This is a genomic window from Microbacterium sp. Marseille-Q6648 (genome assembly GCF_943181415.1).
In the GTDB taxonomy this organism is placed as follows: domain Bacteria; phylum Actinomycetota; class Actinomycetes; order Actinomycetales; family Microbacteriaceae; genus Microbacterium.
On record NZ_CALPBZ010000002.1, the window covers coordinates 401,382 to 457,209 of the forward strand.

The 55,828-nt window shown below is 72.0% G+C and carries 57 protein-coding genes and 1 riboswitch (2 of these 58 only partly in view); of the genes, 18 read left to right on the forward strand and 39 right to left on the reverse strand.

Annotated elements, in window-relative coordinates; all coding sequences use genetic code 11:
* Positions 1-709 carry the beginning of an MmgE/PrpD family protein gene (locus NFR93_RS09320; protein ID WP_251452357.1) on the reverse strand. It extends 818 nt beyond the left edge of the window, so 709 of the gene's 1,527 nt are visible here — the first part of the coding sequence; it begins with the start codon at positions 707-709; its stop codon lies beyond the left edge, outside the window.
* Positions 706-1,413, reverse strand: coding sequence for a GntR family transcriptional regulator (locus NFR93_RS09325; protein WP_251452359.1), 708 nt, complete (start codon positions 1,411-1,413; stop codon positions 706-708). Before NFR93_RS09325 ends, NFR93_RS09320 begins: the two co-directional genes overlap by 4 nt.
* Positions 1,414-1,592: 179 nt before the next feature.
* On the opposite strand from NFR93_RS09325, the gene NFR93_RS09330 reads away from it, so the two are divergent.
* From NFR93_RS09330 to NFR93_RS09340, 3 genes are read left to right on the forward strand one after another with little or no spacing between them, the layout of a single operon-like run.
* Entirely contained in the window at positions 1,593-2,525 is a 933-nt protein-coding gene (locus tag NFR93_RS09330; RefSeq protein WP_251452361.1) for an ABC transporter ATP-binding protein, read from the forward strand.
* Between the two features lie 5 nt (positions 2,526-2,530).
* Positions 2,531-4,144 carry an ABC transporter permease gene (locus NFR93_RS09335; RefSeq protein WP_251452363.1) on the forward strand — a complete coding sequence of 538 codons (1,614 nt, stop codon included), beginning with the start codon at positions 2,531-2,533 and terminating at the stop codon, positions 4,142-4,144.
* Between the two features lie 21 nt (positions 4,145-4,165).
* Positions 4,166-4,621 carry a GbsR/MarR family transcriptional regulator gene (locus NFR93_RS09340; RefSeq protein ID WP_251452372.1) on the forward strand — a complete coding sequence of 152 codons (456 nt, stop codon included), beginning with the start codon at positions 4,166-4,168 and terminating at the stop codon, positions 4,619-4,621.
* 13 nt (positions 4,622-4,634) lie between these two features.
* Here NFR93_RS09340 and NFR93_RS09345 read toward each other — a convergent pair whose 3' ends face one another.
* From NFR93_RS09345 to rlmN, 4 genes are all read right to left on the reverse strand, one after another.
* Positions 4,635-5,003: a VOC family protein gene (locus NFR93_RS09345; protein ID WP_251452375.1), complete on the reverse strand. Its 369-nt coding sequence runs from the start codon at positions 5,001-5,003 to the stop codon at positions 4,635-4,637.
* Between the two features lie 75 nt (positions 5,004-5,078).
* The gene (locus NFR93_RS09350; RefSeq protein WP_251452377.1) at positions 5,079-5,561 is read right to left on the reverse strand and encodes an NUDIX hydrolase; all 483 of its coding nucleotides are present in this window, start codon (positions 5,559-5,561) and stop codon (positions 5,079-5,081) included.
* Positions 5,562-5,564: 3 nt separating this feature from the next.
* Positions 5,565-6,578 carry an aldo/keto reductase family protein gene (locus NFR93_RS09355; protein WP_251452379.1) on the reverse strand — a complete coding sequence of 338 codons (1,014 nt, stop codon included), beginning with the start codon at positions 6,576-6,578 and terminating at the stop codon, positions 5,565-5,567.
* Between the two features lie 115 nt (positions 6,579-6,693).
* A complete protein-coding gene (gene rlmN, locus NFR93_RS09360; RefSeq protein ID WP_251452385.1) occupies positions 6,694-7,953 on the reverse strand; it encodes a dual-specificity RNA methyltransferase RlmN in 1,260 nt (419 codons plus the stop codon).
* 127 nt (positions 7,954-8,080) lie between these two features.
* Here rlmN and NFR93_RS09365 point away from each other — a divergent pair, with 127 nt between their 5' ends.
* A complete protein-coding gene (locus NFR93_RS09365) occupies positions 8,081-8,926 on the forward strand; it encodes a hypothetical protein (RefSeq protein WP_251452386.1) in 846 nt (281 codons plus the stop codon).
* 19 nt (positions 8,927-8,945) lie between these two features.
* Here NFR93_RS09365 and NFR93_RS09370 read toward each other — a convergent pair whose 3' ends face one another.
* The 6 genes from NFR93_RS09370 to NFR93_RS09395 form a co-directional block, all read right to left on the reverse strand.
* Positions 8,946-9,785, reverse strand: a complete 840-nt coding sequence (locus NFR93_RS09370) for an SDR family oxidoreductase (RefSeq protein WP_251452388.1) — start codon at positions 9,783-9,785, stop codon at positions 8,946-8,948.
* Entirely contained in the window at positions 9,782-10,564 is a 783-nt protein-coding gene (locus NFR93_RS09375) for an enoyl-CoA hydratase/isomerase family protein (RefSeq protein WP_251452390.1), read from the reverse strand. The genes NFR93_RS09370 and NFR93_RS09375 overlap by 4 nt, the downstream gene beginning before the upstream one ends.
* Positions 10,565-10,606: 42 nt before the next feature.
* On the reverse strand, positions 10,607-11,368 hold the full coding sequence (locus NFR93_RS09380; protein WP_251452392.1) for an SDR family NAD(P)-dependent oxidoreductase: 762 nt from the start codon (positions 11,366-11,368) through the stop codon (positions 10,607-10,609).
* A 112-nt stretch (positions 11,369-11,480) separates the two neighbouring features.
* Positions 11,481-12,269, reverse strand: coding sequence for an energy-coupling factor transporter transmembrane component T family protein (locus tag NFR93_RS09385; RefSeq protein ID WP_251452393.1), 789 nt, complete (start codon positions 12,267-12,269; stop codon positions 11,481-11,483).
* Positions 12,266-13,744 carry an ABC transporter ATP-binding protein gene (locus tag NFR93_RS09390; RefSeq protein WP_251452394.1) on the reverse strand — a complete coding sequence of 493 codons (1,479 nt, stop codon included), beginning with the start codon at positions 13,742-13,744 and terminating at the stop codon, positions 12,266-12,268. The genes NFR93_RS09385 and NFR93_RS09390 overlap by 4 nt, the downstream gene beginning before the upstream one ends.
* Before the next feature lie 3 nt (positions 13,745-13,747).
* A complete protein-coding gene (locus NFR93_RS09395; RefSeq protein WP_251452395.1) occupies positions 13,748-14,392 on the reverse strand; it encodes an ECF transporter S component in 645 nt (214 codons plus the stop codon).
* Positions 14,385-14,494: riboswitch (TPP riboswitch) on the reverse strand. It overlaps the preceding gene by 8 nt.
* A 38-nt stretch (positions 14,495-14,532) precedes the next feature.
* Here NFR93_RS09395 and NFR93_RS09400 point away from each other — a divergent pair.
* Positions 14,533-16,011 (forward strand): D-alanyl-D-alanine carboxypeptidase family protein, encoded by a 1,479-nt coding sequence (locus tag NFR93_RS09400; RefSeq protein WP_251452396.1) that lies wholly within the window; start codon positions 14,533-14,535, stop codon positions 16,009-16,011.
* Positions 16,012-16,023: 12 nt separating this feature from the next.
* Here NFR93_RS09400 and NFR93_RS09405 read toward each other — a convergent pair whose 3' ends face one another.
* Both NFR93_RS09405 and NFR93_RS09410 read right to left on the reverse strand, forming a co-directional pair.
* Positions 16,024-16,953 carry a J domain-containing protein gene (locus NFR93_RS09405; RefSeq protein ID WP_251452401.1) on the reverse strand — a complete coding sequence of 310 codons (930 nt, stop codon included), beginning with the start codon at positions 16,951-16,953 and terminating at the stop codon, positions 16,024-16,026.
* 3 nt (positions 16,954-16,956) lie between these two features.
* Positions 16,957-18,024: an enoyl-CoA hydratase/isomerase family protein gene (locus NFR93_RS09410; protein ID WP_251452403.1), complete on the reverse strand. Its 1,068-nt coding sequence runs from the start codon at positions 18,022-18,024 to the stop codon at positions 16,957-16,959.
* Between the two features lie 75 nt (positions 18,025-18,099).
* Between NFR93_RS09410 and NFR93_RS09415 the strand changes: the two genes are divergently transcribed.
* Positions 18,100-19,662: an ATP-binding cassette domain-containing protein gene (locus NFR93_RS09415; protein WP_251452410.1), complete on the forward strand. Its 1,563-nt coding sequence runs from the start codon at positions 18,100-18,102 to the stop codon at positions 19,660-19,662.
* Complete coding sequence (locus tag NFR93_RS09420) at positions 19,659-20,474, forward strand: ABC transporter permease subunit (RefSeq protein WP_251452412.1); 816 nt, start codon at positions 19,659-19,661, stop codon at positions 20,472-20,474. Before NFR93_RS09415 ends, NFR93_RS09420 begins: the two co-directional genes overlap by 4 nt.
* 43 nt (positions 20,475-20,517) lie before the next feature.
* Here the strand turns inward: NFR93_RS09420 and NFR93_RS09425 are convergent, their stop codons facing one another.
* Entirely contained in the window at positions 20,518-20,925 is a 408-nt protein-coding gene (locus NFR93_RS09425) for a hypothetical protein (protein WP_251452415.1), read from the reverse strand.
* 103 nt (positions 20,926-21,028) lie between these two features.
* Between NFR93_RS09425 and cofG the strand changes: the two genes are divergently transcribed.
* The 4 genes from cofG to cofC are packed head-to-tail and all read left to right on the forward strand — an operon-like array spanning position 21,029 to position 26,809.
* Positions 21,029-23,611, forward strand: coding sequence for a 7,8-didemethyl-8-hydroxy-5-deazariboflavin synthase CofG (gene cofG / locus NFR93_RS09430; RefSeq protein ID WP_251452424.1), 2,583 nt, complete (start codon positions 21,029-21,031; stop codon positions 23,609-23,611).
* Positions 23,608-25,131, forward strand: coding sequence for a flavin-containing monooxygenase (locus NFR93_RS09435; protein WP_251452426.1), 1,524 nt, complete (start codon positions 23,608-23,610; stop codon positions 25,129-25,131). Before cofG ends, NFR93_RS09435 begins: the two co-directional genes overlap by 4 nt.
* Positions 25,128-26,162 (forward strand): glucose-6-phosphate dehydrogenase (coenzyme-F420), encoded by a 1,035-nt coding sequence (fgd, locus tag NFR93_RS09440; protein WP_251452429.1) that lies wholly within the window; start codon positions 25,128-25,130, stop codon positions 26,160-26,162. Before NFR93_RS09435 ends, fgd begins: the two co-directional genes overlap by 4 nt.
* Entirely contained in the window at positions 26,159-26,809 is a 651-nt protein-coding gene (gene cofC, locus NFR93_RS09445; protein ID WP_251452431.1) for a 2-phospho-L-lactate guanylyltransferase, read from the forward strand. Before fgd ends, cofC begins: the two co-directional genes overlap by 4 nt.
* Here cofC and NFR93_RS09450 read toward each other — a convergent pair.
* The 7 genes from NFR93_RS09450 to NFR93_RS09480 form a co-directional block, all read right to left on the reverse strand.
* Complete coding sequence (locus NFR93_RS09450) at positions 26,794-27,549, reverse strand: sulfite exporter TauE/SafE family protein (RefSeq protein WP_251452433.1); 756 nt, start codon at positions 27,547-27,549, stop codon at positions 26,794-26,796. The genes cofC and NFR93_RS09450 overlap by 16 nt on opposite strands.
* Positions 27,550-27,611: 62 nt before the next feature.
* Positions 27,612-28,622, reverse strand: coding sequence for a 2-phospho-L-lactate transferase (gene cofD / locus NFR93_RS09455; protein ID WP_251452436.1), 1,011 nt, complete (start codon positions 28,620-28,622; stop codon positions 27,612-27,614).
* Positions 28,619-29,422, reverse strand: a complete 804-nt coding sequence (locus NFR93_RS09460) for a uroporphyrinogen-III synthase (protein ID WP_251452438.1) — start codon at positions 29,420-29,422, stop codon at positions 28,619-28,621. The genes cofD and NFR93_RS09460 overlap by 4 nt, the downstream gene beginning before the upstream one ends.
* Positions 29,423-29,626: 204 nt before the next feature.
* On the reverse strand, positions 29,627-29,905 hold the full coding sequence (locus NFR93_RS09465) for a hypothetical protein (RefSeq protein ID WP_251452441.1): 279 nt from the start codon (positions 29,903-29,905) through the stop codon (positions 29,627-29,629).
* Positions 29,895-30,296, reverse strand: coding sequence for a phage holin family protein (locus NFR93_RS09470; RefSeq protein WP_251452443.1), 402 nt, complete (start codon positions 30,294-30,296; stop codon positions 29,895-29,897). The genes NFR93_RS09465 and NFR93_RS09470 overlap by 11 nt, the downstream gene beginning before the upstream one ends.
* A 1-nt stretch (position 30,297) precedes the next feature.
* Positions 30,298-30,690, reverse strand: coding sequence for a hypothetical protein (locus tag NFR93_RS09475; RefSeq protein WP_251452446.1), 393 nt, complete (start codon positions 30,688-30,690; stop codon positions 30,298-30,300).
* Between the two features lie 101 nt (positions 30,691-30,791).
* Positions 30,792-32,342: a protoporphyrinogen/coproporphyrinogen oxidase gene (locus NFR93_RS09480; RefSeq protein WP_285814564.1), complete on the reverse strand. Its 1,551-nt coding sequence runs from the start codon at positions 32,340-32,342 to the stop codon at positions 30,792-30,794.
* Between the two features lie 95 nt (positions 32,343-32,437).
* Between NFR93_RS09480 and NFR93_RS09485 the strand changes: the two genes are divergently transcribed.
* Both NFR93_RS09485 and NFR93_RS09490 read left to right on the forward strand, forming a co-directional pair.
* On the forward strand, positions 32,438-33,034 hold the full coding sequence (locus NFR93_RS09485; protein WP_251452448.1) for an HhH-GPD-type base excision DNA repair protein: 597 nt from the start codon (positions 32,438-32,440) through the stop codon (positions 33,032-33,034).
* The gene (locus NFR93_RS09490) at positions 33,034-33,465 is read left to right on the forward strand and encodes a DUF1801 domain-containing protein (RefSeq protein WP_251452450.1); all 432 of its coding nucleotides are present in this window, start codon (positions 33,034-33,036) and stop codon (positions 33,463-33,465) included. The genes NFR93_RS09485 and NFR93_RS09490 overlap by 1 nt, the downstream gene beginning before the upstream one ends.
* A gap of 54 nt (positions 33,466-33,519) precedes the next feature.
* Here NFR93_RS09490 and NFR93_RS09495 read toward each other — a convergent pair whose 3' ends face one another.
* The 4 genes from NFR93_RS09495 to NFR93_RS09510 all read right to left on the reverse strand — a co-directional run bounded on the left by NFR93_RS09495 (position 33,520) and on the right by NFR93_RS09510 (position 37,262).
* A complete protein-coding gene (locus NFR93_RS09495; RefSeq protein ID WP_251452454.1) occupies positions 33,520-34,905 on the reverse strand; it encodes a glycine--tRNA ligase in 1,386 nt (461 codons plus the stop codon).
* Positions 34,906-35,031: 126 nt separating this feature from the next.
* On the reverse strand, positions 35,032-35,943 hold the full coding sequence (locus tag NFR93_RS09500) for a hypothetical protein (RefSeq protein WP_251452457.1): 912 nt from the start codon (positions 35,941-35,943) through the stop codon (positions 35,032-35,034).
* 2 nt (positions 35,944-35,945) lie between these two features.
* Entirely contained in the window at positions 35,946-37,079 is a 1,134-nt protein-coding gene (gene menC, locus NFR93_RS09505) for an o-succinylbenzoate synthase (protein ID WP_251452466.1), read from the reverse strand.
* A gap of 33 nt (positions 37,080-37,112) precedes the next feature.
* A complete protein-coding gene (locus NFR93_RS09510) occupies positions 37,113-37,262 on the reverse strand; it encodes a hypothetical protein (RefSeq protein ID WP_251452469.1) in 150 nt (49 codons plus the stop codon).
* 120 nt (positions 37,263-37,382) lie between these two features.
* On the opposite strand from NFR93_RS09510, the gene NFR93_RS09515 reads away from it, so the two are divergent.
* On the forward strand, positions 37,383-38,195 hold the full coding sequence (locus NFR93_RS09515) for an SDR family oxidoreductase (RefSeq protein ID WP_251452471.1): 813 nt from the start codon (positions 37,383-37,385) through the stop codon (positions 38,193-38,195).
* Between the two features lie 48 nt (positions 38,196-38,243).
* Here NFR93_RS09515 and NFR93_RS09520 read toward each other — a convergent pair whose 3' ends face one another.
* On the reverse strand, positions 38,244-38,963 hold the full coding sequence (locus NFR93_RS09520; protein WP_251452474.1) for a GNAT family N-acetyltransferase: 720 nt from the start codon (positions 38,961-38,963) through the stop codon (positions 38,244-38,246).
* 27 nt (positions 38,964-38,990) lie between these two features.
* A complete protein-coding gene (locus NFR93_RS09525; RefSeq protein WP_251452476.1) occupies positions 38,991-39,845 on the reverse strand; it encodes an alpha/beta fold hydrolase in 855 nt (284 codons plus the stop codon).
* 52 nt (positions 39,846-39,897) lie between these two features.
* Here NFR93_RS09525 and NFR93_RS09530 point away from each other — a divergent pair, with 52 nt between their 5' ends.
* The 3 genes from NFR93_RS09530 (at position 39,898) to NFR93_RS09540 (ending at position 43,801) form a co-directional block, all read left to right on the forward strand.
* Entirely contained in the window at positions 39,898-41,061 is a 1,164-nt protein-coding gene (locus NFR93_RS09530; protein WP_251452479.1) for a condensation domain-containing protein, read from the forward strand.
* A gap of 111 nt (positions 41,062-41,172) precedes the next feature.
* The gene (locus tag NFR93_RS09535) at positions 41,173-42,573 is read left to right on the forward strand and encodes an MFS transporter (RefSeq protein WP_251453034.1); all 1,401 of its coding nucleotides are present in this window, start codon (positions 41,173-41,175) and stop codon (positions 42,571-42,573) included.
* Positions 42,574-43,042: 469 nt separating this feature from the next.
* Positions 43,043-43,801 carry an SDR family NAD(P)-dependent oxidoreductase gene (locus NFR93_RS09540; RefSeq protein ID WP_251452482.1) on the forward strand — a complete coding sequence of 253 codons (759 nt, stop codon included), beginning with the start codon at positions 43,043-43,045 and terminating at the stop codon, positions 43,799-43,801.
* 361 nt (positions 43,802-44,162) lie between these two features.
* Here NFR93_RS09540 and NFR93_RS09545 read toward each other — a convergent pair whose 3' ends face one another.
* Entirely contained in the window at positions 44,163-44,603 is a 441-nt protein-coding gene (locus tag NFR93_RS09545; RefSeq protein ID WP_251452485.1) for a MarR family winged helix-turn-helix transcriptional regulator, read from the reverse strand.
* Positions 44,604-44,642: 39 nt separating this feature from the next.
* Between NFR93_RS09545 and NFR93_RS09550 the strand changes: the two genes are divergently transcribed.
* On the forward strand, positions 44,643-44,888 hold the full coding sequence (locus NFR93_RS09550) for a hypothetical protein (protein WP_251452487.1): 246 nt from the start codon (positions 44,643-44,645) through the stop codon (positions 44,886-44,888).
* Between the two features lie 338 nt (positions 44,889-45,226).
* On the opposite strand, the gene NFR93_RS09555 is transcribed toward NFR93_RS09550, so the two are convergent.
* The 10 genes from NFR93_RS09555 to NFR93_RS09600 form a co-directional block, all read right to left on the reverse strand.
* Positions 45,227-46,858, reverse strand: a complete 1,632-nt coding sequence (locus NFR93_RS09555; protein WP_251452490.1) for a GMC oxidoreductase — start codon at positions 46,856-46,858, stop codon at positions 45,227-45,229.
* A gap of 27 nt (positions 46,859-46,885) precedes the next feature.
* Positions 46,886-48,382: an MFS transporter gene (locus tag NFR93_RS09560; RefSeq protein WP_251452492.1), complete on the reverse strand. Its 1,497-nt coding sequence runs from the start codon at positions 48,380-48,382 to the stop codon at positions 46,886-46,888.
* A gap of 134 nt (positions 48,383-48,516) precedes the next feature.
* Positions 48,517-49,059 carry an RpiB/LacA/LacB family sugar-phosphate isomerase gene (locus tag NFR93_RS09565; RefSeq protein WP_251452507.1) on the reverse strand — a complete coding sequence of 181 codons (543 nt, stop codon included), beginning with the start codon at positions 49,057-49,059 and terminating at the stop codon, positions 48,517-48,519.
* A 24-nt stretch (positions 49,060-49,083) separates the two neighbouring features.
* The gene (locus NFR93_RS09570) at positions 49,084-50,019 is read right to left on the reverse strand and encodes a VOC family protein (RefSeq protein WP_251452508.1); all 936 of its coding nucleotides are present in this window, start codon (positions 50,017-50,019) and stop codon (positions 49,084-49,086) included.
* Complete coding sequence (locus NFR93_RS09575; protein WP_251452511.1) at positions 50,016-51,041, reverse strand: fumarylacetoacetate hydrolase family protein; 1,026 nt, start codon at positions 51,039-51,041, stop codon at positions 50,016-50,018. Before NFR93_RS09575 ends, NFR93_RS09570 begins: the two co-directional genes overlap by 4 nt.
* Positions 51,038-52,066, reverse strand: a complete 1,029-nt coding sequence (locus NFR93_RS09580) for an amidohydrolase family protein (protein ID WP_251452513.1) — start codon at positions 52,064-52,066, stop codon at positions 51,038-51,040. Before NFR93_RS09580 ends, NFR93_RS09575 begins: the two co-directional genes overlap by 4 nt.
* Positions 52,063-53,199: an FAD-dependent monooxygenase gene (locus NFR93_RS09585; RefSeq protein ID WP_251452516.1), complete on the reverse strand. Its 1,137-nt coding sequence runs from the start codon at positions 53,197-53,199 to the stop codon at positions 52,063-52,065. The genes NFR93_RS09580 and NFR93_RS09585 overlap by 4 nt, the downstream gene beginning before the upstream one ends.
* A 39-nt stretch (positions 53,200-53,238) precedes the next feature.
* Positions 53,239-54,267, reverse strand: coding sequence for a cyclase family protein (locus NFR93_RS09590; protein WP_251452519.1), 1,029 nt, complete (start codon positions 54,265-54,267; stop codon positions 53,239-53,241).
* Positions 54,264-55,232, reverse strand: coding sequence for a fumarylacetoacetate hydrolase family protein (locus NFR93_RS09595; RefSeq protein WP_251452522.1), 969 nt, complete (start codon positions 55,230-55,232; stop codon positions 54,264-54,266). The genes NFR93_RS09590 and NFR93_RS09595 overlap by 4 nt, the downstream gene beginning before the upstream one ends.
* A 72-nt stretch (positions 55,233-55,304) precedes the next feature.
* Positions 55,305-55,828: the 3' portion of a VOC family protein gene (locus NFR93_RS09600; protein ID WP_251453037.1), read on the reverse strand. It continues 499 nt past the right edge of the window; only the last 524 of its 1,023 coding nucleotides appear in the window; the start codon falls outside the window, past its right edge — the gene reads right to left on this strand; it ends in the stop codon at positions 55,305-55,307.

A 55,828-nucleotide genomic window follows, 5' to 3' on the forward strand; every position in this document is an offset into this window, starting at 1 on the left:
CGACGGCCTCGATCGCCATCTTGCCGGCGAAGGCGGGAGCGTGGGCCTTCCAGGTCGAGATCTCGCCCTTGCGCGACTGGCGCGTCGCCGTCGTGGTGTGGAGCGCCTGACCGACGGCCTGGTAGATCGTCTCGACCGGCAGGTTCAGCAGGGTGCCGATTCCGGCCGCCGCCGACGGACCGAGGTGGGCGACGTGGTCGATCTTGTGCTTGTGCAGGCAGATCGCGCGCACGAGGTCGATCTGCACCTCGTACCCGGTGGCCAGGCCCCGCACCAGGGCGGCGCCGTCGGCGCCGACGTGCTGGGCGACGGCGAGGATGGGCGGAATGTTGTCGCCGGGGTGCGAGTAGTCGGCGGCGAGGAAGGTGTCGTGGTAGTCGAGTTCACGCACGGCGACGCCGTTGGCCCACGCCGCCCACTCCGGTGACGTGCGCCGCTCGAGCGCGCAGCCGAAGATCGTCGCGCCGGTGCCGCTGACCGACACGGCGTGGTCGAGCGCCTGCTGCCGGGCCGCGCTCACGGGGGCGCGGGTAAGGGATGCCGCGGCCACGGCCGCGTTGTCGATGACGCGGTTGATGATCATGTCGACGACATCCGCCTCGACCTCGACCGCGTCGGCGGCGACCTCGGCGATGTGCCACGCGAGCTGCCCCTCGCGGGGAAGGCTCTCGTCGCTGCGGTGCACGCGCAGGTGATGCGTGATGGTCATGCTGCTCCTTGTGTTGCTGCGGATCCGCGGCTGCGGGCGGAAGAGGCCGGACGGGGCGCAGACGCCGAGTGCGCCTGGCCCTCGAGGGACGAGAGGATGCTCTCGAGCGCGTGGTGAAGGTGGACGTGGGTGGCGTGGGCCGCGAGGTCGGGATCGCCGGCGGCGATCGCCGAGGCGATGAGCCGGTGCTCGGCGACCGACGCGGCCAGCCGTGCGGGGTTGTCGCGGGCGAGCCGGCGCACGCGCACGAGGTGCGTGCGCACGGTGCGCAGCGCCCCGACGAGGTAATCGTTGGCGACGGCGGCGTCGATGGCGACGTCGAAGCGGGCGATGAGCGCGTAGTACGCGTCCCGCTGCTCGCCGTCCGCGACGAGATCGTCGGTGAGATCAGCGGCGAGCGCCGCGAACACCCTGGCATCGCCGCGCTCGGCGGCGAGCCGGACCGCGGCCTCTTCGAGAGCGCGACGCACCTCGAAAAGTTCGCGGATGTCGTCGGCGTCGACATCGCTGACGGCGGTCACGCGGGGCGATTGCTGCACCACCAGGCCGTCGGCCGCGAGCCTCCCGAGAGCCTCGCGCAGGGGTGTGCGGCTGACACCCAGGCGTGCCGCCTGCTCCACCTCGCCGAGGACGGCGCCGGGCGGCAGCGCGCCGCGCTGGATCTCGTCGAGGAGTGTCGCGTAAGCGCGGTCACTGGCTCGCACGCGTTCCCCCGTCCCGCTGGGTTGGTCGTCTCAGGATGCCGACCGCGCCAGTGTATACACAAACCCGCCCATGTCGATACTCGAAGCCATCTGTACCTGAGACCGTATACACTGCGCCGCGAGGACGGTCGTCGGCATGAGTATTCACAAATTTGTGAAACAGGGGTAGCCTCGCGGTCATGACAGACGTCATCCTCACTCGCGGCCTCACCAAGCATTACGGCCGCGTCCACGCCCTCGACGGCCTCGACCTGCGCGTGAGCGCTGGCCAGGTTCATGGCTTCCTCGGTCCGAACGGGGCCGGCAAGTCCACCACCATCCGCATCCTGCTCGGCCTCGCGCGCGCCACCTCGGGTGATGTCGCCGTGTTCGGCGAGGATCCGTGGCGACGGGCGTCCTCGCTGCACCGGCGCATCGCGTACGTGCCCGGCGACGTGAGCGTCTGGCCCAACCTCTCGGGTGGGGAGGCGATCGACTTCCTCGCCCGCCTGCGCGGCGTCGCCCGGCACGACGCGGCGTACCGCGAGCGCAAGGAGCGGCTGATGTCGGCGTTCCAGTTCGACCCGCGCAAGAAGGGTCGCGCCTACTCCAAGGGCAACCGGCAGAAGGTGGCGCTCATCAGCGCGTTCGCCGTTCCCGCCGAGCTCTACGTGCTCGACGAGCCGACGAGCGGCCTGGACCCCCTCATGGACGTCGTCTTCCGCCAGGAGGTGAAGCGGGCGACGGATGCCGGTGCGACCGTCCTGCTTTCGAGCCACATCCTCTCGGAAGTCGAGCACCTGTGCGATCGCGTGTCGATCATCCGCGCAGGGCGCATCGTCGAGACCGGGACGCTCACCGAACTGCGCCACCTGACCCGCACGGAGGTCTCGCTCGACGCCGCTCCCGGCGATCCCGACGGTCTGTCGCGCATCCCGGGGGTCCACGATGTGGCCTCCGCAGACGGACGCGTCCGCTTCACCGTCGACAGCGATGCCCTCGCGGGGGTTCTGCCCGCGCTCGCCCAGCGCGGGGCGGCGGGGCTCCGGATCGCGCCGCCGTCCTTGGAGGAGCTGTTCCTCCGCCACTACGGGGAGGATGCCGCATCCGCCCCCGCACTGCGGCGACGGTGACGGCGATGCTGGTTTCTCTGCTCGGTCAGCGACTGCGCCGCGACGCCGTGCAGCTGACGGTGTGGGCCGCCGCGGCGGCCCTCCTCACCTACGGCTCCGCGTTCGGCGTGGCCGACACGTTCGGCACCGACGAGGAGCGACGGTCGCTCCTCGCTCTGGCCCTGGCCAATCCCGTCATCCTCCTCTTCCGAGGGCTTCCCTCAGGGGCGGAGGAGGGGGCCTTCCTGATCTTCCTCATCCTCCCGTTCCTGTGCCTCATGATCGCGATCATGGCGGGCTTCCTCGCCGTGCGGCACACCCGCGCCGAGGAGGAGACCGAGCGCGCCGACCTCGTGTCGGCGACGCCGGCGGCGCGCACCCTCCCGCTGATCGCCACCTGCATCCACGGTGTGATCGCGTGCGTGCTGTTCGCCGTCGCGGTCGCGCTGGCGCTGATGGCGACGGGGCTGCCCGCCTCGGGTGCGGCGACGACCGGGCTCGCCCTTCTGGTGACGGGTCTCGCCTTCTTCTCGCTCGGCGCCTTCTGGGCGCAGCTGGTGCGCTCGTCGCGGGCGGCGAACTCGCTCACGGTGGCGGTGCTGCTGACGACCTTCCTGCTGGCCGGCATCGGCAACGCGCTGGGCACTCCGAGCGATGACCTCACCCGCATGCAGAGCTCGCCGCTGACGTGGGCCTCGCCGTTCGGGTGGGCCGAGAACGTGCGCCCGTTCGCCGATGACGACCTGCGTCCCCTCGTCCCCGGCGTGATCGTCGGCGCGCTGCTCATCGGAGCCGCCGCGCTCATCCACTCCCGACGCGACGTGGGCGCCGGCGTCGTCGAGGCCCGCGCCGCTCGCGCCGAGGCCGGCGCGCTCCTGTCGACCCCCTGGGGGCTCGCCTGGCGGCTGAGCGCGGGGTCTGTGGTCGCCTGGGCGATCGGCGCGGCGGTCGTCGGCGGCCTGTCGACGTCGCTCGGCTCGGTCGTCGGCGAGATGGCGACAGACAACCCCGCCGTCGCCGAGATCCTGCGCCGCATCGCCGCGCAGGGATCCATGGACCAGGGGGTGCTCGTGACGTTCTACGTCATGGTCGGCGTCCTCGCCTCGTGCTTCGGCGTGCAGACCGTGCAGCGGGCGCGCCAGGAGGAGATCCACGGCACGGCGGAGCCGACCCTCGCGACACCGGTGCACCGTTCGACATGGCTGGCGGCGTTCCTCGCGGCCGCCGTGTGCGGCATCCTCGTCATCGTGGCGTCGGCGGTCGCGGCGTCGGCGATCGCCCTGGCCGTCACCGGTGGCGAGTCCGACCGGCTGCGCGACGCGATCGTGTCAGGTGCCGGGCAGGTGGCGGCGGCATCCGTGTTCGTCGTGCTCACGGCGGTGGTGTTCACTCTGCTGCCGCGCGCCACGATCTCGTTGGGCTGGGCGCTGGTGATCGCCTCGGCCGCGCTGGCGCTGTTCGGGACGATCTTCGGTCTCGATGAGGCGCTCATCCAGCTGTCGCCGTTCGCGGCCGTCCCCACGCCGGACGGCGACGGCATCGACCCCGGCGGCGTGTGGGCACTCGCGAGCGTGGTACTGGTGGGCGGCGTCGCCGCACTGACACTGATGCGCCGCCGCGAGCTCGCGCCCGCCGGATAGGTTCGAGGGGGAAGGGACGAGATGGGTTCGGATCATCCGGGTGCCGAGGCAGCCGAACAGGCGGCGGCGCTCATGGCCGCCGCGGGGATGGCGCGCATGCCCGCACGCGTGATGATGGCGCTCATCGGCTCGCCGGATGACGGTTACACCGCTGCCGACCTGGCGGAGCGGCTGGGCGTATCGGCCGGAGCCGTGTCGGGCGCCGTGCGCTACCTGCAGTCGATGCACATCGCGCAGCGATTGTCGCGGCCCGGCGAGCGGCGGGACCGCTACGACCTCGCCGACGACGCTTTCGGGGGCGTCGTGACCGGCAATGCGCCTCTCTACGGCCGTCTCGCGGAGCTGATGGAGCGCATCGCCGACGAGAACGTCGACGCTCCGCTGTCGGTCGCGCGGGCGCGCGACACCGCGGACTTCCTGCGGTTCCTCGCCGCGCGCATGCCGGAACTCGTGGAGGAGTGGCGCGCGCAGCGGTGACGCGCGAGCCCGCTCAGGATTCGCCGGGCTCAGCACCCTCGTACAGACCGATGGCGTTGCCGTCCGGATCGGCGATGACGGCCCACCAGCTCGTCTCGCTGATCGGCGACTTCTCCATCAGCACCGTGGCTCCTGCCGCGGTCGCTGTCGCGACGGTCTCGTCGATGGAGTCGACCTCGACGTACGAGCGAGGCTGTGTGAAGCCGTCCTCACGCGGGGCGAGGCCCCCGCCCGAGATCTTGTTGGGAGCCTGCCACATCGGGTAGCCCTCGTAGCCCGGCACCTCGGCGATCTGCCAGCCGAAGAGCGAGGAGTAGAACTGCTTCGCCTTCTCCATGTCCGCGACCGGGATGTCGATGTGGGTGATGTCGCCGTGCGCCATGATCGCCGTCCTTTCCGCACCCGGGTTCCGTCCGGGCGCGATCCGCCGCCAGTCTGGCCGTGAACGGCGACGTCCTCAAGAGGGGGCGGCGGCCTCTGCCAGACGCTCGGTCAGCGCGTCGAGGGCCGCGCGCTGTCCTTTCACGAGTCGTTCGCGTGCGGCATCCGCGCTCATCCATTCCACGCGATCGACTTCGGGGAAGCGCGCCGTCCGCCCCGAGCGGGGCGGCCACTCGACCTCGAACTCACCGAACGACAGGCCCTCGAGCGGGAGTCCGGCGCCGTCGGCGACGTACACCGTCACGCGCTTGCCGGAGGAGTAGGGAAACGTCCCGAGCTCGGCGTAGTCCTCCTCGGGAGGGTTCACGCCGAGCTCTTCGCGGAACTCCCGCCGGGCGGCATCGAGTGCCGACTCGGCGTCCGCGTCGAACTCGCCTTTCGGGATCGACCAGGCGCCGGCATCCTTCTTCGCCCAGTACGGCCCGCCCATGTGCGCGATGAGCACCTCGAGGGCGGGCGACAGGCGGTACAGCAGGATGCCGGCGCTGGTCCTCGGCATGACTCAGGCCGGGCGCGACTTGGGCGAGACCGAGTACGTCTCTTCGGGGTCGGTGACCGCGACGGGGGCCAGCGCCTCGTCGATGGCCGACATGGTGTCGGCGTCGAGCTTCACGCCCGATGCCTTGACGCTGTCGTCGAGCTGCTCCGGGCGCGACGCGCCGACCAGGGCGGCCGCGACGTTGTCGTTCTGCAGGACCCAGGCGATCGCGAGCTGCGGCATCGTCAGCCCCGCCTGCTCGGCGACCGGCTTGAGCTTCTGCACCGCGGTGAGGACCTCGTCCGACATGAACCGCTTGATGAAGTTCGCGCCGCTCTTCTCATCGGTCGCGCGCGAACCGGCCGGTGCTTCCTGCCCAGGGAGGTACTTTCCGCTGAGCACGCCCTGCGCCATCGGCGACCAGACGATCTGCGAGATTCCGAGGTCGGCCGACGTGGGGACGACCTTGCCCTCGATGACGCGCCACAGCGCGGAGTACTGGGGCTGGTTCGACACGAGCTGGAACCTCAGCTCCTTGGCCAGTTCGTGCCCGGCCTGCAGCTGCTCGGCGGTCCACTCCGAGACGCCGATGTACATGGCCTTCCCCGAGCGCACGACGTCGGCGAAGGCCTGCATCGTCTCTTCGAGCGGCGTCTCGTAGTCGTACCGATGCGCCTGGTACAGCTCGACGTAGTCGGTGCCGAGCCGCTTCAGCGAGCCGTTGATCGACTCGAGGATGTGCTTGCGGCTGAGGCCCTGGTCGTTGGGGCCGCCGGGCCCGGTGGGCCAGTAGACCTTCGTGAAGATCTCGAGACCCTCACGGCGCTGCCCCTTGAGCGCCTCACCCAGCACGGATTCGGCCGCGGTGTTGGCGTACACATCCGCGGTGTCGAAGCTCGTGATGCCGAGATCCAGCGCGCGGTGGACCGTCTTGATCGCCGCGTCGTTCTCGACCTGCGAGCCGTGGGTCACCCAGTTTCCGTAGGTGATCTCCGTGACTTTGAGACCACTGTTGCCGAGGTATCGATATTCAACCATCGGACCAGGCTAGACGCGCGAGGCGACGGCGGGCGGGGTCTTGACGACAGCGCCGTGCGCTGTCATGCAGCCTCGGTGCTCGTCGCGGATGCCGGCGGGTGCGGCATCCGCTTGCTCACACCTCTGCCGGAGTGGCCGCCGCGACGGCCTCGTCCTCTTCGGTGGCCACGAGCTGACCGCACGCTCCGTCGATCTCTTTGCCGCGTGTGTCGCGGAGGGTAGTGGGGACGCCCTTCGCCTCGAGGCGACGGACGAATTCGTCCTGCACCTCCGGGTCGGACGCGGTCCAGATCGAGCCGGGCGTCGGGTTCAGCGGGATCGGGTTGACGTGCACCCAGCCGCGCCCGCGCGCGTTGAGCTTGTCGCCGAGCAGGTCGGCGCGCCAGCCGTGGTCGTTCATGTCCTTGATGAGCGCGTACTCGATCGACACGCGTCGTCCGGTGCGCTCGAAGTACCCGCGGGCGGCGTCGAGCGCCTCGTCGACCTTCCAGCGGGAATTGACCGGGATGAGCTCGTCGCGCAGCTCGTCGTCCGGCGCGTGCAGGGAGAGTGCGAAGGTCACCGGGATGTCCTCGGCGGCGAGCTTCGTGATCGCCGGGACGAGCCCGACGGTCGACACCGTGATGCCGCGGGCGCTCATGCCCATGCCGTGCTTCTTGTCGGTCATGACGCGCACCGCCTGCATGACGCGGGCGTAGTTCGCCAGCGGCTCACCCATCCCCATGAAGACGATGTTGGTGACGCGCTCGCCTTCGTGCCCGACGCGACGGGGGTCTCCGAGTCCGCCCTCGGCGATGAGCCGGTTGGCGCGCACCACCTGGTCGACGATCTCGGCCGCCGACATGTTGCGGGTGAGGCCCGCCTGCCCGGTCGCGCAGAACGGGCAGTTCATGCCGCATCCTGCCTGGCTCGACACGCACAGCGTGATGCGTCCGGTGTAGCGCATGAGCACCGACTCGACGAGCGCGCCGTCGTGCAGCTTCCATAGGAACTTGATCGTGTCGCCGCGGTCGGTCTCGAGCTTGCGCACCAGCGTCAGCAGCGGCGGCAGCATCCCGTGGACGACCTCGTCGCGCGTGGATGCCGGCAGATCGGTCATGTGCGCAGGGTCGGTCGTGTAGTGGGTGAAGTAGTGCTTCTCGAGCTGCTTGGCGCGGAAGGCGGGCATGCCGAGCTCGACGATCCTCGCGGCGCGCGCCTCCGGCGTCAGGTCGGCCAGGTGGACGGGAGGCTTGCCCCGCTTGGGCGAAGCGAACTGCAGCAGGGGGCGGCCTTCGGCGTCCTTCTTCTGCGACCAGCCCTCGGTCGCGGGGCGCACCTGCCGGCCGGTCGCGCGGACGGCGCCCGCGCGAGGGCGCTCGGATTCGGTGGTCACCCCCTCAGGGTAGGGGACGCGCCTGGACGGCAGCCCGACGCCCTCGCCGCGGCGGTACGGTGAACGGGCGGGCGATGTGGCCTCGCGATCGAGCAGGTCCGCCTGCGTAAGCCTCTGTGAGCACGTGATGGACGCCGGTGACCGCGCCGAGTTGGACGAGCTGAGGCGCCGCGCCTACGGCCCCCTCGCGGACATCGCCGAGGATGTCGCCGCCATGGCGCGGCTGGAAGAGCTCGAGGCGTCGCTGCGCGCGGAGTCGGCGACCACGGGATCTGCAGACGGCGAGAGCCGTGTCCCGGATGCTTCCGCCGCCGGCCGCACGGCGCCCGATGCCGCCTTCGAGCGCGGGGCGCCCACCGCCGAGCGGGCGGAGGACGCCGCTTCCGGCTCCCGCGCTCCGTCGCGCCGTCCTCGCCGCCGAGTGGCGGTCGCTTTCGCGATCACGGGCGCGCTCGTGGTGGGCGCGGGCGCGGCGGGGGTGGCGCTCGACGCCCTCGCCGACCCGGTTGCGGAGCGCCCGCCGGCCGCGGGCGAATCGGCCGCTCCCTCTGACTCCGGCGCGGGCGCTGCAGATGACGACGACGCGGTGGTGCTTCGGATCCCGCTCGACGGCTTCTTCGACAACGACGTCGATGTCGACTCTGCGAGCGACGTCCCGGACTTTCCGACGACCGGGTCGGTTGAGTGGGCATCCGCCCTCGGGCTCTACTACGGCTGGGAGGTGTGGATCGCCGGGGCGGACGGCGCTTCGGAGCGGGAGTACTGCCTGCTCATCGAACAGGAGCTGATCGTCCGTGCGCGCTGCGTCTCGGCACAGCAGCGTGCGCAGGGCGCTCTGAGCGTCTCGGTGCCCTACAGCCTCGTGGATCCGCGCGAGCGGCCCGAGCCGATGAGCCCCGGCGACCAGCTCGCCTTCCGGTGGGATGCCGACGCGACGGTCACGATGTCCGTCGGCACGTCGCTCGCCCCGTGACCGGTCGGCGCCGAGTCGGTCAGTCCAGGAAGATGTCGGGGAAGAGCTGGTCGTCGGGGGTGCCGGCGACAGCGGCGTACCGCGAGAAGTCGGTGACCCCCGCCTCCCGAAGCACCTCCTCGACGATGAGGGTCTGCCCGGTGAGCTCGCCGGCCGGCCGCGTGAGGACCTCGTAAGCGGAGTCGGCGTAGATCTCGGGCGTGCGGCTCGCGGCCATCATCGCCTCGCCGCCCAGCGCGAAGCGCACCGCGGCGGTGGCGATCGTCGTCTGCGGCCACAGCGTGTTGGCGGCGATGCCGTCCTTCGCGAACTCCGCGGCGAGCCCGAGCGTCGCCATCGTCATGCCGTACTTCGCGAGCGTGTAGCCGGTGTGGGCGCCGAGCCACTTGGGTGAGAGGTTCAGTGGCGGCGACAGCGACAGGATGTGCGGGTTGGCGGCATCCCGCAGGATCGGGACGGCGGCGCGCGAGAGCATGAACGTGCCGCGCACGTTGACGTCCTGCATGAGGTCGTACTTCTTGGCCTGCAGGTCGAGCGAGCGCGAGAGGTCGATCACCGAGGCGTTGTTGACGACGATGTCGATGCCGCCGAACTCGCCCTGGGTCTTCAGCACCGCTTCGGTGACGTCGTCGTCGTTGCGCACATCGCCGACGATCGGCAGCGCGTTGCCGCCGGCGGCGCGGATCTGGTCCGCGGCCGAGTGCACCGTGCCCTCGAGCTTCGGATGCGGCGTGTCGGTCTTGGCCAGCAGCGCGATGTTCGCACCGTCGCGGGCGGCGCGAAGGGCGATCGCGAGGCCGATCCCGCGGCTGCCGCCCGACATCAGGATGGTCTTTCCGGCAAGGTTCTTGTCGCTCATGCGGGTCTCCTCGAGGTGGTGGATGCCGCGGCGAAAGCGGCGACGCGGGCACGGGACTGCGGGGTGTCGAACGCGGCGCCGATCGAGCGGGCCTCGTCCGCGAGATTGTCGGCGAACGCCCGCCCCGCCCCGGATCGGACGAGACGTTTCGCCTGACCGAACGCCGCCGAAGCACCGGCGAGCCAGAAGTCCGCCACCGCGCGGGCGCGGTCGGCCACCTGGTCCGCGGCGACGACCTCGGTCACGAGCCCCCAGTCGAGGGCTGTGGCGGCGTCGATCGTGATGTCCTGCAGCAGCAGCTGCAGCGCCCGCCGCTGCCCGACCGCCGCGGGCAGCAGCGTCGAGACGCCGAGGTCGGGGGTGAGTCCGATGTTGGCGTACTTGCTCACGAACCTCGCCTGCTCCGAGGCGACGATGTAGTCCGCGGTCAGCATCAGCCCGAGCCCGCCGCCGGCCACCGCGCCCTGAACGGCGGCGACGATCGGCTTGTCGGACTCGACGAACGTGCGGATGCCGTCGTGGATGATGTCGGCTGCGGCGGTGACGTCGGCGCCGGACGCGCCCGAGGTCGACATCTCGACGACGTCGCCTCCGGCGCAGAAAGCGGGACCGGCGGCATCCAGCAGGATCGCCTCGACCGACCGGTCGGCGGTCAGCTCGTGCGCGAGGTCTCGCCAGCGGCGCCCCATCTCGAACCCCATCGCGTTTAGCGAGGCCGGCCGGTTGAAGGTGACGCGCGCGAGGGCGCCCTCGCGCGAGACCAGAATCGATTCGCCCATGGCGGTGCTCCTCGGGGGGGGGTGAGGGGGACGGGGTTGCGGCTACTTCGGCGCCATGCGGATCGCGCCGTCGAGGCGGATGGTCTCGCCGTTGAGGTAGCCGTTGTCGACGATCGCCGCGACCAGTCGTGCGTACTCGTCGGGTCGGCCGAGACGCTGCGGGTAGGGCACCTGCTGCCCCAGCGAGTCCTGCGCGGCCTGCGGCAGGCCCTTCAGCATCGGGGTCTCCATGATGCCGGGGGCGATCGTGACGACCCGGATGCCGTGGCGCGCCAGCTCCCTCGCGATCGGCAGTGTCATGGCGTGCACTCCGCCCTTGCTGGCCGCGTAGGCGGGCTGACCGATCTGCCCGTCGAAGGCGGCGACGCTGGCGGTGTTGACGATGACGCCGCGGTCGCCGTCGGCGGCCGGCCCGGTGCGCGCCCTGGCGGCCCAGGCCTGCGCGATGACGGTGGAGGTGCCGGTGAGGGTGATGCGCACGATGCGCTCGAAGTCGGCGAGCGGCGTCGGCTCGCCGTCGCGGTCGAGCACCTTCGCCGGCGGGGCGATCCCGGCGCAGTTGACAACGACCCGCAGGGGCCCGGATGCCGCGGCGTGCGCGACCGCGGCGGCGACCTGTCCGGGGTCGGTGACATCGGCGGCGGCGAAGGACCCGCCGAACTCGCCGGCGACCTCGGCACCGGCCGACGAGGGCAGGTCGACGATCGTGACGGCGGCGCCGGCGGCGGCCAGTCGCTGCGCAGTCGCGAGGCCGAGGCCGCTGGCCCCGCCGGTGACGAGGGCCGATGCGCCCGTGAGCTCCATGCTGTTCTCCTTCGAACCACCGCCGAACCGGCGCGAAACGGAATCCGGTTCCAGCATACGCGGGACCGCGTCTCACGCGTTGCGGGTGCCGGGGTGCTCGCCCCAGGGTAGGTCAGCCGGGCCCGAGGATGAAGTTCCACGTGCCCGCCGCCACTGCGGCGACCACGGCGACCGCGGCGATGGCGGCCCCGAGCCCGATGAGCGCCCACTCCGGTGCGCCGAATCGGGAGCGACGCGCCCACGTGCGGGTCCCGTCCGCGCCGAACCCGCGGGCCTCCATGGCGGTCGCGAGCTTCGAGCCGCGCCGGATCGACAGCACCAGCAGCGCGAACGCCATGCCGAAGAAGCGGCGCAGGCGTCCCCGATCCGCCACGCCCCGGGCGCGGCGGGCGAGTTCGAGCGCACGCCAGTCGTCGATGAACAGCCCGACCATGCGCAGCCCCGCCAGCGCACCCAGCACGAAACGCGCCGGCAGGCGCAGCACCTGCGCCAGCCCGTCGGCGAGATCGGTCGGGTCGACGGTGACGAAAAGCACGACCGACGGGAGGGCGATCGCCAGGACCCGAAGAAGGGTGGCGGCGGCGAGGGCGAGGGAGCCCTCGCTGATGCGCACGACGAACCATTCCGCGTAGATCTGGCCCGAGGTCTCGCCGTACAGCGCGATCGTGAGGGCGGTGAGCGGCGCGGCCAGCCACACCGGCCACGTCCGCGTCCAGAACTCCCGCCACGCCAGGCCGGCGAAGGGGATGAGGAGCAGCTCGAGCACGAGCGCCACCGCTGCCGAGACCACATCGAGGGTGAAGACGAGGGGAATGGCGATGACCGCCGCGGCACCGAGCTTGGCGACGGGGTTGATGCCCGCGACCACGCCGGTGCGAGCGCGGGAGTCGAGCAGGGTCACGACGCCCCCTCCGCCGCGGATGCCGGCAGCTCGAACCGCCGGGAATGCAGCGCTGTAACGACGTCGAGATCGTGCGTGATCGTGACGATCGCCGACCCCTCGTCTCGCAGGCGCGCCAGGATCGCCACCAGCTCCGCCCACGTCCGGGCGTCCTGACCGAAGGTCGGCTCGTCCAGGATCAGCACGCGAGGCCGGGTCGCCAGCGCCGCGGCCACGGTCAGCCGCCGCTTCTCGCCGCCCGACAGCGTGTAGGGATTCGCCCGCGCCAGCGGTGCGAGGCGGAGGCGCTCGAGAAGCTCGTCCACGCGGCGCGACGTCTCGTCCGCGTCGAGCCCGAGCGCGCGCGGACCCACTTCGAGCTCGGCGCGCACCGTCGTCGTCAGCAGCTGGTGCTCCGGGTCTTGGAACACAGTGCCGATACGCGTGAGCAGCTGGCGGGAAGACCACCGGATGGGAGCCGCCGCGACGCCGTCGCCCAGCGCGCTCGCCGCCGACACGTCCCCGGATGCCGGGGCGATGAGTCCGGCGAGGGTGAGGCCGAGCGTGGACTTGCCCGCGCCGTTGGGTCCGGTGATCGCCAGCGCGGAGCCCGCGTCGACGGTGACGTCGATCCCCGAGGCGACAGGCCTTCCGGTCACCCGCTGGACGGCCAGGTCACGGGCCACCAGCAAGGGCTCGCCGGGCGCGCGGGCGGGCGGCGGCGGAAGCGGGGGGCGGATGCCGGGCACCCAGACCCCGGCTTCGGCCAGCCGCGGCCCCTCCCCGCGCAGCACCTGATCCGGCGTGCCGTCCGCGACCACGCCACCGCCTCCGGCACCGAGGACGATCACGCGGTCGATCAGCGGCAGCCACACCTCGACGCGGTGCTCGACCACCACGAGGGTTGCCGGGTGGGCATCGAGCATCGCCCGCACGGCCTCCCGCACCTCGACGACGCCGTGCGGATCGAGGTTGGCGGTCGGCTCGTCCAGCAGCACGAGCCCGGCGCGCATGGCGAGGACTCCGGCGAGCGCGAGGCGCTGCTTCTGACCGCCGGACAGCGCCTTCGTCGGCCGGTCGAGGGGCACGTGGAGACCGACGGCGTCGAGCGCGTGACGCACCCGCGGCCAGATCTCCTCCCGCGGGACGCCGAGGTTCTCGCACCCGAAGGCCACATCGTCGCCGACGCGCGCGAGGATGACCTGCGAATCGGGGTCCTGAAGGACGAGCCCGGCGCGCCCGCGGGCGCCGGCGGCCGGCATCCCGTCGATGAGGAGCTCGCCCGCCTGCTCACCCTCCTCGTCGCCTCCGAGTACGCCGGCGAGGCCGTGCAGCAGCGTCGACTTGCCGGCCCCCGAGGCGCCCAGCAGCAGCACGCGCTCCCCCGGCTCGATGCTGAGGTCGACACCGCTCACCGCCCACGCGCGCCGCGACGCGTGCCGCCAGCCCCACCCTCGCGCCTGGACGGCGGCCGCGCGGAGCCCGGCGGTGTTCACGCGTCAGACACGGGCGCGCACATCGCGCCCCGACGCGAACCGGTCGAGCGCGCCGGTGGCGGCGATCCCGCGCGCCAGCAGCCACGAGAGGGCACCGGCGATGACCGCTCCCGAGACGATGGTCGAGGCGAGGTACACGAGGGTGAAGGTGGTGTCCGCGCCGGCGTACCACAGCACCAGGTTGTTGATGCCGCCGGCGAGCGCCGCACCCGCGCCCGCGAGGACGGCCACCGGCAGGCTCCAGCGCTTGTACAGGAAGAGCAGGAAGATCAGCTCGGCGCCGAGCCCCTGCACGAGGCCGGCCTCGATGGTGAGGAAGCCGCCCCATTGGTTGCCGACGAGCGCCGACACGACGGCGGCGAGGGTCTCGGTGTAGATCGCAGCACCGGGCTTGCGGATGATCAGCGCGCCGAGCACCCCGGCGAACAGCCACGGACCGTCGAGCAGACCCTGCAGGCCGGGCAGCAGCGGTTCGAGCAGTGCGCTGGGCCCGAGGTATCCGACGTTCCAGGCCAGGAAGATCAGGCCCGAGGCGACGCCGATGACGCTGGCGACGACGATGTCGACGACGCGCCAGCGCAGGCTCCGCTTCCCAGCGGTGGTCGCCTTCTCGGCGGTGGATGCGGACGTGGACGTGGACGTGTGCATCTTCTCTCCTCCCTGCGCCGGCATGATCCGGATCAGGTTCGACGGTCGAAGCGTGGATCGCTTCCTCTCAGCCCGGCTCACCGGACTCCCGTGGTTGTGGCGATGAGTATACCGGCGTACGGGAGCGGTAGTTTTGTCGCGTGACCGTCGATGACGCCTCCCTGCTGTCGCGCCGTGACGCGCGCGCACAGAACCAGGCGGAGTGGCCGGCGGACGAAGACCCTGATGCCGCGACCGGCGCTCCCGGCGACGGGGGCCCGGTGGTCTCGACCTCGGGGCGCATCGCCCTGACGTGGCTAGACGATCGCACCGTCACGCCCCGACCCATCACCACGCCCACTCTCGTCGCGTCGGGACTGCTGGATCGTCCGCCGTGGCGGTCGCCCCTGCGGGCCGGGGTGCTGGTGCCGCTGGCGATCGCCGTGCTCGTCGCCCTCGTCTACACCGCGACCACCCTGCTGTGGCCGCTGTCGGCCGTCGAGCCCACCATCGCCGACGTCGAGGTCGCCCCGGTCCCGGCGGCCGCGGCCGAGCTCAGCTGGCCGAGCGAGGGAAGCGCCGCCGTCGCCGTGGCGGGCGCGGGTGGCACCGTGGTGTCTCCGGATGCCGCGGACGGAACCCTTTCCTCCGGGGACACCGCGGACGCCATCGCCAGCATCACCAAGGTCGTCACCGCCCTGGTGGTCCTCGACGAGATGCCGCTGCCGGCCGGCGAGGACGGACCCGAGTTCCGGTTCACCTACGCCGATTCGGTGGACTACTGGAATTACCGCTCTCGGGGCGAGTCGGCCCTCGACGTCCCGGTCGACGGCGTCCTGACCCAGCGACAGCTGCTGGCGGGGATGCTCGTCGGGTCGGCGAACAACTACGCCGACCGGCTCGCGGGCAACCTGTGGCCCTCGGATGCGGTCTTCGCCGATGCTGCGAACGAATGGCTGCGCGCCCACGGCGTGCCCGGCGTCACCGTGGTCGAGCCCACGGGAATGGATGCCGGCAACCGGGCGAGCCCCGCCGCGCTGATCACCCTCGCGCAGAAGGCCATGGCGAATCCGGTCATCGCCGACATCGTGTCGCAGCGGGTGATCGAACTCCCCGGCGCCGGCCGCGTCGAGAACACCAACGCGCTGCTGGCGGACGAGGGCGTGGTCGGGATCAAGACGGGCACGCTCGCCGCGTGGAACCTGCTGTCGGCGAAGGACATCACCGTCGAGGACACCCCCGTCCGCGTCTACGCCGCCGTTCTGGGCCAGGCCGACGACGACGCCCGCAACGCCGCCACCCGCGCGCTGTACGCGGACGTCGAGCGCGAGCTGCAGACCGAGCCGACGGTGGCCGCCGGTTCGGTGGTCGGCACCGTCGAGACCATGTGGGGCGAGCGCGTCGAGATCGTGGCCGACGCCGACGCCGACGTGGTGCTGTGGAACGGCGCGGCGGGAATCGTCTCGACGTCGTTCGATCTGGGGGACGAGCGCGCCGACGGCGCCACGGTCGGAACCCTGACCGTCGACGGGCCCCTCAACGACACCACCGTCGATCTGGTCCTGACCGACGACGTCGACGAACCGAGCGCGTGGTGGCGGCTGACGCACCCGCTCGCGCTGTTCGGCCTCGACGGCTGACGGCGAGCCGGTTCAGACGAAGACGACGGCGCGCTGGAGGCGCGTGCGGATGTCGAAGACCTCGTTGCCGCCCACGTCACGGGCGCCGGTGATCCCCCGTCGCAGCACGGTGGACAGCGCGCTGCGAGACACCACAGCCACCGGCATCCCCCGGACCTTTCCGATCTCGTCGATCGGGTCGAGCACGTCCTCGTCGGGGAGCACCACGATCGCGCCGCTGAAGCGCACGCCGGCCGCGCGGGCGATCACCCGCATGCGCGCGACGAGGGTCGCCACCGGCGGCTCGCCGACACCCTCGCCGATGAGCTCGCCCCGGCGCGAGCGCACCGGTCCTCCGAAGTCCTCCGACAGCACCGCATAGAGCCCGCTGGGGCCCAGCACGATGTGGTCGAGCTTGTCGTCGGCGTCGCCGCCGCGCCCGGCGGCCGCGACGTCGTGCCACACGGTGTAGCCCATGCCGAGGTCGGAGACGATGCGCGCGGTGGCCTCCTCTGCGAGCGCGTCGGCGAGCAGGCGCCGGACCGCGTGGGGCGCGGAGCGCACGAGCGCCGGGTCGTACGGATCCGCCACGGTCACCCCGCGGCCCGCCCACTCGCGGATGAGCGACAGGTAGCGCTCCCGCCGCCAGCCGCCGGGGTGCCCGAACGAGCGGGCGCGAGGGCGCGTGTCACGCGTCGCCGTGCGCGGCGGCGACCACTCAGACCACTCCGGGGGCGCACTCGCACCGAACCCGTGGCCGCGGTCGTAGGCCGCCCGCGCCTCGGCAGTGCCGACGAGCTCCCACGCCCGCTGCACCTGCACGAAGACGGCGGCGTCCCCGCCGGTGTCGGGGTGGGTCTGGCGCAACCGCAGCCGGTACGCCTTGCGGAGCGCCTCGTCGTCGACGTCGGGCGCGACGCCGAGCACGTCGTACGCGGATGCCGAGAGCGGACTGTCGAACACGGGTCAGTCGTCCGCCCACAGCGGCTGGTCGGGCACGAAACCGAAGGCCTGGTCGACGGTCGCCGGATCCAGGTCTGCGAAGGTTGCCGGTTGCCACCGCGGGGTGCGGTCCTTGTCGATCAGCTGCGCCCGGATCCCCTCGACGAGGTCGGGCTGAGTGGCCGCGAACCACATCACCAGGCCGTACTCCTGCGCGAGGACCGCGCGCAGATCGGGAAGGGTTCGCGCACGGCGGACCGCTTCGAGCGTGACGGCCAGCCCGGTCGGCGACAGCTCTTCGAGGGTGGATGCGGCATCCGCGGCAGCAGCGTCGCCGTGCGCGCGCAGTCGCGCGATGATGTCGGGCACGGTGTCGGCGGCGAACGCGTCGTCGATCCATGAACGGGCGCGCTCGAGCGGCGCCTGCTCGGGGGTCTCGTCGAACAGCAGGACGAGCTCGGTCGGCGTCGCCGGATCGGCCCGGGTGCGCAGGGCGTCCGCGAGGCTCGCGAGGCGATCCGAGGGGACGACGTGATCGGCAAGTCCGACGTAGACGGCGTCCGCGCCGCCGATGACCGCACCGGTGAGGGCGAGGTACTCGCCCAGCCGGCCCGGGGCGTGCGCGAGCAGCCACGTGCCGCCGACGTCGGGCGTGAAGCCGATGCGGGTCTCGGGCATCGCCAGCTGCGAGCGCTCGGTCACGATGCGGATGGTCGCGTGTCCGGCCAGCCCGATGCCGCCCCCCATGGTGACGCCGTCGGCGAGGGCGACGATGGGCTTGCGGTACTCCGAGATCCGGGCGTTGAGCGCGTACTCGGCGCGGAAGAACTCCGCGGTGGCCTCGGGGCGGCCCCCGCGGATCTGCTCGGCGAGGCCACGCACGTCGCCGCCGGCGCACAGTCCGCGCTCACCGGCGCCGTCCAGCAGCACGAGATCCACCTCGGTGTCGTCCTGCCACCGGTTCAGCGCATCGGCGAGGTCGCGGATCATCCCCAGGTCGAGGGCGTTGATCGCACGCGGCCGGTTGAGTGTCAGATGCCCGACCCCGTCGCCGGTGCGAGCCAGCACGCGGGGTTCGTCGTTCGCGGTCACCCCGCCACGTTACCCGGCTGCACCACCGGGCCGCCGTGAATCCCGGGCCGGACGGCCGTTGTGGGTCAGGATAGGGTGAACGGCCACGACAACGAGAGGTTCGGCATGCCCGAAGGACAGGTGCTGGAGTTCTCCGCAGTCACCAAGCGATTCGGCGGCATCACCGCGGTGTCGGATTTCACCGCCCGCGTCGAACCAGGACGCGTCACCGGCTTCCTCGGCCCCAACGGTGCCGGCAAGACGACGACGATGCGCATCCTGCTGGGCCTCGTGAAGGCGACGTCGGGCACCGCCACGATCGGCGGCACGCCGTACCGCAGGCTCCGGCATCCGCTGCAGAGCGTCGGAGCCGTCCTCGAGGCCTCGAGCTTCCACCCGGGCCGCACCGCCGCGAACCATCTCACCGTCTACGCGCAGGCGGCCGGCATCGCGCGGACCCGCGTCGACGAGGTGCTCGACCTGGTCGGCCTCTCGGATGCCGCAGGCCGGCGTATCGGCGGATTCTCCCTCGGCATGCGCCAGCGCCTGGGGCTCGCGTACGCGCTGCTGGGCGATCCCGGAGTGCTCGTTCTCGACGAGCCGTCCAACGGCCTCGACCCCGAGGGCATCCGCTGGATGCGCGGCTTCCTCCGCGGCCTGGCGCGCGAGGGCCGCACGGTGTTCGTGTCCTCCCACCTGCTGACCGAGATCCAGCAGACCGTCGACGATCTGCTGATCATCTCGCGCGGCCGTCTGGTCTTCCAAGGGGGTCTCGACGAGCTCGCCGACCCCACCGAGACCGCGACCGTGGTCGACGCGCCCGACCGGGGCGCTCTCGTCGCGGCGCTGCGCGCGGCGGAGGTGCCGTTCGAAGTGCTGCGCTCCGGGCTGACCGTGCGCTACTCCTCGCCCGCCGACGTGGGAGAGGTGGCCGCCGGCGCCGGCGTCGCCCTCTCGTCGCTGCAGCGACGCGGTCCCGCACTGGAAGAGGTCTTCCTCGACCTCGTCAACGGCGTGCGCGTGCACCCGAGCGCGGGCGGCATGGCCAGGCCCACCGGGCCCGCCGCGCTCGGCCCCAGCACCGGAGCCGCGGCACCGGCGACGCCGGCGGATGATGATCGCGAGTCCGGTGGCGTTCCGCAGGCCGAACCGGATGCCGCCAGCGCCGAACCGCGGGTCGACCCGGAGACTCCCGGCGACACCGGGACCTCAGACGACACCGGGACTCCAGACGACACCGGGACTCCAGACGACACCGGCGCGATGTCGGAACAGGACGCACCCGAGGTCGCCCCCGCGGACACCGCGGAGCCGGTTTCGACGTCGAACGAGCCCGAGGCCGAGCACGAACCCGGGTCGGACGCGTTCGACACCGACCCCGTCGACGAGGCGCCGTCCGCACCCATCGACGAGGCACCTTCCGAGCCCGCCGACCAGGCGGAGTCCGAGCTCACCGACCCCGAGGCGTCCGAGCCGAGCGACGACGGGGCGTCCGAGCCCGCACCCACGACCGCCGCGTTCGTGGTCGCCGCCACCGGCGTGATCGACATCGTCCCGCCGTCCGCGGATGACCACGGCGACGCCCCCGGCGACCAGGCGGAGCAACCCGTCAGCGACAGCGACCATCACCCCGATCACGAGGAGAGCCACGCGCGATGAGCCTCACCACCGCGACGCGCTCCGAGACCACGAAGCAGTTCACCACCGCGATGTGGTGGGTGCTCGCGATCGTCCTCGCCGTCTACATCGCCTTCACCGCCGGCGTCCTCGCGTTCGTCTTCGCCGCATCCTCGTCGGGCTCGCTGCCCGGAGGCGCCCCGACCCTGCCTGAGGACGGCCTCGCACCGGTCCTCTACAGCACGGCGAGCTCGGTCGGCTACGTCTTCCCGCTCCTCATCGGCACGCTCATGGTGACCAGCGAGTTCCGGCACAAGACGCTGACCTCGACCTTCCTCGCCACCCCGCGGCGCGGCCTCGTGCTCTCGGCCAAGATCGTCGTCGGCATCGTGATGGGCGTCGTGTTCGGCATCGTCGGCATCGTCGCCGCGGTCGGCGTGTCCGCCGGGATCCTCGCGGGCTTCGGCCTGGACACCGCACTCGGCGACGCCGAGACGTGGGCGCTGCTCGGCCGGATGCTGGTGGCCTCGGTCCTGTGGGTGCTCATCGGCATCGGCGTGGGCGCGCTCGTGCGCAACCAGGTCGGCGCGATCGTCGGGGTGCTGGTGTTCACGCAGTTCCTCGAGCCCGTCGGCCGGGCTGCGGCATCCTTCGTCGAGGATCTCGGCCCCGTCGTGCAGTACCTGCCGGGAGCGGCCAGCGACGCGCTCGTGGGCGCGAGCGTCTTCACCAGCATGCCAGGGGCCTCGGCCGGCGAGCTGGAATGGTGGGTCGGCGGTCTGGTGCTGCTGGGCTACGCCCTGGTGCTCGTGGTGCTCGGAAACGTCGTGAGCTGGCGACGCGACGTCAGCTGAGCGCGCGTCGCGGGCGAAGACGCCGGCGGGTGAAGAGCGTCGGCTACGACGACGACGGTGCGTCGGCGACGATGTCGATGACGTCGGTGGGTTCGCCCTGCACGTCCAGGCGCAGCGCCTTGACGAGTTCGAGTCCGTGGCGGGTCGTCAGCAGCACCCGCTGGAACTCGGGGTGCCCGACCAGATCGATCACGACGCCCTTGCGATGACGTCGCGCGATGACGAAGTCGTCGGCGGCGGCGGAACGCCACGTTCCCATCGCGACGATCCCGCGCAGGTGGGTTCCGGGCTGGGGGATGCCGCGCAACCAGGTCCAGGCGTCGTCGACGAGCTGCACGCGGTCGATCGTGTCGCGCTCGATCTCGATATTCCGCTTCCGGAATGCCATGGCCTTCTCGGCGCCGGACAGCACGACTTCGAGCCGAGACGAGTCCAGAAGCAGCGTGACCATGCCCCTAGTCTGCCAGCGCGGCCGGTCCGGTGTCGGGAGGTTTGCTCACAGGAGCGCAACGATCGACGACGCCGCACCCCGATCGCGGTGCAAGACTGGTCGGATGACCCTGCTCGAAACCGCCGATGTGCAGCAGGCGGCGCTCGCAGAGGCGCTCCGTCGCGCGCACGCCGGCGAGCGACTCGACGTCGACGACGCGACGGCCCTGCTGGGTGCGACGGGCGATGACATGGAGTCGATCCTCGATGCGGCGTCGGCCGTTCGGGATGCGGGCCTCGCGGCATCCGGTCGACCCGGGGTGATCACCTACTCGCGCAAGGTCTTCGTACCGCTGACGACGCTCTGCCGCGATCGCTGCCACTACTGCGTCTTCGTCGACACACCCGGACAGCTGCTCAAGAAGCGCAAGCCCGCCTTCATGTCGCCCGAGCAGGTGCTCGCCGTCGTGCGCCAGGGCCAGGCGATGGGCTGCAAAGAGGCCCTGCTCACCCTCGGCGACCGGCCCGAGGACCGCTGGCCCGAGGCTCGCGCCTGGCTCGACGAGCACGGCTTCGCCTCGACGCTGGACTACGTCGCCCACGTCGCACGCCTGATCACCGCCGAGACCGGAATGCTCGCGCACCTGAACCCCGGCGTGATGACCGCCGACGAGCTCGCGATGCTCCGCCCCACGGCCCCGTCGATGGGCATGATGCTCGAGACCACCTCGCGCAAGCTGTTCGAGGTGCCCGGGCGGGTGCACTACGGCTCGCCCGACAAGGACCCGGCCGTCCGGCTCGCCGTTCTCGACGACGCCGGGCGCGCACGTGTGCCCTTCACCACCGGCATCCTGGTGGGGATCGGCGAGACGATCCGGGACCGGGCGGAGTCGCTCATCGCGATCCGCGACGCCCACGAACGCCACGCGGTGGACGGGCAGGGTCGCAGGCAGGGTCACCGGCAGGGTCACGTGCAAGAGGTGATCGTGCAGAACTTCCGCGCCAAGCCGCAGACGGCGATGCAGTCCGCACCCGACGCCGACACCCGCGAGTACGCCGTCGCGGTGGCCGTCGCCCGCCTCGTGATGGGCCCCGACATGCGCATCCAGGTGCCGCCGAACCTGTCGGACCCGGCGGAGTTCGCGCTGCTCGTGCGCGCCGGCGCCGACGACTGGGGCGGGGTCTCGCCGCTGACCGCCGACCACGTCAATCCCGAGCGCCCGTGGCCGCATCTGGACTACCTGGCCCGGCGCACCGCCGAGCTGGGCTTCGACCTGCGCGAGCGTCTGACCGCTCACCCCGAGTTCGTGCACGCCGCCGAGACCTGGCTCGACCCCGCCGTGCGGGGACCGGTCGCCGCGCTCGCCGACCCCGAGACGGGCCTGGCGCGCGAGTCGTCTCGTCCTTCGGGTTCTGCCGGCGACGGCGACGGCGCGCGTGACGGCGACCGGGACGGCGACGGCGAGCGCGACGGCGACCGGGACGGCGCACGGGACGGCGACGAGGCGGTGGCCGGATCACCGCGGGCGGGCGCCCCAGAGGATCACAACTCCTGCAGCGACACCACGCCCGCCGACCCCGCACCGCGGAAATCCGCGGGTGCGGGCGGCCGGAGCGGGTCAGCGCGCAGGAGTTATGATCCGTCGGGCACGCGCTCGACCCTCGAACGCGCGGCAGCCGACCCCCGCGACCTCGACGACACCGAGTGGGTCGGGCTGCTCCATGCCACCGGCGACGAGCTTGAGGCGCTGGTCGCCACCGCCGACGACGTCCGCCGCTACACGGTGGGCGAGGCGGTGACGCTCGTCGTGAACCGCAACCTCACCTCGACCGGGTTCACCACCGCGGACGTCGCGACCGGGCCCGACGCCTTCACCCTCGAAGATGCCGCCGCGATCGCGCGCGACGCCGCCGACCTGGGCGCCACAGAACTGTGCGTGCAGGGCCGCCTTCCCGAGACGGGCGAGGCCTCGGCGTACCTCGAGATCGCCCGCGCGGTCACCGCCGCGGCCCCCCGCCTCCACCTGCACGCCTACCGACCGCAGGACGTCGTCGACCTCGCCGACCGCGGGTTCGCGGGCTCGCTCGAGGCGGCGCTCGCGGCCCTGCGCGACGCCGGCGTCGACACGGTTCCCGGCACCGGTGTGAAGGTGCTCAGCGAGCGCGTCCGCGCCCTCGTCGCACCCGGCGACCTCGAGATCGACCGCTGGGTCGAGGCGATCACCGCCGCGCACCGGGCGGGCTTCCGCTCGACGTCCGTGCTGTTCTACGGCCACGTCGAGACCGCCGTCGAGCGCGTCGCGCACCTGCGTCGACTCCGCGAGATCCAGGACGCCACCGGCGGCTTCACCGAGTTCGTGCCCATCCCCCTGCCCGGTCCGGCGGGTGGCGTGCCGCTCGTGGCGGATCGCCGCGACATCGACGAGCACCGAGCGATGGTGGCGGTGTCGCGCCTCATGCTGTCGGGCAGCATCCCGCACATCCAGATCCCCTGGACGCGCGTCGGCCGCACCGCCGCCGCGACGCTCCTGCAGGCGGGCGGCGACGACCTGGGCGGCGCGCTGCTGGACGGCCGCGTGAAGCCCGAGGCCGGCATCGAGCACGGTCAGGAGCTTCCGGCGACGGATGCCGCAGCCCTCACGGCGCGACTCTTCCGGCCCTTCCGCCTGCGCACCACCGACTACCGCGATGCCGGGGGGCGGTCGTGACCTCACCTCGCGGATCGGCGGGACACCGGCCCACCGTCGACGCCACTCACAGCGAGATCGTCATCGTCGGGGCAGGATTCGCCGGCCTCGGCATGGCGATCGCCCTGCGGCGCGCGGGCCGGGACGACGTCGTCATCCTCGAGCGCGCCCCGTCGATCGGCGGCACCTGGCGGGACAACACGTACCCGGGTGTGGCGTGCGACGTGCCGGCCCACCTCTACGGGTTCGCCAGCCACCCCAACCCGGAGTGGTCCGGTCTCTTCGCCCGCGGCGACGAGATCCGCCGTTACCTCGAGACCGTCGCGGAGCGGGAGGGCGTGCACGACCGCCTTCGGCTGTCGACGGCTCTCACGTGCGCGCGATGGGACGCCGACGCCGATCTGTGGCGGCTCGAGACGTCGCGCGGGGCCCTCACCGCCGACGTCCTCGTCCTGGCGTGCGGGCGTCTCACCGAGCCGTCGATTCCTGACATCTCGGGTCTGGAGTCCTTCCCGGGGCCCATCTTCCACTCCTCGAGATGGGACCACGGCACCGACCTGAAGGGCGCCCGCGTGGCCGTCGTCGGCACCGGCGCGAGCGCCGTGCAGCTGGTGCCGGAGCTCGCCCGCACCGCGCGCCACGTGACGCTGTTCCAGCGCACGCCCGCATGGATCGTGCCGCGCGGCGAGCGCGCGTACACCGAGACCGAACGAGAGCGCTTCGCCACCCAGCCCGGAGAGCTCGCGCGCCTCCGCGCCGACCTGTACGCCGAGGGCGAGGCCCGCTTCGCCTCGCGATCGGGGGATGCCGCAGCCGCCGCCGCGGCGCGCGCCACGGCCCTGGCTCACCTGCACGCGCAGGTGGCCGATCCCGCGCTTCGCGCCGCCCTGACTCCGGACTACGCGTTCGGCTGCAAGCGGGTGCTGCTCTCGGACGAGTTCTACCCGGCGCTGGCCTCCCCGACCGTGACGCTGGAGGCCGCGGCGCTGGACACGGTCGAGGGCTCCACGCTCGTCTCTGCGGCGGGCGGTCGCCACGACGTGGACGCCCTCGTGCTGGCGACGGGATTCGCCACGACCCGCCAGCCGTACGCGGACCTGGTGGTGGGCGAGGCGGGAACGACTCTGGCCGAGCACTGGTCGCACGGGATGACCTCGTTCGGATCGACAGTCGTGGCCGGTTTCCCGAACCTGTTCGTCCTCGACGGCCCGAACGCCGCTCTGGGCCACAATTCGTCCGTGCTGATGATCGAGGAGCAGGCCGCGTACGCCGTCCGATGCCTCGTGCACCGTGACCGCTCGGGCGCTCCACTGCGCCTCGACCCGGCGGCCGAGGCCGCCTACACCGACGAGATCGCGCACGCCGCGGCATCCACCCCCTGGATGACCGGCGGCTGCCGCAACTGGTACGTCGACGAACGGTCGGGCAGGCTCACCCTGCTGTGGCCGGGCACCGTCGACGCCTTCCGCGCACGCCTGGCGCGTGCCGACGGATCCGAGTTCGCGCTCGCTCCCGCGAGCGCCGAGAAGGGAGCATCATGACCGATTCCCCGACGCACCAGGGCCTGCCCCTCCGGTTCGGGTACAAGGCTTCGGCCGAGCAGTTCGGGCCCACCGAGCTGCTCGACTTCGCGATCCTGGCCGAGGAGGTCGGGTTCGACTCGGTCTTCGTGTCGGACCACCTGCAGCCGTGGCTGCACGAGGGCGGGCATGCGCCGGCATCCGTGCCGTGGCTCGGCGCGCTCGGCGCGCGCACCTCGCGCGTGGCGATCGGGACGTCGGTGCTGACGCCCACCTTCCGCTACAACCCCACCGTCGTCGCGCAGGACTTCGCGACGCTGGGGGTGATGTACCCGGGCCGGGTCATCCTCGGCGTCGGCACGGGTGAGGCGCTCAACGAGGCCAACCTCGGGATCGCGTGGCCCGACCCGCCGGAGCGGTTCCAGCGCCTGAAAGAGGCGATCGGGCTCATCCGCCGCCTGTGGAGCGAGGACCGCGTCAACTTCGACGGCACGTACTACACCGCCCGCAACATCACCATCTACGACAAGCTCGACCAGCCCGTCCCGATCTACATCGGCGCCGCCGGCCCCGCGGCGACGCGGCTGGCGGGCAGGATCGCCGACGGCTTCATCACCACCAGCGGCAAGAAGCGCGAGCTGTACACCGACACGCTGCTGCCGGCCCTGCACGAGGGGCTCGAGAAGGCCGGACGCTCGCCCGCCGACATCGACACCCTCATGGAGATCAAGGTGTCGCTGGACGAGACCATCGAAGCGGCGAAGGAGAAGACGCGGTTCTGGGCGCCGCTCGCCCTCAGCCCCGACGAGAAGATGGGCGTCGACGACCCGCTCGAGATGCAGCGCCTCGGCGAGGAGCTGCCGATCGAGCGCGCCGCGTCGCGGTTCATCGTGTCGGACGATCCCGACGAGCACGTCGAGCGCATCGCGTGGTACGTCGAGCTCGGCTTCCGCCACCTCGTCTTCCACGACCCCGGGCACGACCAGGAGACGTTCCTGCGCCGGTACGGCACCGAGATCCTGCCGCGGCTGCGGGAGCGGTTCGGCGCGTGACGGGAGGGTGGGCCGTCGTCGTCCCGGTGAAGTCCCCGGCAGTCGGCAAGTCCCGCCTGGACGTGCCGGGGATCGACCGGGCCACGCTGGCCCGCGCGATCGCGCTCGACACCATCGAGGCGGCGGCGGCGTGCGCCGAGGTCGCCCAGGTCTTCGTCGTGACCGACGACCCCGCTGTCATCGTCGGCGCGCATGACATCCCGGGGCTCCGCTTCGTTCCCGAAGAGGAGCCGCGCGGCCTGAACGCCGCGATCGCGCTCGGGGCGGACGCCGCCGGCGAGCGGATGCCGCGCGCGGCACTGCTGGGGGACCTGCCGTCGCTGCGGCCGGACGACCTGGCCGACGCGCTCGTGCGGGCGGGCCGGGTCGATCGCGGGGTGGTGGCCGATGCCGAGGGCTCCGGATCGACCCTCGTCACCGCGCGCGAGGGGGTGCCGTGGCGGGCGGAGTTCGGACCGGACTCCCACGCGCGGCACATCGCACTGGGCTGCGTCGGCCTCGATGTGTCCGACGGGTCGACCCTCCGTCGCGATGTCGACACCGCCGAGCAGCTGGGCGAGGCGGCGGCGCACGGGCTCGGGCGCCGCACGGCCGCCCTCGCGGCGCCGCCGGTCACAGATGCGGGCGACGGTCAGATCAGCAGGTAGACCGCGCCGACGATCGTGAAGACGATGACCAGGCGCTCGAACAGCGCCTGGTCGATGCGGTCGGCGATCCACCGGCCGCCGAGGGCGCCGGCGATCACGAGGGGCACGAGCACGAGATCGAGCAGCACGCCGGGGACGGTGATGAGCCCCAGGCCGATGGAGAACGGCACCTTGGAGAGGTTGACCAGCGCGAAGAACCACGCGGCGGTTCCCAGGAACTGCTTCACCGAGAACCGCGCGGCGAGGAAGTACATCGACATCACCGGCCCCGCGGCGTTGGCGACCATGGTCGTGAAGCCGCCCAGCGAGCCGTAGGTCGCCGCCGCCACCGGGTGCGGCGCGGCGTCGGCCACGGCGGGCGCCATCCGTCTCCGCAGCAGCGTGATGGCGATGACCACCAGCAGGATGACGCCGATCACCCGCTTGACCCCGGCGTCGTCGGCGAAGGCGAGGAACACCACCCCGAGGCCGAGTCCGACGATCACCGCGGGCGCCAGCCGCAGCAGCGCCCGCCAGTCGGCGTGCCGTCGGTAGGCCAGCACCGCGAAGACGTCGGCGACGATGAGCAGCAGCAGGAGGGTGCCGGTCGACTGCCGAGCCGGAAGAACGGCGGCGAAGATCGCCACCGCGATCGTCGTGGCGCCAGGGACGGCCGTCTTGCCGAGACCGACGATCACCGCCGCGACCGCGAGCAGGACCCACGCGAGAGGCCCCAGGTCGGGGAGCAGGCCGGATTCCATCACACGCCGGCTCCCATCACACGCCGGCCCATCACACGTCGGCTCATCACACCGCGGCTCCCTCAGACGCCGGCGGTCGCGAGAGCGCGCTCGGCGAGCGCCGCGGCCGCGTCGGCGTCCGTCATCCACAGCGGGGCGACGACCGAGCGGATGCCGGAGCCTGCCACCTCGGCAGCCGACGCGGCGTCTTCCTCAGCCAGCAGCCACGCGTCCAGCAACCCGCCGTCCCCGCGCGGTCGGTAGTGCGCCGCGACGGCCGCCGCGGAGGTCTCGACGCCGATCGCGGTGAGGCAGACGTCCGCCATGCCGCGGACGACGCGGCCGCCGATGATGGGCGAGACACCGACCACGGGCGCCGCTGCGGCGCGCAGGGCGTCTCGGATGCCGGGGACGGCGAGGATGGGACCGATCGATACGACGGGGTTCGACGGTGCGATCAGCACGACATCGGCCTCCGCGAGCGCCTCGACGACGCCGGGAGCGGGGGCGGCGCCCTCGACCCCCGGGTTGTCGAAGCGGACGGGCTGGAGCTGCGCGCGGTGGCGCGTCCACCACTCCTGGAAGTGCAGATGGCGCGTCACCTGGCCGTCGCGGACCGTCACGCGGGTGTCGACCTCCGCGTCGGTCATCGGCAGCAGCCGTGCGCCGAGCGGCCAGCGTTCCGCGAGTCGCGCGACCACCTCGGTGGGCGTCGCGCCTTCGCGGAGCCACCCGGTGCGGGCGAGATGCGTGCCGAGATCGAGGTCGCCGAGGGTGAACCACGGCCACCCCGCGCCCCACTCCTGCAGCTCGTGGTTGACCCGCTCGGTGTCGCCCACGCGTCCCCAGCCGCGCTGGGTGTCGTTGACGCCCGCGAGCGCGTAGAGGATGGAGTCCACGTCGGGCTGCAATCGCACGCCCGACAGCCACAGGTCGTCGCCGGTGTTGACGACCACCGTGAGCACCGCCGCGGTGTCGGCCACGCCCCTCGCCCGCAGCGCCCCGCGGACGCCGCCCACGAAGCGCGAACCGCCGACCCCGCCGGCCAGCACGACGATCCGCGGCCCGATGCCGGCGGTGCCCGCCGCGATCACAGGGCGAATTCGTCCGTGGCGTGGGGAAGCGCGAAGCGCGCGACGGCGTCGATGAGGGCGTCGACCGTCTGCTGCGGCGCGACCACGTCGACGCCGAGGCCCGTCTTGGCGGCGTCTTTCGCGGTGCGCGGTCCGATGGCGGCGACCAGCGTCGTCTCGGGGATGTGGTCGAACTGCGCGCGCACCTGCTCGGCGACCGAGCCGCTCGTGACGAGGATCGCGTTGATGCGACCCGAGCGGACGTCCTCGGCGATGCGCTCGGTGACCGGAACGCCGACCGTGCGGTAGGCCACGACACTGCGGACGCGGTGCCCCGCCTCGGTCAGCCGGTTGGTGAGGACGGGCTTGGCGATCTCACTGCGGAGGGTGAGGATGCTGCGGGGTTCGGGCTCCAGGGCGATGAGCTGCTCGGCCATGCCGCCGGCGGAGTTGTCGCGCTCGGGGACGAGATCGACGCGGTAGCCGACCGCCTGCAGGGCCGCCGCGGTGGTCTCTCCCACGGCGGCCACCTTGGTGCCGGTGGGGATCACGGCGCGATACGCATAGAGGACGTCGACCGTGGTCGCGCTGGTCACCGTGAGCCAGTCGAACGCGCCGGCACCGAGATCGGCGATGGCCCGCTCGAGAGTCGCCTGGTCGGTCGAAGGGGCGAAGTTGATGAGCGGGGCGATCACCGGGGTGGCGCCCTGCCGTCGCAGCGACGCGGCGACGCCGTCGCCCCACGGTCCCCCGCGCGGCACCAGCACCCGCCACCCCTTGAGGGGCTTGGGTGCGGTGTGTGCGGGTGATGTGTTGTTCATGGGGTGTGACTCTCGTGGTGCATTTCGGCCACCCCTGACGTTCGAGCAGCCGAAGCGCGGGATTCCGGGTCGCGCGCTCAGCAGCATCCGCACCGTTGCACTGCCTGTGAAACCGAGCATACCCCCGCTGATCTGCCGTTCGTCCAGGCCCCCTCCGTCACCGGGGGGAGCCTGCGACCGCGGCGAGGGGCGTGTCGGTGCCTGTCAGCGCGCGGCGAGGCGGACGATTCCCCACACCGCGGCGCCGATTCCGGCCGCCACGACGACGGCCGCGGCCGCGGCGCCCTGGGGGCTGCGATCGGCGAAGGCGCGGGCCTTGACGATGCCGCGATCCAGGGCGATGCCGGCCCGCTTGGGCAGGTTCGCCTTCTCCTCGATGGCCGCGAGCGCGGCCTTGAGCTCGGCGCGCGCCTTCTCGACCGGGTCGGTGATGCCGATCGGGACGGCGGTGCGGGGCATGGTCACGCGCGTGTCAATACTCACCGCGCACCTCCTTCACATCGTGTGCGATCGCCTGCGCGGGGTTGGTGCGCTTGGCGAGACGTTTGAACCGCATGATCCCGAACAGCGCGAGGATCACGGTGACCAGCAGCATCACGAAGAAGACGACGAGGGCGGACAGCCAGACGGGCCACCACGACGACAGCCCCGCGATGACGAAGGCGCCGAGTGCCGGAATCGACCAGAACAGCACGAACAGGGCGGCGATCATCCAGATCGCCCCCCAGCCGCCGTCCTTCGCGGTGCGCGCCAGCCAGACCTTCGCCGAGTCGATCTCGGCCGTGACGAGATTGCGGACGAGTTCGGGGATCTCGCCGACGAGGGTCAGCAGACCGTCATCGGCGCGATCGCGGAAGCCACGAGGCGTCGTCATGTCAGGCCTCGCTGCGCTCGCGGGCCTCGTCGGCGGCCTTCTTCGCCTTCTCTGCGGCCTTGGTGGCGGCCGCGGTGGTCTCGTCGGCGGCGCGATCGAGGTCGTCTGCCGCCGCCTTGCTCGCCTTCACGGCGGCGTCGACACGCTGACCGGGGGTGCCTTTGCCTGCGGCGGCCTTCGAGACCTTGACGGCCGAGTCCCACAGCGTGCTGGGCAGTGCCATCGCGCTGGATTTCGCGAACTCGCTGACCTTGGCCACCTGGTCCTGCACGGGTTCGGTGTTCCAGACCTTCATCCACTGGGTCTTGATCTGCTCGTACCGCTCTTTGCCGGCACGCGAGCCGAGGACGTATCCCACGGCGATTCCGATCACAAGTCCTGCTTTGCCCCTCATGGGGTGCTCCTCCCGCTCGGTGGTGCGCCTGTTGGTGGTCCCAGGTTAGCCGTGCATGCCGATCCGGGTATCCACCCTTGACATTCGGGTGCGGATGCCGATCATTCCGCGGGCGGCCCGGTCCACAGCGTCGCCCGCCGTACCCGGTCGGCCTCGGTCATGGCGTCGCGCACGACGTCGGCCGGATCGCTCCCCGAGAGCCACGCCCCGACCGCGGCCACACCGTCGGAGCCGGCGATCGCGGTGCGGATCGCCGCCGTCTCAGCTGCGTGGCCGAGGGCGGACGACGGTCGCTCGACGGCGGACGTCGTCCGGGTCGATGCGAGCACCCGCAGCTCGGCGGTGGCCACGCCCAGCAGCGCGGACGCCTCGGACACCGCGAGTGCTCGCGCCTGGTCGTCGGTGAGCCCCGTCGTGGCGGGCTCGGTCTCGCCGCCGCCGAAGCGCACGCGGACGACGTGCCGGCCCGGTCCGGCCGCATCTGCCAGCCACCCCCAGCGCGCGGTCTCATGACTGACCGCAGCCGCCGGTCCGGTCCCTGGGATCCGCACGACGCGTGCGCCGCGCGGGTGGGTGTCGAGGGTCGCCGCCGAGATCGCGAGCGTCACCGTCTCGACGACTCCGGGAGTCTCGCGCGGCGCCGCGTCCAGCTCCGCGACATGGGCGGCGAGCAGCATCCGTGCCTCGCGTGCGCCCACGGCCACGATGACCGCGTCGGCGTCGATGACCGCGGGGACCTCGTCCGGGCGTGCGGGGCCGGGGCCCCCGGGGTCGGCGTCCGCGGGGTCGGCGCCCGCGGGGGGCGCGGTCGCATCAGGGGTCGCGGCGGGCGCCTCGGACTCCACGGTCACGCGCCAGCCGCCGTCGCCGGCGGTGAGGGCGACCGCGCGCGTGCGGCGGCGCACCTCGACGTCGAGGTCGCCGAGGCGATGCTCGAGCGCGGCCGTGAGGCGCGGCATCCCGCCGTCGAGCCCGGCCGGCTGCAGAGCCTCGTCCGTCGCCAGCAGCTCGGCGACCGCGCCGCCGAGGGATCCGGTGCGGGTGAGGGCGGTGTTGAGGCCGGGCGCGAGGGCGTCGACATCGAGTTCGTCCGGTCCGACGCCGAGCGTGCCGACGCTCAGCGGAGCCACCATGCGGTCGAGCACGCGGTCGCCCATGCGGGTGCGCACCAGCCGGGCGAGGTTGCGCTCCACGCCGATGGTCAGCGGGGGCCGAAGACGGTCGAGGTACGCGCGCCACGCGCCGCCCCAGCCGATGATCGCCCGTACGTCGTCGGCCCACGGATTGGCGGGGATGCCCCGCACGGTCGCGGCGGGCAGCTTCGCCGCGCCCTGGGGAAGGCCCGCGATCCAGGTCTCGTCGGTGCGCGGGGCCACCACGTGCGCGCCCAGGCCGAGGTCATCGACGAGCGCGCGCATCGTCTCGGTGGCGGAGTGATCCAGGGGCCCTGTCGGGAGGGGGAATCCGTCGGCCTCGTACGGCTGGATCGCGCCGCCCAGCGTCTCGGACTGCTCGAGGAGGGTGACGCGGATCCCCACCTTCGCGCACTCGAGGGCGGCGACGAGCCCGGCGAGGCCGCCGCCGATCACCACGATGCGACGGTGGTGGGCATGCGCGACCAGATCGGAGAGGGGTGAGGGTGCGTCGACCACGTCTCCATCCTCGCACCGCCGCGGTTCGCGCGCCGTTCGAGCGGGAGCCCGCAACGGGCGGGCGCGCGCGAGCCGGCGGTGGCAGGATGGGCGCCATGACGCTGCACATCACCGGCGACGACGCCGCCGATCGCCTGCTCTCCGACGATCCTCTGGCCCTGCTGATCGGGATGCTGCTCGACCAGCAGGTCGCGATGGAGACCGCGTTCGCCGGACCTCTCAAGATCGCCGAGCGCGCCGGCACCCTCGACGCCGCGGCCCTGGCCACGTTCGATCCCGACGCGTTCGCGGAGCTGTTCAGCGCGACGCCCGCAGTGCACCGCTACCCCGGCTCCATGGCCGGGCGCGTACAGGCCCTGTGCCGGACGGTCGACGAGGAGTGGGGCGGCGACGCGGCCGCCATCTGGAAGCGGGACGACCCCGACGGCGCGACGGTGCTCAAGCGGTTGAAAGCGCTGCCGGGGTTCGGCGAGCAGAAGGCCAGGATCTTTTTGGCGCTCCTCGGCAAGCAGTACGGCTTCGCCGGGGCCGGCTGGCGCGAGGCGGCGGGCTCGTACGGCGATGAAGGATCGTTCCGCTCGGTCGCCGACATCACCTCGCCCGAGTCCTTGACGAAGGTGCGCGAGCACAAGCGCGAGATGAAGGCCCAGGCCAAGGCGGCGAAGTCCTCGTCCGGGGGCGGAGGCGTCTGATGCAGAAGACCGGCGGAAGCGTCGCCGCCTTCGTGGCAGGCGTCACTCCGGCCAAGCGTCGCCGCGATGCCGAGACGATGCTGGCCCTGCTGTCCGAGATCACCGGGCGCGAGCCGGAGCTGTGGGGCACGATCATCGGGTTCGGGTCGTGTCACTACGTCTATCCCACCGGCAACGAGGGCGACATCCCGGTCACCGCGTTCGCGCCCCGCAAGCAGGCCACCACCGTCTACCTCATCCCCGGCTTCGCCGAGCGCACGCAGGAGCTCGCCCGGCTCGGGCCGCACACGACCGGGGCCGGATGCCTCTACCTGAAGGACCTCGAAGCGGTGGACCTCGAGGTCCTGCGCGGCATCATCGCCGAGTCCGAGCGCGCGGTGCGCAGCGGGACGGGGTGGGAGGGCGTGACGGTCACGCTCACCGACGGCTGAGCCGCGGCATCCTCTTCTCCCACGCCGGACGGTGTGTCTCCGCGGCGGCGCGGGTCAGGCGCCGCGGAGGCGCTCCGACAGATACGCCTTCAGGTTCTCGAGGGGCACGCGCTCCTGGGCCATCGTGTCTCGATCGCGCACGGTGACGGCGCGGTCGTCGAGCGAGTCGAAGTCGACGGTGACGCAGAAGGGCGTGCCGATCTCGTCCTGGCGACGGTAGCGGCGGCCGATGGCGCCGGCGTCGTCGAAGTCGATGTTCCAGTCGCCGCGCAGCGAGTCGGCGACCTCGCGCGCCAGCGGCGAGAGCCGCTCGTTGCGCGAGAGCGGCAGGATCGCCGCCTTCACCGGAGCCAGGCGCGGGTCGAGCCCCAGCACCGTGCGGGTGTCCGTGCCGCCCTTGGCGTTGGGCGCCTCTTCCTCGCGGTAGGCGTCGACGAGGAACGCCATCATGGCGCGCGTGAGACCGAACGAGGGCTCGATGACGTACGGGATGTAGGTCGAGTTCGACGCCTGATCGAAGTACGACAGCTTCTGACCCGAGGCCTCGGTGTGGCTGCCGAGGTCGTAGTCGGTGCGGTTGGCGATGCCCATCAGCTCGCCCCACTCCTTGCCGGGGAAGCCGAACCGGTACTCCACGTCGATCGTGCCGGCGGAGTAGTGGGCGCGCTCGTCCTCGGGCACGTCGAAGCGGCGCATGTTGGCCGGATCGATCCCGAGGTCGGTGAACCAGTTCCAGCAGTCCTCGACCCACGCGCCGAACCAGTGGTCCGCCTCGGCGGGCGGGGTGAAGTACTCGATCTCCATCTGCTCGAACTCGCGGGTGCGGAAGATGAAGTTGCCGGGCGTGATCTCGTTGCGGAACGCCTTGCCGACCTGGCCGATGCCGAAGGGGGGCTTCTTGCGCGACGCGGTGAGCACGTTGGCGAAGTTGACGAAGATGCCCTGCGCGGTCTCGGGACGCAGGTAGTGCAGTCCCGACTCGTCGTCGACGACGCCGAGATAGGTCTTCACCAGGCCCGAGAACGCCTTGGGCTCGGTGTACTGACCCTTCGTGCCGCAGTTGGGGCAGGGCACGTCGGCCAGGCCGTTCTCAGCCGGGCGACCCTTCCGGGCTTCGAAGTCCTCGATGAGGTTGTCGGCGCGGAACCGCTTGTGGCACTGCAGGCACTCCACCAGCGGATCGGTGAAGGTCGCGACGTGGCCCGAGGCCTCCCACACGCGCTTGGGGAGGATCACCGAGGAGTCCAGGCCCACCATGTCGCCGCGGCCTCGGACGAACGTCTGCCACCACTGGCGGCGGATGTTCTCCTTCAGCTCGGTGCCGAGGGGGCCGTAGTCCCACGCAGAGCGGGAACCGCCGTAGATCTCACCGGCCTGGAACACGAACCCGCGGTGACGGGCGAGGGCGATGACTTTGTCGAGGCGGGACTGCTCGGCCACGGTGGCTCCAATGGTCGGGTGAGGGGGTGCGGAATCGCAGAAAGCCGGGAGTCCCGGCATCCGTCGATTCTAGATGAGCGGATGCCGCCCCTCACGCCCGCCGGCCACGGTGCCTGCCGCGTCCGGTCAGCCTGAGCCGAAGCCGCACCAGTGCGCGACCCAGGTCAGGATGCGGCCGCGCAGGGCGTCGCCGACGAACAGCTCGATCTCGCCGGGCTCGTCGTCCACGATCACGCGCACGTCGAAGATGGTGCCGCGCTTGTCCTCCTGCACGGCGTGCGGGTCGCAGCGGGACGGCACGAGCGGCAGGTCGACGTCGACGGCCTCCCCGGACCCGCGGACCACCAGGTCGAGCGGATAGGCCCCGTCCGCGGTGTCGGCGTCGAACGAGAGCAGATTGGTGGGCTGCACGGCGGCGATGACGACCTCCTCGGCGGCTCCGCCACCCGCGGCTCCCCCGTCCGCGGGGTCGACCCGCAGGCGCAGCGTCGCGGGCTCGCCCGGCGACGACGGCTCGAAGCCGGTGAACGAGAGTGCGGCCGCCGCGGCCAGGCGCTTCGCGCGGCACTCCCGCTCGTGCAGCGGTCCGACGAACCCGAGCGGGTCGTCGGCGGCGAGAGTGACCACCTCGCTGTGCGCGCCGACGGTCAACTCCAGGTGGACGGTCGGCTCCCCCGCGGCGGACGCCCCACACGCCACCGCCGGCAGCTGCACGCGGATGTCGACGCGGCCGCCCGCGACGACGTCGCTCGCGCGTCCCTCCACCACGCGCCCCGCCTCGCCGTCGAAGCGCGGATCGACGACGATGACGTCGCCGATGGTCACGGATTCGTCCGACCCGTTCACGATCTGCACCTGCGCCTGACGGGACGCCACGTCGCCGCGCAGCTGCACGAGCGACACGTCGATTCCCTCGACGATGCTCGCGACGATGTCGTCAGCTCGGCTCGCGGGCGCGGCCTGCTGCGACACGGCGCACCCGGCCGTCATCCCGGCGGCGAGCGCGAGGGCGGCGACGGCGGCGAGCGCGCGGCGCATGCCTACCTCCGCAGCACCTCGCGCGCGACGGTGACGTCGTCGAGCGCGACCGGGTCGATCTCGACCCCGATGCCGTGGCCGAGGGGGACGCGCACGTGGCCGTCCTCGAGCACGGCCGGCTCGGTGACGATGTCGCGCGTGTAGAAGCGACTCGACGCCGAGATGTCCCCCGGCAGGGTGAACCCGGGGAGCGCGGCGAGCGCCGCGTTCGCGGCACGCCCGATCCCCGTCTCGAGCATGCCGCCGCACCACACCGGGATGCCGGCCTCGCGGCACACGTCATGGATGGCAACGGCCTCGAGATACCCGCCGACCCGGCCCGCCTTCACGTTGATCACGCTCGTCGCCCCGAGCGCCAGGGCATCGACGGCGGCCTTGCGCGACGTGATCGACTCGTCGAGGCACACCGGCGTGCGCAGGTGCTGCGCGAGGGCGGCGTGATCGACGATGTCGTCCTCCTGCAGCGGCTGCTCGATCAGCAGCAGGTCGAACCGGTCGAGTTCGGCCAGCGTGTCGATGTCGGCGAGCGTGTACGCGGAGTTGGCGTCGACCTGCAGCGGGATCCCGCCGAACGCCTCGCGCACCGCCGCGGTGTCGCCCACGTCGCGCCCCGGCTTGATCTTGATCTTGATGCGCGCATAGCCCTCGTCGAGGTACCCGCGCACGGTCTCGACGAGCGCGGCGGGATCCCGCTGGAGTCCGACGGACACTCCGCTCGGCACGCGGTCGCGGACCGCCCCGAGGTAGTCGGCAAGCGACCGGGACTCCGCCCGCAGCGCCGCGTCGAGGACCGCCAGCTCGAGCCCGGCCTTGACCATGCGGTGGCCCTTGAAGGGTTCGAGCACGGCCGCCACACGCTCGGGAGCGAGGGGACCGGCATCCAGGAGCGCGGGGGTCAGCCATCTCAGCGCGACGTCCCACGCCCCCTGCGTGTACTCGCTGGAGTACAGCGGCGCGGCGCCCGTGACGATCTCGCCCCACCCGTCCCCGTCGGCCGTCAGGGCCCGCACCACGATCACCTCGCGGACGGTCTCGGTGCCGAACGACGTGGTGAACGGCGAGACGAGCGGCAGATGCAGCACGCGCAGCTCGACCCCCTGGAGGGCGATGGGTGCCGCGGGCCGGGCGATGGGCATGCGCTCAGGCTACGCCCGCGCCGCGCCGTCGTCTCAGTGCACCAGGCGGCGAGCGGCCGGTTCCCGCAGCACCGCGACGTAGGTCGTCCGGGCGAGCCGCGGACGACGGCGGCGCGGAACCGAGACACGGTCGCGCCGGGGCCCGGTCAGTGCGGCGATCAGGACTTCGATGTGCTCACGCATGGTTCCTCCTCGGTCATGACAGAAGAGGCCGGGTCCGTCCCGCTGATACATCCGCTAGCCATCGGATGCGCGATGCGCAACCCCGTGAGCGGCGTGGCGGCGCCGACGTAACGTCGGGGCATGGAGACCTACGACTTCGCCCCGCGCCGCGCCATCGTCACCGCATCGGACTCGGGGATCGGCCGCGCGACCGCTCTCGCGCTGGCCGACGCCGGGCTCGACGTCGGCATCACCTGGCACTCCGACGAGGAGGGCGCCGAGGGCACCGCGGAGGCGGTCCGCGAGCGCGGGCGCCGCGCCGAGGTGACGCGCTTCGACGCCACCGACCTCGCGCGCGTCGGACCGACGATCGACGACCTCGCCGAGCGCCTCGGCGGGCTCGACGTTTTCGTGAACAACGCCGGCGGCGGTTCGGGCGGCCCGTTCCTCGACCTCACGATCGACGACTGGCGCAAGGACGTGAGCCTGAACCTCGACGGAGCTTTCGCGGGGCTGCACGCCGCCGCCACGCGCATGGTCGCCGCGGGCCGCGGCGGCCGGCTGATCGCCGTCACGAGCGTCCACGAGACCGCGCCCCGCGTCGGGTCCGCCGCGTACGTCGCGGCCAAGCACGGTCTCGGCGGGCTCATCAAGACGATGGCGCAGGAACTCGGCGAGCACGGCATCACGGCCAACGCCGTCGGCCCCGGCGAGATCGCGACCCCGCTCAACGACATGGACTCGGGCGACGTCGAAGACACCCACCGCCCCGGCATCCCGCTCGGCCGTCCGGGCAAGGCCGAGGAGGTCGCCGCGGTGATCGCGTTCCTCGCCTCGCCCGCCTCGAGCTACGTCACCGGAGCCAGCTGGACCGTCGACGGAGGGATGCTGCAGATGGGGCCGCAGGCCGGCTCGCACCTCACGAGCGACGACTGGCGCCGCGCCGGCGACTGACCCGCCGGGCTCAGCGCCGGATCCGGCCGGCCGGGCACCGCGGCGTCGTCAGGGGCGGATGAACAGGTAGCCGCGATCGTCGTCGAAACCGCCGATGACCAGACCCGACGCCAGGTGCCGCGCGACGGCGTCGCGGACGCGGGAACGCCAGGCGGCGGCATCCGCAGGGTTCTCCCGCCGCAGCGTCTCGATGTCGCGGGGAACCTCGACGTGCGCGACGACGCTGTCGTCCTCGGGAGTGGGGACGGGACGGGCGGCGACCGCCCACGAGACCATGATGCGGTCGGACTCGTCGCCGCGGTTGACGCCGTCGTCCATGGGTCCGTAGTGGTTCACGAGGTACTCGGTCACGCGCGTGCCCAGGACCCGCAGGTTGAAGTGGGCGTTGCGGGCCACGAGAGGATCGAACGTCCACGTGATGTTCCCGACGTCGCGGGCGAGCGCCCACTCCCGCTGGTGCTGCTTGAGCACGCGGCCGAGGCCCTGACTGCGGAATCCGGGCAGCACCCCCGTGATGTGGCTGTGCATCGAGCGGGCCGCGGGTGCGGCGAAGAACGCCACCGACGCGCCGACCATCCGCTCGTGGGCGTACAGCCCGACGGCGTAGTTGCCCGAGTGCGCGAGGGCCCGCAGCAGGTTCGGCGGCATGCCCGACTTGTCGCCGCCCCACACCTCGGACAGCACGGCCGAGGCGCGGAACACCTCCTCGACGGTGTCGAGCGGACGGATCTCGATTCCCGGCGGAGTGACGGCGGAGAGGTCGGCCATGGGGCTCACCCTACGCCGGTCGAGGACTCATGCCGATGGGGCGCCGGTCGTTGCCGCGGGGCGGCCGCCGGGGATCTCGACGACGCCCGTCGTGGGGCTCTCGACCCCGGCGGTGATGACGTGCTCGGCGAACAGGCCCGGCCACGCCATGACGCCGTACGGGGTTCGCGCGACGACGAGTCGGCTGTGAGGGAGGATCTGGTCGAGCTTCGTGGCGGTGCGCAGCGGGTGCGTGTGATCCCCCGTCCACGCCAGGATGAGGGTCGGCACGGTGATGTGGGCGAGCGCCTTCTTGGGCGGGAGGTCTGCCGCCGCCGCCCCGCGCAGCACAGTCGGCAGCAGGTGCGCCGCCACCGCCGGGCCGGTCTGCGGCGCACCGGCCAGCGCCGGCGGCACCGGCGTGGTGCTGCCGAGCTCGACGAAGGCCGCCACGCCCTCGCGTTCGACGAGGTCGGCTCCGGCGAGGTAGGTCTGGGCCTGCGCCCGGCGGGTTCCCCATGCCGTGGGCGGCAGCATGAGGGTGAGGCTGTCGAAGCGCGCCATGTCGCGCAGCGCCGCGTGCAGGAGCGTGCCCGTACCCATCGACGGCCCGAGGCCGTGGACCGTCTCGCCCGGCGCGATGACGTCGAGCGCGGTGAGGAGGTCGTCTGCCAGGCGGTCCCAGCGGTAGTCCGCGGCATCCGCGGTTCCACTCGACCCGCCGTGGCCCCGGGCATCCAGCCGCAGCACACGATGCCCGCGCAGGGCCCTGCCGAGGTCTAGTCCCAGCTGCGCGTCGCGGGAGCGGCTCGAGGTGAGCCCGTGCAGCTGCACGACCAGCGGACCGGAATCGCCCACGACGTCGAAGTCGAGACTCGCTCCGTTCACCTGGATCGCCGGCACGGCACCCCCATCGCGCTGAAACACGAAACCTGAGCCCCCTACACTACGGCGGATGCGTCTGACCAACGTCGCCCGAATGACCCTCCCCGCCGGCGAGGTGCACAGCTATGCGCTGCGTGTCGCCGACGAGCCGGGCCGGCGGCTGCCCGTGTCGTTCGACCAGGGACGCCACGTCGGCGGCGGCGATCGCGACGGCTCCTGGATGTCGATCGCCTTCCGTCTGCCCGAAGGCACTGCCCGGGACGCACTCGCCGACGCGTGGCACCGGGTGGTCCGACGGCACGGCACGCTGCGCACCGCCTTCACCCGCATCGTCGGCACCGACGAGCTCGCCCTGCACGACGTCGAGGTGATCGGCGGACGCTGGCGGCGGCATCCGATCCCCTCGGGCGCTCTCGCGCGTGACGTGCTCCGCGTCGTCCTCGACGGCGCGTGCCGCCCGTTCTCACGGCCGTCGCACCTGCTCGTGGTCGTCGAGCCCGATGCGGATGCCGCGGACCGGCGCCCCGCCGTCGTCATCGGCTCCGATCACGCACACGTCGACATGTGGTCGCTGCTGGTGCTCGTGCGCGACCTGATCGCGGGGCTCGACGGCGCCCTCCCGGAGAGTGCGGCCGGCGACATCTCGAGTGCGGCGGGCGCGGTCGAGCCGTTCGCCGTGCACACCGCGCTCCTCGAAGCGCGCCCGCCCGCGCCGGCCGAGGTCACCGCGCGGTGGCGCGAGATCACTCGCGTCACGCGAGCACTTTCGGGCGCGCCGCTGCGCGCGGTCTTCCCCGTGCACAGCCGGTTCGAGCAGCGCTGGCACGACGCCGTCGGCTGGTTCATCACGAACTCGGTCATCGAGTGCCGGGACGCCGACCCCGCCGCCTGCGCCGCAGCCGTGAGGCAGGCCGTCGCGCTGGGATCCCACCCGCTGGCGCCGATCCTCGCCCCCTACGGCGGCATGCCCGTCGCCCCGGGGATGTTCGCGCTGTCGTGGCTGGACACGCGGCGACTGCCGGTGGATCTGCCGCCCGACCTGCAGATCCAGTACGTCTCGAGCGTCATCGAGTCGGACGACGTGATGGTGTGGTTCGTCGTCAACGACAGCGGGCTGCACCTGCGGTACCGCTGCCCCGACACACCCGAGGCCACCGCCAGCGTGGTGCGGTGGGTGGATGCCGCGACCACGGCGCTGCGCGTGCTGGCGGACGCCGAGGTGGCCGTGGCCTGAGTCGCGGCATCCGCTCGCTCGGGTCGACGCCCCCGCGGCCGCGGGGTCGCCGGTGCGGGATAGCCTTTTCTGATGGGTCGAGACGAAGAGCAGCGCAGGCGCCTCACCCGGATGTCACCGCAATGGGCGATCGTCGCGGTCCTCGCCACCGCCGGTCTGGCGTCGTCGTTCATGTTCACGCTGGTCGTGCCGATCCAGTCGAAGCTGCCGGAGCTCCTGAACGCCAGCCGCGAGGACACCGCGTGGGTGGTGACCTCGACGCTGCTGGCCGCCGCCGTCATCACCCCCATCGCGGGGCGTCTCGGCGACATGTACGGCAAGCGTCGCATCGTGCTGGTGCTGCTCGCCCTGCTGGTGCTGGGATCGGTCATCGCCGCACTGTCGCCCGGCATCGTCGGAGTGATCGTGGGCAGGGCGCTGCAGGGGGCCGTGACGGGTGTCATCCCGCTCGGAATCTCGATCCTCCGCGACGTGCTGCACGAGAACCGCGTGGACTCGGCCATCGCCCTCATCAGCGCGACGCTGGGCGTGGGCGGCGCACTCGGCCTGCCGATCAGCGCCCTCATCACCGAGCGCAGCGACTGGCACCTGCTGTTCTGGGTGTCGGCGGGACTCGGGGTCGTCGTGTTCGTCCTCGTGCTGTGGATCGTGCCGGTGAGCGTGCTGCGCACGGCCGGAAGGTTCGACTTCATCGGCGCCGCGGGTCTCGCGGTCGGTCTGATCGGCATCCTCCTCGCCATCTCGCGCGGGAACGAATGGGGGTGGACGTCGGCTCCCGTGCTGGCGTGCGGTCTCGGCGGCGTCGCCGTGCTGCTGGCGTGGGGCTGGTTCGAGCTTCGCATCCCCGAGCCGCTGCTCGACCTGCGCGTCGCCGCGCGGCCGGCCGTGCTGCTGACCAACATCGCGTCAATCGCGATGGGCTTCTCTCTGTTCTCGTCGAACGTCGTGTACCCGCAGATGCTCGAGCTGCCCGTCGAGACCGGCGGCTTCGGCCTCTCTCTGCTGGCTGCGAGCCTCGTGGTCATGCCCGCCGGGCTCGTGATGATGGTGCTCTCGCCCTTCTCGGGGCGGATGGCACGGACCGTCGGGCCGCGGCTGCTGCTGATCCTCGGCGCGATCTCGCTGATCGTCGCGTACGGCTACACGCTGCTGTTCTCGACCGAGGTGTGGCAGCTGGTCGTGGCGAACCTCGTGATCGGCGTCGGCATCGGGTTCGGGTACGCCGCGATGCCCATGCTCATCATGCGATCGGTGCCTCAGTCCGAGACCGGGGCGTCGAACGGCCTCAACGCGCTGTTCCGGTCGCTGGGAACGAGCACCGCCGCCGCGGTCGTGGGCGCGGTGCTGGCCACCTACACGGTTCCGTTCGACGGGGTGGCGGTGCCGTCGCCGGTCGCCTTCCAGTTGTCGTTCCTGCTCGGCGGCGGAGCGGCCGTCGTCGCCCTGGTGGTCGCGCTCTTCATCCCCCGTGCCCGCGACCCGCACGAGCAGCACCCGTCGCTCCGCGTGTAGCGGGTTCGGGTTGCGGGCGGTCGTTCTCGCTGGCGCGGCAGGTTGCGGCATCCGCGCCAGGTTGGGACGCCGCCGCGGCAGATCGCGGCAACCGCGCCACTTTCCGACGCCGTCGTCACGCCGCCGCGGCAGGTTGCGGCATCCGCGCCACTTTCCGACGCCGTAGTCACGCCGGCGCGGCAGGTTGCGGCAACCGCGCTACTCTCCGACGCCGCCCGTCACGCCGCCGCGGCAGATCGCGGCAACCGCGCCACTTTCCAACGCCGTAGTCACGCCGCCGCGGCAGGTTGCGGCATCCGCGCCACCGATCGATGCAGCGGATGCCCCGAGGTGGCGCGGCGGGGCGTCCGAGAGCCGCTGCTGACGACGAGCGCAGAAGCGGCAGGGCAGGACGGGCCACGGATCGGCGATGCCGCGCATCAGCGATCCCGCATTCCGCGCGGTCGCCGGGGCGACTAGCGTCCGGGGAATGGACGCACTGCCGGGCCTGGTCGGTTCCACCATCGTGATCACCGGCGCCGCCGGCGGGCAGGGCCTCGCGCTCGTCCGCCTGCTCGCGGCGGCCGGAGCCGACGTCGTGGCGACCGATCGAGCGGATACCGCACCCGCCGACCTGCCGCAGGAAGCGACCTATCGCCGACTCGACGTCGCCGACGCATCGGCATGGCAGTCGCTGGCCGAGCAGCTGTCGGGCCGACCGGTGCGCGGGCTCGTGAACAACGCGGGGATCACCCACCGCGCCCGGGTCGGACAGGTCGCGCTCTCGGACTGGGACCGCGTGATCGCGGTGAACCTCACGGGCGCGATGCTCGGCATCCAGGCGCTCACGCCGCTCATGGGCGCCGGCTCGTCGATCGTCAACATCGGCTCGTCGGCCGCGCTGAACGGCCACTACCCCGTCGCCTACACGGCATCGAAGTGGGGGCTGCGCGGCCTGACCCACGCCGCGGCCACCGAGTTGGGACCGCGCGGCATCCGGGTCAACATCATCCACCCGGGCTACATCGAGACCGCCATGACCGCGAGCGCCCCCGACGCGATGCGCGACGCGCAGCGTGCCCTGACACCGCTCGAGCGCTTCGGGCAGCCCGACGACGTCGCGCGCACCGTGGCCTTTCTGCTGTCGGACGCGGCGGGCTACATCACCGGAGCGGAGCTCCCCGTCGACGGCGGGTCGACCTCGTCCGCCGGCGCGAAGTACCTGTCCGACCGCATCGCCCGCGGGTGACCGCGCCCACCGCGGCAGGTCCCGGCATCCGCGGCACCCTCCGACGCCCGAGTCACACCACCGCGGCAGGTCGCGGCACCCGCGCCACCTTCCGACGCCGCATTCACACCGCCGCGGCAGGTCGCGGCATCCGCGCCACCTTCCGACGCCGCCCGTCACGCCGGCGCGGCAGGTCGCGGCATCCGCGCCACCTTCCGACGCCCGGGTCACACCACCGCGGCAGGTCGCGGCATCCGCGCCACCTTCCGACGCCCGGGTCACACCACCGCGGCAGGTCGCGGCGTCCGCGCCACCGATCGATGCAGCGGATGCCGCAAAGTGGCGCGGCAGGGGGGCCCGGCCCGGCGGCGCTGCGGAGCCGCTACCCTGCGTCCCGGCGGCCGGCGAAGGGCGCGAGACCGTCGCGGAGAGCGGCGATCTGCCCGGCGTCCATACCCACGCGGGCCATGATCTGCTCGGGCACCGTCAGCGCCTCGCGGCGGAGAGCGCGGCCCTCGTCGGTGAGGTCGATCTCGAGCACCCGCTCGTCGGTCGCGCGCCGACGGCGCGTCACGCGTCCCTGCGCCTCGAGGCGCTTCACCAGCGGCGAGAGAGTCGCCGGTTCCATCGCGAGCTCATCGGCGAGCTCGCCGAGCGCACGCGGGGCCTGCTCCCACAGCGCGAGCATCACGAGGTACTGCGGGTGCGTCAGGCCGAGCGGCTCGAGCACCGGGCGGTAGATCGCCACGACATTGCGGGCCGCCGTCACGAGCGCGAAGCACAGCTGGTTCTCGAGGCGCAGCAGATCGTCCGAGGCGGTCACGAGGACATGGTAGCGCGATTGGTTAGTACACTAATCATCGTGACACGAAAGAACCGCGACGCCGGCGACCGCCTCCCCCTGCGCGAGCGCGTGCGCCGCGCGGGCGGCTGGTACGCCTTCCTCAACGAGCGCCTGGTGCGCGCGGCCGGTCCTGCGGCCGTCGGCCCCTACGACACCGAACCCGAGCCGGTGCGCACCGAGCGCCCGTGTCCGCTGTGCGGCCAGGCGATGTCGGCGCACGAGTTCGACCGCTCGGGGCCCAAGCCCCTCATGCGGTGCCCCTGACCCGTGCCATCCGCTGATGGGCGACACCTGCTGACACGCAGGACCCCGCGGATCGGCGCCGCCAGCGCCCCTCACCTGCCTCGCCGCGGACCCGAATGAACGCGACCACGCGTCGACCCGCACCGCGCCGCCCGGCTACTCCGTCAACCCGTTCGCGCCGACCGGCGACTCCGTCGACCCGCACCGCACCGAGCCGACCGGCCACTCCGTCGACCCATCCGCGCCCGGCTACTCCGCCAACCCCTCGACCCGACCGGCTATTCCGTCGACCCGTCCGACCCGCCCGGCTACTCCCTCGACCCGCCCGGCTACTCCGTCGACCCTTCCGAGCCGCCCGGCTACGCCCCGACCCGTTCCGAGTTCACCGCGCCGGACTGCTCCCCCTGACCGGCACGCTGCGCCAGCTCGGCCACCGCTGCGCGCGCCCCGCGCACCGCGATCGCCGTCGACATGAGCGTGGGGTTCATCGTGTTGGCGGTCGGGATGAGGGCATTGCCGCCCACGACGAGGTTCTCGAAGTCCCACACACGGGAGTAGGGGTCTGCGACCGAGGTGCCGTCGTCGCGGGCGCCCATGCGCATGGTCCCCATGTAGTGCAGGCTCGAGCCGTTCGGCAGCAGGCGCGGTTCCGCGACGAACGGACCGAGCGCCCCCGCCGCGCGGCGCAGCAGCACGGTCGCCTGTTCGATCTCGGCCTCTTCGCGTTCGGTGAGGGCGTACTCGATCGTCATGTTGGGAAGGCCGCGGTAGTCCGTCTCGTCGTCGTGGAAGGTGACGCCGTCCTCGACGCGCGGGAACTTGCGCACGCCGTAGCCCATGTTCACGTAGCCCCACTTGTTTCCCGCCGCGGGGTGGTCGGGGTCGAGCTGGAACGGCGGCGTCTCGGCGTACATCACCTGCAGCGAGAACGGGTGCCCGGGCTCTGAGAACGGGATGCGGTTGACCGCGGCCACGGGGTCCGCCGGGTTGTGCGACCGCCGGGACAGCTCGGCGGCCAGCTGCTCGTCGCTCACGCGGGCGGCCATGCGCTCCTCATCGAGAGCGACGGTGGTGATCACCACGTGGTGCTCGGTCAGGTAGCGGCCGAGGGCGGCGGGTCGGATGCCGGATGCCCACAGCAGCTGGGGCGAGCGGAAGGCGTCGGCGGCGACGACGACGATGTCGGCGGCGAAGAACGACGTCTCGTGCGTGCGCAGGTCTTCGACGACGACGCCGGTCGCCCGCGATCCGTCGGTCTCGATCCGGCGGACCAGCGAGAGGTCGCGCAGCTCGAAGCGCTGCGCGAGAGGGGATGCCGGGTCGAGGAGGGGCCCAAGCACCATGTCTGCGCCCGTCCAGCGCATCGAGCCGTCGGGCTGCGGGTCGCCGGCGACGGGGAGGGTGCCCACACCGCGACCCTCAGGAAGCTCGCCGGCGTACTCCTCGGCGAGCAGGTCGCGGATCGCCGCGCCGATCGGGGAGTCGGCGAAGGCGGCGCTCTGCGCGTGCAGCAGGTGCTCCGCCACCTCGATCAGGTCGTCCCACTCGGCGTCGTTGATGAAGTCGACGCGTTCGCTGCCGTGCGGGCGGGGAATGGCGCACGTCCAGTGCGCACCCTGCCCGCCGACGTTGGTGGCGGCCGCGGCCGCCGGGAAGGTCGGGGCGTGCGCCGAGCCGTCGCCGCCGAAGTCGAGCAGGTGCGTGCCCTGCCGCGCGGTGAACATGCCCTCGACGACCGCGCCGGCCGGGATGCCGAGGGTCTCACGGTAGGCGCCGGCCTGCGGCCCCTGCGACATCTCGCGGGCGCGGGCCTTCTCGTCGGGGTCGGCGATGTTGCGGACGCTCTCGCCGGGGATCGAGGTCAGCTGTGGGCCGGCCTCGAACATCACGACGCGGGCATCGGGCGAGCCCTCGAGGATGAGGCGAGCGTAGGCCGAGCCGATCGGGCCCGAGCCGACGACGGCGACGACGGGGGAAGGGGTGTGCGACATGGGGATCTCCTCTTCGAAATCTTCGGGTCAGGCGGCCGTGTCGGCCGTTTCGCGGGGGCGCGGCTCGAGCTCTTCGGAGAGCCGGCCGTGGGGGAGCAGGAGGGCGGCGACGACACCGACCAGGTAGGCGACGGCGAGACCGATGAAGACGGGCACGAGGACGGCGGAGTAGAGCTCCGCCACCTCGAGCTGCAGCGCGGCGGGTGCGCTCTGCATGGCCTGGGGCGTGAGCTGGGACGGCACGACGCCCGCGGGCAGGCCCGCCAGAACGCCGGCGCCGATCACGCCACCGACCACCGCGGTCGCCGTGGTCGATCCGATCTGGCGCACGAGACTGATCGTCGCGGTGACGCTGCCGGTGTCCTCACGTGGGGCGGCGCTCTGCGCGACCGCCACGATGATGTTCATGAAGGCGCCCGTGCCGATGCCCACCAGGCCCATCGCAGCCATCGGCACCCACAGCGGCAGGCCCGGCGGCAGCGCGGCCATCACGAGCAGGCCGATCGCGGCGAGGGCCGTGCCGACGACCGGGAATGCCCGGTAGCGGCCGGAACGGCTGGCCAGCCAACCGGTAAGCAGTGTGGACACCAGCATCCCGAACACCGTCGCGATGGGGACGAGACCCGACACCGTCGCAGACGTGCGGTACGCCATCTGGATGTAGGTCGGCACGTACGACACCACCGAGAACAGCCCCACCCCGATCACCGTCGACAGCACGATGCACATGAGCACGGTGCGGTCGGCGAAGTGGCGCAGCGGCACGACCGGCTCGGCGACGCGCAGCTCGATCATCACGAAGACGCCGAAGCCGACGACGGCCAGCACGGCGGCCGTGATGACCGCCGGCATCATGCCGGGCGCCTCGGAACTCGCCCAGCCGGCCGCGAGCACGAGCGCCGTGACCGAGACGCCGAGCGTGACCGCACCGGCGACGTCGAACCGACGGCGGGCGCGGCCCTCGATGTGCGGCACGGCGATGATCGCGAGCACGAGGGCGACGACTCCGACCGGCAGGTTGATCCAGAAGATCCAGCGCCAGCCCCAGGCGTCGGTGATGACGCCGCCGAGGAGAGGTCCGACGAGGATGGCGATGGGGAAGGCCGCGCCGATGATCGACAGGATGCGCGGGCGCTCGCGCGGGGCGACCACCGTGCCGATGATGGTCTGCGGCATGAGGTGCAGGCCTGCCGAGCCGATTCCCTGCCCGATGCGGGCGAGGGTCAGCTGCACGACGTCCTGCGCCATCCCGCAGAAGAGCGACGCGACGATGAACAGGACGAGGCTCGCGAGGAACACCGCGCGCGCCCCCACCACGTCGGCCAGCTTGCCGAGCACGGGCAGGAGGACCGTGCTGGCCAGCGTGTACGACACGATGATCCAGCTCATCTGGTCGACGGCGCCGAGCTCGCCCGAGATCGTGGCGAGCGAGGTGGCGACGACCGTGTGGTCCAGCGCACCGAGGAAGGAAACGGTCAACAGCGAGATGACCAGCAGGCGGAGCCTGAGGGGAGAAAGGGACATGTTCCGATTCACCCGAGAGATCGGGCCGTCGACGCGACGGTGTGTGCCTGCACCGGCGGTCCACCGTGCAGATCGAGCCTGCGTGCAGACTCCGACGTCATGGAGATCCTACGCCCTCTTTAGTCGATTTTCAACTAAAGATCGGATGCCGCGTCCGCCGCGTCGTGCGTCACCAGGACCTGCTCGGGTTCGAGCTGGACGGCCCAGCCCTCGATGGTCCCTGCGTTCTCGTACTCCTCGATCTGGAGGATCTGCCTCCCCCGCGACACGTCGTGCGGGAGGCGAGCGGTGACGAACGCACTGACGGTGAGCCACGCGTTCTCTTCGAACGCGATGCCCTCGAGGACGAGGACGTTTGCGTCCACGACCTCGCGCGCCGTCGCCGCACCCCGGGGCGAGGCGGCGGGGACGGCGCGGGCGCCGTTGACCTTGTTGGCGGCGACGACTCCGGCTGCCGCCTCGTCGAGCGTCAGCACGCCGAAGGCGTCGATCCCGGCATCCTGATCGGTGACCACCGCCCGGCCCACCCGGATGGCGAAGACCGGGTAGTCATCCCCCGGGTCGAGCGCCTCTGCGCCGTGCCAGACGACCTCGTGCCCGGCATCGCGGGCGCGCTGCGCGAGCGCGCGGCCGAGCTCGTACCCGCCGTGATCGGCGGCGACGTGGATGCGTGCCATGTCGGTCTTCCTCCGTGCTGATCGTCACACGGGCGGCGCGACGAACAGCCCCTTGTCGATGTCGTTGAACGATTCGCGTGCGATGAGCTCGCTCATCTCCTGCGCGGTTCCCCACTGGTCCTGGTTGGACACTTCCTTGATGTTGAGCTTGTGCGGGCTCCACGTCTCTTCGTCGAGCACCGACAGCTCGGTGGTGTACTCGATCGTGTTGCCGGCGGGGCTGAGGAAGTACGCGAACGTGTTGTCGCCGGCGTTGTGACGGCCCGGTCCCCAGATCATGCGGGCGCCTGAGCGCAGGATCTTCCCCGCGCCGCGCATCCACTCCTCGATGCCGCGCATCTCGAACGAGAGGTGGTGCAGCGAGTGGTGGGGACCCATCGCGATCGCGACCGAGTGATGGTTCGCGTTGCAGCGCATGAAGTGCATCATGTCGGCGCCGTCGGGCCGCACCAGCGAGTCCGAGATCGCGAAGTCCAGGTGGTCGATGTACCACTGCGCGGTCTGGTTGAGGTCGGCCGAGTTGAACACGACGTGCGAGAGCTTCACGGGGATGGGCTCGCGCTCGCGGATCTTCCGCGCCTCGCGGGTGGTGTAGCCGGTCGCGAACTCCAGCACGCGGCCGTCGCCGTCGAAGACGCGGAAGCCGTAGCCGCCGCCGAACCCCTCGAGGTCCTGCAGTTCGTGCACGAACTGCACGCCCTCGGCGCGGAGCTTGTCGGCCAGCGCCTGCACATCGCGGCGGTCGGCCACGGCGAAGCCGATGAGGTCGATGCGCTTGTCGTCCTGGCGCAGTCGCAGGATGAAGGGCTCGGTCGAACCCTCCGCCGCGAGGTAGCTGATGTCGGCGCCCGAATGGACCTCGGTGAGGCCCCAGTAGCGGACGAAGAAATCGCGTTCCTCTTCGAAGTTCGGCACCGCGAGCGCGGCGTAGCGCAGGTGGGAGACGAGTCGTGTCGTCATCGGGATCCAGCTTTCTCTTGCACGGGGGAAGACGGGGTGCGGCGGGCACGCGGCCGCGGCACCGCGGGGGGAAGAGGCGGAGCGGGGACGGGAGCGCCGACCGCGGCGACGAGCTCGCCGATGCCCTCGACCGTCATGGCGACGACGTCGCCCTCGGCCAGCGGGGGCGGTGTGAGCTCGCCGGCGCGACCCCACAGTTCGCCGAGGCAGCCGCCGTTGCCGACGGTGCCCGAGCCGAGCACGTCGCCGGCGACCACGCGGGAATTGCGTGAGGCGTAGGCGACCAGCACCGGGAACGGCCAGCCCATGTTCGACACGAGGTCCTCGCCGATGAGCTCGCCGTTGACGCGCACCTCGGCGCGGACGGCGAGGAAGCCGTCGTCGTCGACGAAGGCGACGAGTTCATCGGCAGTGACGATCCACGGGCCCAGCGACGTGCCGAAGTCCTTGCCCTTGGCGGGCCCGAGGCGCACTTTCATCTCGCGCGACTGGATGTCGCGTGCGGACCAGTCGTTCATGATCGTGTAGCCGAAGATGTGGGATGCCGCGACGTCGACGTCGAGGTTGGCGCCGTCCGAGCCGTCGACACCGCCGATGACGGCGGCGAGCTCGAGTTCGAAGTCCAGCCGCTCGGTGACGGGCGGCCGGAGCGGTTCGCCGGGGCCGAGGACGGTGTGCGGGTTGGTGAAGTAGAAGGTCGGCGCCTGGTACCACTCGGGCACGACCTCGCTCTTGCCGTCCACCGAGGCGCTGACGCCTTCGACGTGCTCTTCGAAGGCGACGAAGTCGCGGATGGCGGCAGGGATGAGCGGAGCGAGCAGGGTGACGTCGGCGAGCGGGGTTCCGTTCGTCTCGTCGCTGCCCCCCTCGCCGTCGTAACGGCGCAGGAGGCCGTGCGCGGCATCCAGCCCCTGGGCGAGCACCTCGGCGACGGTGAGTCCGTCGGGGAAGGGCACGACGCGGTCGCCGATCACGAACCCCTCGCCCGTGTCGGCGCCGTCGATCCACCGGGCGATCCTCACGCGTTCACCGGGGCCTTCACGAGCGCGTCGGCGTTCGCCGACAGGATCCGTCGCTCCACCTCGATGGGCAGCCCCGCCGCGCGGACGAAGCCCACCGGGTCATCGAGACCCATGTCGAAGGGGAAGTCGCTGCCGAGGAGAACCTGCGATGCTCCGGCGTTCGCGAGCAGGTGACGGAGCGCCATGGGGTCGTGCACGACGGTGTCGAACCAGATCTTCCGCAGGTAGGTCGAGGGCGCGTGCGCGCAGCCGCGGGCGTCGGGACGCACCCGCCACGCGTGATCGGATCGTCCGATCGCGGTGGGCAGGTAGCCGCCGCCGTGCGCGGCCACGAGCTTGAGATCCGGATGCCGGTCGAGCACTCCGGCGAAGATGAGATGCGACAGCGCCACGGCGTTCTCGGCAGGCTGGCCGACCGTGTTCGCCAGGTAGAAGCGGTCGAGCCGCTCGTCGAGCGAGCACCCGAACGGGTGGAGGAAGACCACCGCGCCGAGCTCGGCGGCACGCGCCCAGAACGGCTCGAGCCGGGGATCCGACAGCTCGACGTCGCCGGCGAACGACGAGATCTCGACGCCGGCGAGGCCTCGCCCGAGGACGGCGTCGTCGAGGTACTCCACGACGCGTTCGGGGTGCTGCAGCGGCACCAGCCCGAGTCCGACGAGCCGGTCGGGAGCCTGAGCGACGTGCTGGGCGATGAGCCGGTTCGCCTCGGTGGCGATCCACACGGCGAGCCCCTCGGGCGCCCACGGGTAGAAGTGGTTGGGCGAGGCCGACACCCACTGGCGGCCGACGCCCTGCCGGTCCATCTCGGCCAGGCGCACCGCCACATCGGTGAGCTTCGGGATGCGGGCTCCGACCATGGGGCCCGACACCGCTTGGCTCGCGGCGCCGTTGCGGCGCAGCTCGAGCGCCGCGGCCTCTGCGACGAGCTCGGGGGCACGACGCTCGACCTCGGCGTGCAGCGCCGGCATGAGCAGATGAGCGTGGACGTCGGTGACCGGCGTCGCGGGGACGACCTCGCTCATGCGGGCTGCGCCATGTGCTGCGCGATGCCGTAGATGAGCCCGCCGGTGTCGGCGTCGCGGTTGCCGTCGATCTGCCACTGGCCGAGCTGGACGGATGCCTCGACGACGGCCTTGGCGCGCGGCAGGCGGCGGCCGTGGAAGTCGTCCCACAGCTGCTGGTCGACCGCGTCGCGCTGGGTAAGCAGCTCGGTGAGGACGAACGCGTCCTCCAGGCCCTGCGCGGCGCCCTGGGCGATCGTCGGGGGGCACGAGTGCGCGGCGTCGCCGATGATGACGGCGCGACCGCGGTTCCACGCACCCTCGACGAGGTGCTTCGTGAACCACGTGTAGTTGGCGTGGGCGCCCGCCTCGAGGTCGGCGCGGATGGAGTTCCAGGGGCCGCCGTACGCCCGCGACTCGTCGAGCATGATGCGTGCGGCCTCCTCGTCAGAGACACCGAAGCGATCCTGCGCCTTCTCGACCAGGAACGCGTACATGGAGTCCTCGCCGGTGGGCGTGTAGCCGGCGATGTAGACGGGTCCGCCGTAGTACAGCTCGCTGTTCTTCACGTCGTCGGGCCGGGAGACGAACGTGCGCCAGATCCCCATGCCGGTCGACTCGGGCTTGATGTCGATGCCCATGAGCTCGCGCACGGTGGAGTTCAGGCCGTCGGCTCCGATCAGCAGGTCGTACTCGCCCGCGGACTCGTCGTTGACGAAGACCTCGACAGCGTCGTCCGCGCGGGCGTCGAGGCCCGTGATCTGGGACCCGAAGCGCACCTCGGCTCCGGCCTTCTGCGCGTGCTCGAGCAGGATGCGGGCGAGCTCGGGCCGCGGCATCCCCATGGTCGAGGGGTAGTCGGGCCCACCGGACTTCACGTCCGGCAGCTGCGCGACGATGGGCGCGTCGGGGCCGGGGGCGCGGAGGTTGAGCCCGACGAAGGCGTATCCGGCCTCTCGGATGTCGTCCCAGGCGCCGAGCGCGTCGAAGACGCGCAGGGCGTTGCCCTGCAGGGTGATGCCCGATCCGAGGGCGCTCAGTTCGGGCTTGGACTCGAAGACGTCGACCTCGACGCCGGCCTTCGCGAGCTGGATGGCGGCGGCGAGTCCTGCCACACCGGCGCCGGCGATGGCGACCTTCTTCACTGCGGTCATGTCGGAACCTCTCTGTTCTGTCGTTGTCGATTGTCGCGTCTAGAGGATCGCGACGGGATTGATCGGCGAGCCGACGGCGCCGGTGATCGGGAGGGGGGCGGCCGACAGCAGGAACTCCGAGCGCCCCGCGGCGGCGCACGCCGCGGCGATGTCGTCGAGGGCCCACAGCTCGCCGATGGTGAGGCCCATGTTGGGGATGACGACCTGGTGCAGCGGCTGGAAGGCCGGCACGTCGAACTCGTTCGGGCGCACCTCGAATCCCCACGTGTCGGTGGCGATCGCGGCGATCTCGGTGCGGTGCAGCCAGCCCGCCGTGGTGAGCGACAGCCCGGGAGCGGGCCCGCCGGCGTAATCGCCCCACCCGTCGCGACGCGTGCGGGTGTAGTGGCCGGTGCGCACCAGGACGATGTCGCCGCGGCGGACCTCGACGCCCTGCGCGAGCGCGGTCGCGTCGAGGTCGGCGGCGGTGATGGCATAGCCGTCCTCGAGCTCGCCGGCCTCACCGCGCAGGTGACGGGCGACGTCGAGCAGCACGCCGCGACCCACGATGACGGATGCCGCATGCTCGATGCCTGTGACCAGGTCGCCGTCGCTGGTGACGACCTCGCCGGCACGCCGTCCGTTCCACGCGTTTCCGTGGTCGAAGATGTGGCCGAGCCCGTCCCACTGGGTGGAGCACTGCAGTGGCATCGAGATGTGGTCGTCTGCCCCGCCGATGCCGTGGGGGAAGCCCTGCCGGTTCGCCTCGGCATCCGTTCCCGTGTCCATCATGAGATGGACGGGGTTGGTGCGGCGGCGCCAGCCCTTCTGGGGTCCGTTCATGTCGAAGGCCTGCGACATCGAGATGACGCGGCCTTCCGTCACCAGGCCCGCGGCGGCGACACGGGATGCGGCGTCGATGAAGTTCAGGGTGCCCAGCCGATCGTCATCGCCCCAGCGGCCCCAGTTGCGGAAGGCTTCAGCGCGGACGGCGATCTCGGCTTCGGGGTTCGAGCGGTCGAGGTCGGCGGGGTTCTCCGAGGGCGACGTGGTCTCGCCGAGCCCGCGTGACGCCCGGGGGGCGGTCATGCCGGCCCCGCAGCGATGCAGCGGACGGTCTGGGTGCCGAGCCCCTCGATCGAGCCGGTCATCACGTCGCCGTCGCGGAGGAAACGACGCCAGTGCTGGCCGTTGCCGGGAGGGCTCCCGGTGAGCAGGAGGTCGCCCGGCAGGAGCGGCAGCGTCTGGCTGGCCGTGGAGATGAGGGCGGGGATGTCGAAGAGCAGGTCATCGGTGCGCCCGTCCTGCATGCGCTGGCCGTTGAGGTCGAGGGTGATGGCCAGGTCGCCGGCGTCTACGTAGGCGGCGGGGACGAGGAAGGGTCCGGTCGGCAGGAATCCGGGCGAGTTCTTCGAGCGGAACCAGTCGGTGCCGATCTCTTTCATGTCCTTGCGGAAGACGAGGTCGCGCGTGGTGACGTCGTTGACGATCGTGTACCCGGCGACGTGGTCCATCGCCTGGTCCCGCGAGACTTGGAAGGCCTCACGGCCGATGACGACCGCGAGCTCGAGTTCCCAGTCGTGCACGTCGCTCGAGGCGGGGAGGACGAGGGGCACGTCGTCGCCGACTACGCACTGCGGCAGGCCGATGAAGAAGTAGGCCTCGCCGTTCGCCTTTCGGTCGTCCATCATCCGCGCGGCGAACTCGCGCGCCTCGTCGGGGGTGCGGTCTGTGTTCTGGGTCAGGCCCGCCGCGACGAGCTCGATGACGTGCTCGCGGTAGTTGGCCCCGGCCTGCAGCACTTGACGCGGCTCGACCGGAGCGGTCAGCACGACGTCGCCCAGCGGCATCCACTCGCCGTCCTGTTCGGCGAGCGCCGCCAGGCGGTCCCAGTCGGGGCGCGCCAGGAACCCGTTGAGGTCGGGGGCCCCGAGCTCGACGGCGTCGAGGGGACGGATGCGGTCGCGTGAGACCAGGCCCAGGCGCACGGCGTCACCCTCGCGGTACCGGGCGAGGGCGATGGGTGCGGACGGGCCGCGGGACGTGGTCGTCATGTTTCCTCCTGCCGCGCGGGGCGGCGATGGTGGAGCCCGAGGGTGCGCTGACAGCACCCCCGGGCTCGGCTCTCAGCCCTGTCCGTGCTTGGCGTACGGGTTGAACAGGGCGTCCTTGATCTCGTCGGGCACGCCTTCTTCGGTCGCGCTCGGGCCGTCGGCGGGCGGGAAGGACTCGGTCATCGACATCGGCATCGCGCTGTTGCGATAGAAGTTGTTCGAACCGAGCGACGGCTTCCAGGTGTTGGCCTGCCAGTCCGGGACGTAGTTGCGGTAGCCGCCGGTGTTCAGCTCGATGCGCAGGCTCGAGGGCTCGCGGTAGTAGAGGAAGTTCTGCTCGCCGATCCCGTGGATCGAGGGGCCGTACTCGATCGGCACCCCGTTCTCCATCAGCACGTCGGCGGCGATGAGCAGCTCTTCGCGCGTGTCGACCCAGAAGGCGTAGTGGTTGACGCGGCCGGCGCGGGTCGAGCCGTCGAGGACGACACCCAGGTCGTGCGACTTCTCGTTCGTGGTGAGCACCGAGAAGACCGAGATGGGCGCCTCGTCGAGAACCGTGCGGGCCATGAAGCGGAACCCGAGGACGTCGACGTACC

Coding starts and splice junctions, on each gene's coding strand:
- NFR93_RS09555 (WP_251452490.1), bottom strand. CDS start 46,858: ATGTCGCACACCCCTTCCCCCGTCGTCGCCGTCGTCGGCTCGGGCCCG.
- NFR93_RS09370 (WP_251452388.1), bottom strand. CDS start 9,785: ATGAGCGACAAGAACCTTGCCGGAAAGACCATCCTGATGTCGGGCGGC.
- NFR93_RS09350 (WP_251452377.1), bottom strand. CDS start 5,561: ATGCCGAGGACCAGCGCCGGCATCCTGCTGTACCGCCTGTCGCCCGCC.
- NFR93_RS09425 (WP_251452415.1), bottom strand. CDS start 20,925: ATGGTCACGCTGCTTCTGGACTCGTCTCGGCTCGAAGTCGTGCTGTCC.
- NFR93_RS09380 (WP_251452392.1), bottom strand. CDS start 11,368: ATGGAGCTCACGGGCGCATCGGCCCTCGTCACCGGCGGGGCCAGCGGC.
- NFR93_RS09490 (WP_251452450.1), top strand. CDS start 33,034: ATGCAGAAGACCGGCGGAAGCGTCGCCGCCTTCGTGGCAGGCGTCACT.
- NFR93_RS09340 (WP_251452372.1), top strand. CDS start 4,166: ATGGGTTCGGATCATCCGGGTGCCGAGGCAGCCGAACAGGCGGCGGCG.
- NFR93_RS09565 (WP_251452507.1), bottom strand. CDS start 49,059: ATGGCACGCATCCACGTCGCCGCCGATCACGGCGGGTACGAGCTCGGC.
- NFR93_RS09355 (WP_251452379.1), bottom strand. CDS start 6,578: ATGGTTGAATATCGATACCTCGGCAACAGTGGTCTCAAAGTCACGGAG.
- NFR93_RS09460 (WP_251452438.1), bottom strand. CDS start 29,422: ATGAACAACACATCACCCGCACACACCGCACCCAAGCCCCTCAAGGGG.
- NFR93_RS09345 (WP_251452375.1), bottom strand. CDS start 5,003: ATGGCGCACGGCGACATCACCCACATCGACATCCCGGTCGCGGACATG.
- cofG (WP_251452424.1), top strand. CDS start 21,029: ATGACCCTGCTCGAAACCGCCGATGTGCAGCAGGCGGCGCTCGCAGAG.
- NFR93_RS09520 (WP_251452474.1), bottom strand. CDS start 38,963: ATGGCCGACCTCTCCGCCGTCACTCCGCCGGGAATCGAGATCCGTCCG.
- NFR93_RS09395 (WP_251452395.1), bottom strand. CDS start 14,392: ATGCACACGTCCACGTCCACGTCCGCATCCACCGCCGAGAAGGCGACC.
- NFR93_RS09530 (WP_251452479.1), top strand. CDS start 39,898: ATGCGTCTGACCAACGTCGCCCGAATGACCCTCCCCGCCGGCGAGGTG.
- NFR93_RS09470 (WP_251452443.1), bottom strand. CDS start 30,296: ATGACGACGCCTCGTGGCTTCCGCGATCGCGCCGATGACGGTCTGCTG.
- NFR93_RS09450 (WP_251452433.1), bottom strand. CDS start 27,549: ATGGAATCCGGCCTGCTCCCCGACCTGGGGCCTCTCGCGTGGGTCCTG.
- NFR93_RS09420 (WP_251452412.1), top strand. CDS start 19,659: ATGAGCCTCACCACCGCGACGCGCTCCGAGACCACGAAGCAGTTCACC.
- NFR93_RS09585 (WP_251452516.1), bottom strand. CDS start 53,199: ATGACCGCAGTGAAGAAGGTCGCCATCGCCGGCGCCGGTGTGGCAGGA.
- NFR93_RS09365 (WP_251452386.1), top strand. CDS start 8,081: ATGGACGCCGGTGACCGCGCCGAGTTGGACGAGCTGAGGCGCCGCGCC.
- fgd (WP_251452429.1), top strand. CDS start 25,128: ATGACCGATTCCCCGACGCACCAGGGCCTGCCCCTCCGGTTCGGGTAC.
- NFR93_RS09375 (WP_251452390.1), bottom strand. CDS start 10,564: ATGGGCGAATCGATTCTGGTCTCGCGCGAGGGCGCCCTCGCGCGCGTC.
- NFR93_RS09515 (WP_251452471.1), top strand. CDS start 37,383: ATGGAGACCTACGACTTCGCCCCGCGCCGCGCCATCGTCACCGCATCG.
- NFR93_RS09510 (WP_251452469.1), bottom strand. CDS start 37,262: ATGCGTGAGCACATCGAAGTCCTGATCGCCGCACTGACCGGGCCCCGG.
- NFR93_RS09560 (WP_251452492.1), bottom strand. CDS start 48,382: ATGTCCCTTTCTCCCCTCAGGCTCCGCCTGCTGGTCATCTCGCTGTTG.
- NFR93_RS09500 (WP_251452457.1), bottom strand. CDS start 35,943: ATGCGCCGCGCGCTCGCCGCCGTCGCCGCCCTCGCGCTCGCCGCCGGG.
- NFR93_RS09475 (WP_251452446.1), bottom strand. CDS start 30,690: ATGAGGGGCAAAGCAGGACTTGTGATCGGAATCGCCGTGGGATACGTC.
- NFR93_RS09540 (WP_251452482.1), top strand. CDS start 43,043: ATGGACGCACTGCCGGGCCTGGTCGGTTCCACCATCGTGATCACCGGC.
- NFR93_RS09535 (WP_251453034.1), top strand. CDS start 41,173: ATGTCACCGCAATGGGCGATCGTCGCGGTCCTCGCCACCGCCGGTCTG.
- NFR93_RS09335 (WP_251452363.1), top strand. CDS start 2,531: ATGCTGGTTTCTCTGCTCGGTCAGCGACTGCGCCGCGACGCCGTGCAG.
- NFR93_RS09570 (WP_251452508.1), bottom strand. CDS start 50,019: ATGACGACACGACTCGTCTCCCACCTGCGCTACGCCGCGCTCGCGGTG.
- NFR93_RS09580 (WP_251452513.1), bottom strand. CDS start 52,066: ATGAGCGAGGTCGTCCCCGCGACGCCGGTCACCGACGTCCACGCTCAT.
- menC (WP_251452466.1), bottom strand. CDS start 37,079: ATGCCCATCGCCCGGCCCGCGGCACCCATCGCCCTCCAGGGGGTCGAG.
- NFR93_RS09330 (WP_251452361.1), top strand. CDS start 1,593: ATGACAGACGTCATCCTCACTCGCGGCCTCACCAAGCATTACGGCCGC.
- NFR93_RS09485 (WP_251452448.1), top strand. CDS start 32,438: ATGACGCTGCACATCACCGGCGACGACGCCGCCGATCGCCTGCTCTCC.
- NFR93_RS09595 (WP_251452522.1), bottom strand. CDS start 55,232: ATGACGACCACGTCCCGCGGCCCGTCCGCACCCATCGCCCTCGCCCGG.
- NFR93_RS09590 (WP_251452519.1), bottom strand. CDS start 54,267: ATGACCGCCCCCCGGGCGTCACGCGGGCTCGGCGAGACCACGTCGCCC.